At 63.4% G+C, this 57,671-nt stretch carries 43 protein-coding genes (2 of these 43 only partly in view); 22 read left to right on the forward strand and 21 right to left on the reverse strand.

The features are described from left to right. From polA to KF712_07025, 3 genes are all read left to right on the forward strand, one after another. Positions 1–104, forward strand: partial view of a DNA polymerase I gene (gene polA / locus KF712_07015; protein MBX3740722.1) — the 3' portion only. It extends 2,698 nt beyond the left edge of the window; only the last 104 of its 2,802 coding nucleotides appear in the window; its start codon lies off the left edge, out of view; the stop codon is at positions 102–104. 34 nt (positions 105–138) lie between these two features. Beyond that, on the forward strand, positions 139–708 hold the full coding sequence (locus KF712_07020) for a DUF4256 domain-containing protein (protein ID MBX3740723.1): 570 nt from the start codon (positions 139–141) through the stop codon (positions 706–708). A 78-nt stretch (positions 709–786) separates the two neighbouring features. Continuing rightward, entirely contained in the window at positions 787–2,544 is a 1,758-nt protein-coding gene (locus tag KF712_07025; GenBank protein MBX3740724.1) for a hypothetical protein, read from the forward strand. 20 nt (positions 2,545–2,564) lie between these two features. Here the strand turns inward: KF712_07025 and KF712_07030 are convergent, their stop codons facing one another. The 6 genes from KF712_07030 to KF712_07055 form a co-directional block, all read right to left on the reverse strand. Next, on the reverse strand, positions 2,565–5,411 hold the full coding sequence (locus KF712_07030) for a DUF4132 domain-containing protein (GenBank protein MBX3740725.1): 2,847 nt from the start codon (positions 5,409–5,411) through the stop codon (positions 2,565–2,567). 2 nt (positions 5,412–5,413) lie between these two features. Further along, the gene (locus KF712_07035; GenBank protein MBX3740726.1) at positions 5,414–5,794 is read right to left on the reverse strand and encodes a hypothetical protein; all 381 of its coding nucleotides are present in this window, start codon (positions 5,792–5,794) and stop codon (positions 5,414–5,416) included. Positions 5,795–5,851: 57 nt separating this feature from the next. Continuing rightward, positions 5,852–7,561: a GMC family oxidoreductase gene (locus tag KF712_07040; GenBank protein ID MBX3740727.1), complete on the reverse strand. Its 1,710-nt coding sequence runs from the start codon at positions 7,559–7,561 to the stop codon at positions 5,852–5,854. Between the two features lie 22 nt (positions 7,562–7,583). After that, on the reverse strand, positions 7,584–8,132 hold the full coding sequence (locus tag KF712_07045) for a gluconate 2-dehydrogenase subunit 3 family protein (GenBank protein MBX3740728.1): 549 nt from the start codon (positions 8,130–8,132) through the stop codon (positions 7,584–7,586). Between the two features lie 152 nt (positions 8,133–8,284). After that, positions 8,285–9,931 carry an FAD-dependent oxidoreductase gene (locus KF712_07050; protein ID MBX3740729.1) on the reverse strand — a complete coding sequence of 549 codons (1,647 nt, stop codon included), beginning with the start codon at positions 9,929–9,931 and terminating at the stop codon, positions 8,285–8,287. Positions 9,932–9,947: 16 nt separating this feature from the next. After that, complete coding sequence (locus KF712_07055) at positions 9,948–11,300, reverse strand: Gfo/Idh/MocA family oxidoreductase (protein ID MBX3740730.1); 1,353 nt, start codon at positions 11,298–11,300, stop codon at positions 9,948–9,950. Positions 11,301–11,438: 138 nt separating this feature from the next. On the opposite strand from KF712_07055, the gene KF712_07060 reads away from it, so the two are divergent. The 5 genes from KF712_07060 (at position 11,439) to KF712_07080 (ending at position 17,378) form a co-directional block, all read left to right on the forward strand. Then, positions 11,439–11,948, forward strand: a complete 510-nt coding sequence (locus tag KF712_07060; GenBank protein ID MBX3740731.1) for a glutathione peroxidase — start codon at positions 11,439–11,441, stop codon at positions 11,946–11,948. Positions 11,949–11,994: 46 nt separating this feature from the next. Next, a complete protein-coding gene (locus tag KF712_07065; protein ID MBX3740732.1) occupies positions 11,995–13,068 on the forward strand; it encodes a hypothetical protein in 1,074 nt (357 codons plus the stop codon). Positions 13,069–13,119: 51 nt separating this feature from the next. Then, positions 13,120–14,205: an acyltransferase gene (locus KF712_07070; protein ID MBX3740733.1), complete on the forward strand. Its 1,086-nt coding sequence runs from the start codon at positions 13,120–13,122 to the stop codon at positions 14,203–14,205. Positions 14,206–14,313: 108 nt separating this feature from the next. Further along, positions 14,314–15,975: an alpha-glucan family phosphorylase gene (glgP, locus tag KF712_07075; protein MBX3740734.1), complete on the forward strand. Its 1,662-nt coding sequence runs from the start codon at positions 14,314–14,316 to the stop codon at positions 15,973–15,975. Between the two features lie 20 nt (positions 15,976–15,995). Beyond that, positions 15,996–17,378, forward strand: coding sequence for an FAD-binding protein (locus KF712_07080; protein MBX3740735.1), 1,383 nt, complete (start codon positions 15,996–15,998; stop codon positions 17,376–17,378). Between the two features lie 185 nt (positions 17,379–17,563). Here KF712_07080 and KF712_07085 read toward each other — a convergent pair whose 3' ends face one another. The 5 genes from KF712_07085 to KF712_07105 all read right to left on the reverse strand — a co-directional run bounded on the left by KF712_07085 (position 17,564) and on the right by KF712_07105 (position 24,533). Continuing rightward, the gene (locus KF712_07085; protein MBX3740736.1) at positions 17,564–18,499 is read right to left on the reverse strand and encodes an ATP-binding cassette domain-containing protein; all 936 of its coding nucleotides are present in this window, start codon (positions 18,497–18,499) and stop codon (positions 17,564–17,566) included. 74 nt (positions 18,500–18,573) lie between these two features. After that, positions 18,574–19,560, reverse strand: coding sequence for an ABC transporter ATP-binding protein (locus KF712_07090; GenBank protein ID MBX3740737.1), 987 nt, complete (start codon positions 19,558–19,560; stop codon positions 18,574–18,576). Then, positions 19,557–21,659: a hypothetical protein gene (locus KF712_07095; GenBank protein ID MBX3740738.1), complete on the reverse strand. Its 2,103-nt coding sequence runs from the start codon at positions 21,657–21,659 to the stop codon at positions 19,557–19,559. The genes KF712_07090 and KF712_07095 overlap by 4 nt, the downstream gene beginning before the upstream one ends. Then, positions 21,659–23,218: an ABC transporter permease subunit gene (locus KF712_07100; GenBank protein ID MBX3740739.1), complete on the reverse strand. Its 1,560-nt coding sequence runs from the start codon at positions 23,216–23,218 to the stop codon at positions 21,659–21,661. The genes KF712_07095 and KF712_07100 overlap by 1 nt, the downstream gene beginning before the upstream one ends. 4 nt (positions 23,219–23,222) lie before the next feature. After that, positions 23,223–24,533: an ABC transporter permease subunit gene (locus KF712_07105; GenBank protein ID MBX3740740.1), complete on the reverse strand. Its 1,311-nt coding sequence runs from the start codon at positions 24,531–24,533 to the stop codon at positions 23,223–23,225. Between the two features lie 204 nt (positions 24,534–24,737). On the opposite strand from KF712_07105, the gene KF712_07110 reads away from it, so the two are divergent. Both KF712_07110 and KF712_07115 read left to right on the forward strand, forming a co-directional pair. Further along, positions 24,738–25,445: a sigma-70 family RNA polymerase sigma factor gene (locus KF712_07110; protein ID MBX3740741.1), complete on the forward strand. Its 708-nt coding sequence runs from the start codon at positions 24,738–24,740 to the stop codon at positions 25,443–25,445. 130 nt (positions 25,446–25,575) lie between these two features. Next, the gene (locus KF712_07115) at positions 25,576–27,384 is read left to right on the forward strand and encodes a serine/threonine protein kinase (protein MBX3740742.1); all 1,809 of its coding nucleotides are present in this window, start codon (positions 25,576–25,578) and stop codon (positions 27,382–27,384) included. A 219-nt stretch (positions 27,385–27,603) separates the two neighbouring features. Here the strand turns inward: KF712_07115 and KF712_07120 are convergent, their stop codons facing one another. Then, the gene (locus KF712_07120; protein MBX3740743.1) at positions 27,604–27,765 is read right to left on the reverse strand and encodes a hypothetical protein; all 162 of its coding nucleotides are present in this window, start codon (positions 27,763–27,765) and stop codon (positions 27,604–27,606) included. Positions 27,766–28,177: 412 nt separating this feature from the next. Between KF712_07120 and KF712_07125 the strand changes: the two genes are divergently transcribed. From KF712_07125 to KF712_07145, 5 genes are all read left to right on the forward strand, one after another. Then, positions 28,178–28,762, forward strand: coding sequence for a hypothetical protein (locus KF712_07125; GenBank protein MBX3740744.1), 585 nt, complete (start codon positions 28,178–28,180; stop codon positions 28,760–28,762). A 47-nt stretch (positions 28,763–28,809) separates the two neighbouring features. After that, positions 28,810–30,585: a PEP-CTERM sorting domain-containing protein gene (locus tag KF712_07130; GenBank protein ID MBX3740745.1), complete on the forward strand. Its 1,776-nt coding sequence runs from the start codon at positions 28,810–28,812 to the stop codon at positions 30,583–30,585. A 61-nt stretch (positions 30,586–30,646) separates the two neighbouring features. Then, the gene (locus KF712_07135) at positions 30,647–31,693 is read left to right on the forward strand and encodes a hypothetical protein (protein MBX3740746.1); all 1,047 of its coding nucleotides are present in this window, start codon (positions 30,647–30,649) and stop codon (positions 31,691–31,693) included. 19 nt (positions 31,694–31,712) lie between these two features. After that, a complete protein-coding gene (locus tag KF712_07140) occupies positions 31,713–32,702 on the forward strand; it encodes a hypothetical protein (protein MBX3740747.1) in 990 nt (329 codons plus the stop codon). A gap of 505 nt (positions 32,703–33,207) precedes the next feature. Then, positions 33,208–34,479, forward strand: a complete 1,272-nt coding sequence (locus KF712_07145; GenBank protein MBX3740748.1) for a tryptophan 7-halogenase — start codon at positions 33,208–33,210, stop codon at positions 34,477–34,479. Positions 34,480–34,488: 9 nt separating this feature from the next. Here the strand turns inward: KF712_07145 and KF712_07150 are convergent, their stop codons facing one another. Together KF712_07150 and KF712_07155 are read right to left on the reverse strand one after the other, a co-directional pair. After that, positions 34,489–35,661, reverse strand: a complete 1,173-nt coding sequence (locus tag KF712_07150; protein ID MBX3740749.1) for a hypothetical protein — start codon at positions 35,659–35,661, stop codon at positions 34,489–34,491. 636 nt (positions 35,662–36,297) lie between these two features. Beyond that, a complete protein-coding gene (locus KF712_07155; GenBank protein ID MBX3740750.1) occupies positions 36,298–38,277 on the reverse strand; it encodes an FAD-dependent oxidoreductase in 1,980 nt (659 codons plus the stop codon). 137 nt (positions 38,278–38,414) lie between these two features. On the opposite strand from KF712_07155, the gene KF712_07160 reads away from it, so the two are divergent. Both KF712_07160 and KF712_07165 read left to right on the forward strand, forming a co-directional pair. Continuing rightward, on the forward strand, positions 38,415–39,290 hold the full coding sequence (locus KF712_07160) for a hypothetical protein (GenBank protein ID MBX3740751.1): 876 nt from the start codon (positions 38,415–38,417) through the stop codon (positions 39,288–39,290). Between the two features lie 69 nt (positions 39,291–39,359). Further along, the gene (locus KF712_07165) at positions 39,360–41,726 is read left to right on the forward strand and encodes a DUF1592 domain-containing protein (GenBank protein MBX3740752.1); all 2,367 of its coding nucleotides are present in this window, start codon (positions 39,360–39,362) and stop codon (positions 41,724–41,726) included. Between the two features lie 18 nt (positions 41,727–41,744). On the opposite strand, the gene KF712_07170 is transcribed toward KF712_07165, so the two are convergent. Next, positions 41,745–42,926, reverse strand: a complete 1,182-nt coding sequence (locus KF712_07170; GenBank protein MBX3740753.1) for a tyrosine--tRNA ligase — start codon at positions 42,924–42,926, stop codon at positions 41,745–41,747. A 110-nt stretch (positions 42,927–43,036) separates the two neighbouring features. Between KF712_07170 and KF712_07175 the strand changes: the two genes are divergently transcribed. Both KF712_07175 and KF712_07180 read left to right on the forward strand, forming a co-directional pair. Continuing rightward, on the forward strand, positions 43,037–43,813 hold the full coding sequence (locus KF712_07175) for a hypothetical protein (GenBank protein MBX3740754.1): 777 nt from the start codon (positions 43,037–43,039) through the stop codon (positions 43,811–43,813). A gap of 70 nt (positions 43,814–43,883) precedes the next feature. Beyond that, entirely contained in the window at positions 43,884–44,606 is a 723-nt protein-coding gene (locus KF712_07180; protein ID MBX3740755.1) for a hypothetical protein, read from the forward strand. A 40-nt stretch (positions 44,607–44,646) separates the two neighbouring features. On the opposite strand, the gene KF712_07185 is transcribed toward KF712_07180, so the two are convergent. The 5 genes from KF712_07185 to KF712_07205 form a co-directional block, all read right to left on the reverse strand. Further along, a complete protein-coding gene (locus tag KF712_07185) occupies positions 44,647–45,291 on the reverse strand; it encodes a L,D-transpeptidase family protein (GenBank protein ID MBX3740756.1) in 645 nt (214 codons plus the stop codon). Between the two features lie 61 nt (positions 45,292–45,352). Beyond that, positions 45,353–46,015, reverse strand: a complete 663-nt coding sequence (locus tag KF712_07190) for an SGNH/GDSL hydrolase family protein (GenBank protein MBX3740757.1) — start codon at positions 46,013–46,015, stop codon at positions 45,353–45,355. Next, the gene (locus KF712_07195; GenBank protein ID MBX3740758.1) at positions 46,012–46,902 is read right to left on the reverse strand and encodes a tyrosine recombinase XerC; all 891 of its coding nucleotides are present in this window, start codon (positions 46,900–46,902) and stop codon (positions 46,012–46,014) included. Before KF712_07195 ends, KF712_07190 begins: the two co-directional genes overlap by 4 nt. A gap of 38 nt (positions 46,903–46,940) precedes the next feature. Further along, entirely contained in the window at positions 46,941–47,834 is an 894-nt protein-coding gene (locus KF712_07200) for a thiamine-monophosphate kinase (protein MBX3740759.1), read from the reverse strand. Continuing rightward, the gene (locus KF712_07205) at positions 47,831–48,808 is read right to left on the reverse strand and encodes a CPBP family intramembrane metalloprotease (GenBank protein MBX3740760.1); all 978 of its coding nucleotides are present in this window, start codon (positions 48,806–48,808) and stop codon (positions 47,831–47,833) included. The genes KF712_07200 and KF712_07205 overlap by 4 nt, the downstream gene beginning before the upstream one ends. Before the next feature lie 24 nt (positions 48,809–48,832). Between KF712_07205 and KF712_07210 the strand changes: the two genes are divergently transcribed. Beyond that, the gene (locus KF712_07210) at positions 48,833–50,284 is read left to right on the forward strand and encodes a CPBP family intramembrane metalloprotease (protein MBX3740761.1); all 1,452 of its coding nucleotides are present in this window, start codon (positions 48,833–48,835) and stop codon (positions 50,282–50,284) included. A gap of 192 nt (positions 50,285–50,476) precedes the next feature. Here KF712_07210 and KF712_07215 read toward each other — a convergent pair whose 3' ends face one another. Next, complete coding sequence (locus KF712_07215; protein ID MBX3740762.1) at positions 50,477–50,854, reverse strand: globin; 378 nt, start codon at positions 50,852–50,854, stop codon at positions 50,477–50,479. Between the two features lie 155 nt (positions 50,855–51,009). Here KF712_07215 and KF712_07220 point away from each other — a divergent pair, with 155 nt between their 5' ends. Both KF712_07220 and uvrA read left to right on the forward strand, forming a co-directional pair. Further along, complete coding sequence (locus tag KF712_07220; GenBank protein ID MBX3740763.1) at positions 51,010–52,695, forward strand: serine/threonine protein kinase; 1,686 nt, start codon at positions 51,010–51,012, stop codon at positions 52,693–52,695. 62 nt (positions 52,696–52,757) lie between these two features. Then, positions 52,758–57,671 carry the 5' portion of an excinuclease ABC subunit UvrA gene (uvrA, locus tag KF712_07225; GenBank protein MBX3740764.1) on the forward strand. Its footprint extends 630 nt past the window's final position, so the window shows 4,914 of its 5,544 coding nt (coding positions 1–4,914); the start codon lies at positions 52,758–52,760; its stop codon lies beyond the right edge, outside the window.

The raw sequence follows: 57,671 nt of genomic DNA on the forward strand, positions 1-57,671 counted from the left end.
TGCCGAAGATCCTGGACGCGATGCGCACCGCCCTGCCGCTGCCGCACGCCGTGCCCGTCGAAGTGGAATACGGCACTGGTGCGAACTGGCTGGCTGCGCATTGATCCGCGCGGCATTCCGGCCGATGTTCCGGGTGCCATGAGCGCGAAACCGAAAACAAACCTGACCGCGGCCGAACGCCGAGATCTCCTCGCCATCCTGGAAGCCCGCTTCACGAAAAATGAAGGACGGCACAAGGGCATCCGGTGGGAGGATGTGCTGGCAAAGTTGGAGAAAGCCGGTGCGAAGCTATGCTCGCTCCACCAGATGGAGGAGACGGGAGGAGAGCCGGATGTCATCGGCTTTGATCCGGAGACCGGCGCCTACCTCTTTGTGGATTGCTCACCACAAAGCCCCAAGGGACGGATGAGCCTCTGCTACGACCGCGAGGGACTGGAGTCCCGCAAGGAACACCGACCGGCGAACAGCGCGATGGACCTGGCCGCGGAAATGGGTGTTTCCCTCCTGACGGAGGACGAATACCGCCGCCTTCAGGATCTCGGGGATTTCGACACGAAAACCTCAAGCTGGCTGAAGACGCCGGATGATGTCCGCAAGCTGGGCGGCGCGCTGTTCGGTGACCGCCGTTTCGGACGGACGTTCATCTACCACAACGGAGCACAGTCCTACTACAGCGGCCGTGGCTTCAGGACGGTGCTGGGGATCTGATCCGGCCGCGGGCCGCGACTACCCATCCGGGTAGTTTGCATCCGTGCGGATCCGGCCGAATTTCACGGGGCTTTTCCCATGCCCGCAGTGCCTTCCATTTTCTCCCGTGTCTTCTTCGGCCTGCTGGCTGGTGTGGCGGTTCTTTCCCCCATGTCCTCTGGTGCGGCGGAACCGACGCGGATCGTCGCAACGGGCGGCCGGATCGCCTACACCTTCTATGCCCCGGCAACCGCCAACACATCCTTCTGGCAGAGGACGCCCCACAAGCTCGGCGGACCGGTGTCCGAAATGCAGGTCGGCTTCATGGACTGGATGTATCCGACCAGCGGGGCCGAGACACCGAACACCGGCAATGATGTCACCATCGGCCACGCCTGGCTGGAGCGGGCATCGACAGGGCAGATCGTCCCGCTCTTGTTCAACGGGCTGCGCACGCTGGTGCTGCCGATGAACTCCACCACACCCTACTGGCTGTCCGATCCCGTTCCATCGGCCTCATGGAACGGATTTCCACCGGCGAAGGACGAGGTGTTCTGGCTGCACGTGAAAGGCACCATCCCATCCGGCGGCAAGACGCCCGTGGGAACCCCGGCGAACTTCACCGGAGCAAGATGCATCTTCTATCCGCCTGCGAACGACACGGGCAATGTGGACGTGGCGGGCGTGGTGCCGACCATCACCGGCCAGGTCGCCCGCACCCAGGGCCTGCCGCTCATTTTCCTGGGCCGCTTCACCGGCCCCGGCCACCTCTCCGTCATCGGCGTGGGCGACAGCATCCTCGACGGGACCGGTGACCAGGCGAATCCCGCGCCGGTGATCTCCGGCTACGGATTCTTCAACCGCGCCGCGCTGGACTCCACCGGAGGAAACACGATCGCAATGTTCAACCTGACCCGCCATGGCCAGACCGCCTTCTCATGGATCACCCCATCGCGGCAGACCCGCCAGCGGCCGTTCCTGAAGTTCGCCAACGTGATGGTGGAGGAGTATGGCACGAACGACCTGGGCCAAGGCGGGACGGGCAACCCCACGGAAATGCTCTCAAGGGTGGAAGGCATCTGGTCCGCCGCACGGGCGGAGGGGGTCCAGAAGATCGTCAGGACCTTGCTGATGCCCAGGACGGACTCGACGAACAATTGGTCCGATCTCGCCGGCCAGACGCCGAAGCCCGGATGGGGAGCCGGAGGGAAACGGGATGACTTCAACAACCGTCTCATTGCCGCCGGACAGGCCGGCAAGTTCGATCTCCTGCTCGATACCCTGGATGTGCTGGCAGACCCCGCCGACAGGAACCGCTGGCGGACCAACGGCGCACCGAACTACACCGCCGCGGACGACGCCCATGTGAGCCGGAGCGGCAACCAATTGCTCGCGCCGCATCTCCGCAACGCCCTGCTCTCCCTCACGGTGGACCGCGGCGACTACGCCTCATGGGCCGGTGGCGCCGATTGGCAGGGACAGGATCCCACACCCGGCGGTGACGCGGATGGGGACGGGGTGAAGAACCTCATCTCCTACGCCCTGGACGTTCCACCGGTCGGGTCCGCTGCCCTGGGGGCACTGCCGACCGGCATGCTGGACACCACCACCGCCGGTGGTCCGTGGCATGTTTTCACCTTCCGGGAAAACCTCGAAGCAAGGGACATCACCGTGGCAGTGGAAAGCAGCCCGGACCTCGCGACATGGACGCCCGTCGTGCCGGATGGCACCACCGCCATCCTGGAAACCATCGCCGCGAATGTGGATGGCGACGGCACCGCCGCGCTCCGCCGGATCCGCCTGAAGCAGGATCCGGTGAATCCGCACCGCTTCATGCGGCTGAGGCTGGAACATTGATTCCCGCGTGGCGGGTGGCTTCATGCCAGTTGCCTGAGAATGGTGGGATCCGTGATCTTGTCATCGGCAGCCAGGAGAAAGGCCTTGCTGATGATGACACTGAGCGTGCGGTCACCCTCGAAGGGAAGGAACAGCTTGTCCCCCGCCTTATCGATCTGGGACTGGGCCGGAACAATGCACAGATACCTGCCGGGAGGATCGATGAGGATATTGCCGCTGCCGAGGTGGATCTTATAGCGATGCCTCGTGCCTTGTACGATGAGGAAGTGATCCTCGAACCGGCATGCCGCTGAAATTTTCAACCTTGGCACCAGCTTCTCGAGAATCGTCTTCCGGGTCTTCGCGGAGGCGTTCAGCTCCCCGAACGATTGCTCGTGCCAATAGTCGCGCCGGGCCTGGTTGGTTCCACCGTCGAGCCAGTTGGGATCATTCCCCACACTGGCGACCCCCGCGAAAAGATCGACATCACGCATGATCTCGGAGAACACCAGTGGATCGACTTCCGCCAAGGGAAGCGGGTCCGCCGGAAGCCGTCCGGCATATCCACCGCCGCCCGCATGAGCCGTGACCTGTCCGGCATCCTCCCGGTAGAATCTCACCTGGTCCGTGGTCAGGTAGCGGTAGGCTCCGCTTTCCAGAGTGTCCGCCCCATACTCAGTCCCGGCACCCTCGATCCAGTATTCCGCCCTCATGCCCCAGGCGGGCAGCCAGCGGGTGGCGGGAGGGTATTCATCATCCACCATCAGCCGCAGCCGGTTCTTCCAGCCACGGGCGGAACAAAGCGCGTTGAACTGGTGCTGCCTCAGTAGATGAGCGGCGAAGCGGTTCGAGTAAACCCCGGTGTTTTCCTCCGCCGGAGCCAACAGGTAGATCTCCCGGTGTGCTTGCTTGAACGGCTGAACGATCCCCATCCGCTCGAGCGCGTCGCGCCACTCCAGCACGACGCCGGCGTCCTCATCCAGTGGATGCCAGAGACCCACCGTCGTCGCGGATTCATCCAGAGAGATGGCAGCTCCATGCCGATCCACCAGCCCGCTCTGGTTCCAGACCGCGGCGGTGGAACCTCCCTGTGAGGTGAACTTCCAGATCAGACGGCGGGCCAACGCGCCGACCAGCGGGTGGTCGAGGTAACGCTCGCGCCACACCGCGAAAGGCCAGCTTTTCCGCTGGAGATAAAGGCCGTCCAGTCTCTCCGCCTGGGCGGGCAGCATCTTCTCGATGTCCTTCTTCGCCGCCATGAGCTCCTTCACCTCATCCGCGCATTCCTTCTTGATGGAAGAGGGAAGGGACTTCTGCGGCTTTCCATCCGCCCTGAGCCAGGAAAGCTCCGTTGCTTTGGTGCTCACGACGCTCAGAACGGCGGTGAATTCCCCCAGCGGCAGGACCAGCCTGCCGACCTCCTCCATGCCATAGGAAGGCACGCTCATCTCCCCGAGATCCTCGCGGGAGACCCCAAGGTTTTCCGCCAACCTGCCGAGCGCCTTGTCGATGGAGTTCTGGGCACCTCCGAATTTCACCTTCACCTTGAGGAACGCGAGCCTGCCGAGCGCCTCCGTGCTCCCCATCATGGAGAGGGCGGTGATGCACGCATTGCCCAGACGGATCGCCCGCGGCCCTTTGCCAGCCACCTTGCGGAAGGCGCTCACCGAAAGATTTCCCAGTGCTCGCGCGAGCGCAGGCTCATCCAGCGTTCCACATGCCCAGCAGAGTCCCGCCAGCAGATCAATGTGAGCCGGGATGATCAACTGGTCCTCCACCGCATCGTACTCCGCCGGTTCCACCGGCAGTTCCAGCGTTGGGAAACTGCCATCCGTCGCCTCCCTGACCTCCTCCCGGTTGCCGAAGTCGCGGACATAGTCCCAGGGGTCCTCGGCACGGCTGACCGCCGCTCTCAGTTCGCTGATCTTCTGCCAGCGGTTCTTTCCGACGGGGATCGCCTGGAACAAGACATCATGGAATCGATCAAACTGGGCGAGGGCACAACGCTCCCGCCACGCACGGGCCGAAATCGCCCGGTCCGTCCGCTTCTTGTCAACCAAGGCAAACCAACGTGGCAACCATTCCAGCAACTGTTCCGCAGGAATGCTCTCGAGATGCTTCTTTGTTTGGGCCAGCCACTTCGAGAACGGGGACGATCCGCTCGCGCCCTTGCAGTGGACCAACAGTGCGATGAAGGATGCCCTCTCCTCCGCACCAAGGGTCATCAGATCTCCGATCGCCGCATCGGACCAAGCTTCACCGGGCGACAGGGGAAGGTCCGGGGCGCTCCCCGAAAGCGCGGCGATGCGGGAGATCAGTTTCCTCGTGGAGGCATCCGGATGATTCGCTTCAAGAGCCTCCCTGAGCATCTCCAGGCGCCGGAAATGCTCCTCGGAAGGAGAGCTTTCCATGATGCCGACCAACGACTGCAACGGATAGAAATACGAGAGGCGGTAGCCGGGACCGGCCTCGAGAATCCAATCCAACATCCCGCCGATGGCCTCCTGTGACAGCGGCAGCTTGCGCCTGAGCAAGCGATGGATCATGGCACCCAGGAAGGCGCGGGGGCTCCAAAGCTCCCACCAACAGCCCCTGAGATGATGATTGTAGTTATGGGGATCCTCGTCACGGAAGGCCTGGACCTTCCGGTCCTGCCCCGCGGCCATGGGAACCAGGATGGCGATGAACTCCGCCTGCACCTCCCTGTCCGAAGCATCCACCGCGGCCCACGAGGCCAACGAATCCAGATTCCAGTCGTAGTGATTCGGCTTCCGGACAAGAACGTCCGCAGCCTCGTTCATCAGATCCTTGAGGTGTTGCAGGTCCGCTTCCTGCAGCCCGTGCCGGCCGCCTCCCACGGCCTCGGTGAGTTCCCGGAGAATGGACATGATCAACCTCCGACCAATGGGGTGAACCTTACGAAGCTGACCTCGGTCTCAGCCTCCACCAGGAACGTCTCGTCCAGGCTTTCCGCCTGCCTGTTTCCGATGAGGATGAAGTAGCCGTTGCCCTCAAACGCCCTCAGGGCGGTTTCGTACTGCTTTTCCCAATCGACAGGCCTGAAAACCTTCTCCCCGTTCAAGGTGGTTTCCTGTGGCAGGGAGCGCACCAATCCATCGAAAGCCTCCGCGCGTTTCGCCGAGTTATGATCCTGGACTTCCTGCCAGATGCGGGCGCGGATGATCTCCCGGACCGACATCCTCTCGTCCAGGGACTCGATGGTGAAGGTGCGCAAGCGGTCCCCTGTCAGGGATTCATCGACAATAACCATACCTTGAGCTTGCCGCCTGGCATTTCATGGCGGCAAGCCCGGAATTGTCACGGCATCTCACAGGTTCCCCTTCTTCATCTCGCTGACCGCATGGTCCACCGCGCGGGCGGTGAGGGCCATGTAGGTGAGTGACGGGTTCTGGCAGCTTGCGGAAGTCATCGCCGCGCCGTCCGTGCAGAAGACATTCGGCGCACCCCAGACCTGGTTGAACTTGTTGAGGACGGAGGTCTTCGGCGAACCACCCATGCGGGCGGTGCCCATCTCATGGATGCCCAGGCCGATGGACGGCGTGTTGTTATAGCTGTTGATGTGCTTCGCGCCCATCGCCTCCAGCATCTCCTCCGCGTCCTTCCGCATGTCGAGGCGCATGTTGATCTCGTTCTCCTTGAACTCGGCGTTGGCGACGACGAGGGGCAGCCCCCACTTGTCCTTCTTGTCCGGGTGCAGGGAGATGCGGTTGTCCTCATAGGGCAGGCATTCGCCGAAGCCGCCCATGTTGATGGACCATGGCCCCCATGAGAGGAGCTGCTTCTTGAAATCCTCCCCGAAGCCGTCGATGCCGCGCGTCCAGCCGGAGCGCATGCCGCCCCCCTGGTAGCCGAAGCCGCGGATGTAGTTCTGGTTCGCCTTTTCCGAATGGTTCCGGAAGCGCGGGATGTAGAAGCCGTTCGGGCGGCGGCCATACTGCACCTTGTCGAGATGGCCTTCCACCACGCCGCTGGCACCGACACCGAGATGGTGGTCCATCAGGTATCCGCCGAGCGAGCCGGAGTCATCCATCCCGTTCGGATAACGGGAGGACTTCGAGTTCATGAGGATGGCCGTGGAGGCCACCGCAGAGGCATTCAGGAAGATGATCTTCGCGAAATACTCCGTGGTCTCCATGGTCAGCTCATCGATCAGTCGGACACCAACGGCCTTGTTCGTTTTGTCATCGAAGATGACCGAGTGGACGATGGAGTGCGGGCGGAAGGTCATGTTCCCCGTCGCGGCGGCGGCGGGCAGGGTGGCGGCCTGACTGCTGAAATACGCGCCGAATGGACAACCACGGCTGCACAGGTTCCGGTACATGCACTGGGCGCGGCCGAGCGCGGTCTGCTCCGGCGTGGGTGCGGTGAGGTGGGCGACACGGCCCGGCACCACCTTGCGGCCCGGCCACTTTTTCTCGACCGCCGCCTTCAGATCCAGCTCGGCGGGGGTGAGGGCCATCGGCGGTTGGAACACGCCGTCCGGCAGGATGTCCAGGCCCTCCATCGAGCCGCTGATGCCGGCGAATCTCTCCACGTGGTCATACCACGGCGCGAGTTCCTCATAGGTGATGGGCCACGGGATGGCGATGCCATCGCGCTCGTTCGCCAGCAGATCGATGGGGGAAAGGCGGTAGCTCTGCTTGCCCCACATGATGGATCGGCCGCCGGTGTGGTAGCCGCGCATCCAGTCGAAGCGCTTCTCCTCGATGTAGGGATGGTCGACGTCATCGACGAACATCTTGTTCGTCGCGGGCTTGATGGTGTAGCCGGTGCGGTTCTGCTTTTCCTGGCGGGCCAGCATGTCGCGCGGCGTCTTGTTCTGGTAGGACAACTCCCACGGCGCGCTGTTCGTCGTGTCGTAGCCGACGATGTGCTTGAGATCATAGCCGCGTTCCAGCACCAGCGTTTTCAGGCCTTTCTGGCAGAGTTCCTTCGCCGCCCAGCCACCTGAGATTCCGGAGCCGACGACGATGGCGTCGTAGGTGTGCTCCGCCTTGCCTTTGGCATTCACATTCATGGGTTCGTTTCGGGGAAAGGGTTCAGACGTAGACCTTCTGGCCGGGTTTCAGTTCGGACGCGGGTTCCCATCTGCCGGGAACCAGGATCCACTCCAGCGCCTGGGTGCCGCCCACCTCGGAGTTCACGTAGGTGAACTTCACCAGGTCCTTGAACTGGCGGATGAAGGCCTTCGTGGTGCCGGCCTTTTTCGATTCCTGCTCCATCGCGGTCAGCAGGCCGACGCGCTCCGCCACCGTGAGCTGGGCGCAGGGTTTCGAGAACTGGTCGGCGGAACGTTTCTCCACCTCGGCCAGACCGTCGGTGATGATCTTCTGGTCCCCCGCTTCCAGGCAGTCCTGGACGATGAGTTCCAGCCACTGTGGCACGCCGGCATCGATCGCGCCGGGCGTGTCCGTCTTCGGGATGGTGGTTTCCGAAAGGACGGCCACCAGAGCGCGCTGCTCCGGGGTGAAGAGCTTCAGCTTCGATGCATCGAGCGGCTCGCCGAATTTCGCGAAGGCACTCTCCGGGAGAGTGACGGAGGCGCCGAAGGTCAGCGCCATCATTTTGAGGATTTCCCTGCGTTCCATGGGTTGATTGGGATCGTCCAAGCACTACCCCTCCGGCAAGCGGCACGCAAGGGCCGCGATTATAAAAGCGCACACGCCAAAGGACGGCACGAAAAAGGCCCGTGATCCTCGCGGACCACGGACCTGATCTGAAACGCGGCTTCCGGCGCGGATCACTTCTTGGCGGGCGGGGTCCAGTGCAGGACCTGGCCGTCGGCCTCGAGGCGCTCCTTCAGCTTCTCATAGGAGATCTTCTGGACGGAGACGCCTTCCTTCTGGGAATGCACCGCGGCGGTCGCCGCGCTCTGGCCCAGGATCATGAACACAGGCTCCATCCGGATGCTGCCGTAGGAGATGTGACTGGAGCTGACGCAGACCGGCACCAGCAGGTTCTGCACGCTCTTCTCCGGTGGCACGATGGAGCCGTAATCGATCTCGTAGGCACGGCCCACGCCGACCTGGATGTCGCCCTCGTTGCGGGCGTGGCCGTTCTCATCCACGAAGCGGCGGATGTTGTGGGAGTCCATCTGGTAGGAACCCATGCCGACGGACTTCGGCGTGGGCAGCTTGCCGGTGAGGTGGTTCTCCGTGATGACGAAGTCGGAAACCATGCGGCGGGCGACACGGATGTAGAGCTGGTGAGGCCAGTTGTTGTTATCCTTGAACTCATCCTTCGCCAGTCCCCAGGTGTTCATCTTGTCCTGGATGTCCTTAGGCACGCGCGGGTCATGGCAGAGGAACCAGTAGAAGCCCTTCTGGTATTCCTCATGCTCCTTGATGATCTCGCGGCGGCGCTCATAGGAGGCCTCCGGGTAGTCGTGGTTGTAGCCGATGTTGTCGGAGGAGAACGCACCGTGGTTGTTGGTGTCCGTCTTGTGGTTCTGGATGCCGTCGAACTTGCGGAACACTTCCGTCCAGCCTGCCTGCAGGTAGCGCGCGAGCAGCTCATACTGCATCGGGTCGTATTTCTCCGGCTTCGGGAATGGCACGCGGTTCGGTTCGTGGTTCGTCATGCACATGCGGAAGCAGTAGGCCTGGACGCCCTTGTCCGCCGCACCTTCCACACCGGCACCCGCATCCTCGATCCGGGGAACCAGACCGGACGACTTGTCGCCGGGCTTGATGTAGGGATCTACCGGGAAGTCGAACTGGTGCTTGGTCGTCTTCACCGGCTGGTTGCCGTTGAGCGTCTCGTTGTATTGGGCGGAGGACTCGCGGCCGACGATGTAGGGAACCTTGGCGGCGGCCATCAGGTCGCCTTCGTAGGTGGCGTCGATGAACGTCTTTCCGGTGTAGGTCTTGCCATCGAGGGTTTTGATCGACTTGATCTTCCCGTCCTCGACCGTCACGCCGTTCTCGCGGTCCAGCCAGGCGTCGCGCACCACCTTCAGGTCGTGCTCCTTCACCCAACCTTCGAAGACACCCTCAGCCGCATGCGGCTCGAAGATCCAGGCGGTTCGGTTGGCGCCGTCAATGGCCACGTGGCCCTGGCCCTTGTTGCCGTATTCCTCGCGCTTCTGCCATTTCCAGGCCTCTTCCTTTTCGTAGTGCTGGTAGATCTTCTGGTAGAACTCGCGGGAAACGCCGCCGATGGTTTCCTTCCGGCCGCTGTCCGTGAAGCCGAGGCCGCCGGAGGATAAACCGCCCAGATGCTTGTCCGGGGACACGACGATGACGGAGGCTCCCATCTTCTTCGCCTGGACGGCGGCGGCGATGGAGGCGGAGGTACCGCCGTAGATGATGATGTCCGCGGACTCCTGCGCGTGGAGCGCGCCGGTCGCCAGGAACAAGGGGACAAGGTATCGGTTCAATGGTGTCATAGAGGTTTTTGCTGGTTCAGATCTTCCAGTCGCCGCGGTAGTTCGTATGCAGCCAGGCAATGTCACCCGTGCCATCGGCGAAAGTGTTCTCCGCAGGGTTCCACTTGAAGTTCTTCCCGTGGTAGTAGCCGAAATTCAGGAGGTGGCAAGCGATGACCGAACTGGCGCCGATGCCTTCGTGGGCGATCGGCTGGGTGCGGGCGCGCATGGCTGCGGTGAAGTCCGCGTAGTGGTCCTTGCTGTTGGTGAGGCGCACCTTCGCGTCCTTCAGATACTCGTTCTCCAGCAGGTCCAGGGATGGCGCGAGGCCCGGCTTGTCTTCCTTGTCCCAATGTTTGGCGATGGTCTTGCCGTCCTTGATGACCTCGATCTTGCCGCGGCTCACGTGCACCTCGCCATCCGGCCCGAAGAACGATGCTCCTTTGCCGATCGGCGTATGGGTCAGCTCGCAGCCGTCCTCGTAGCGCAGCTTCGCGCCTGACTTCGCGGTCGCGAAATCCGGCGGCGCGATGCCCTCCACCGGACCACTCTCGTCCCGGCCGAGCGCCCACTGCGCGATGTCCACATGGTGCGCACCCCAGTCCGTGACGAAGCCGCCACCATATTCGCGGTAAAGACGCCACATCGGAAAATGGTCGTGCAGTCCGCGCGGCGCGAGGATCGAGTTGTAAGGGCGCATCGGCGCAGGTCCGAGCCACAGGTCCCAGTCGAGGCCCGGCTCCGCCGCTTCCTCCGGAAGATCGCAGGGAATACCTGGAACACCGAAGGAAGTCTCCACCCGGTTCACCTTGCCAATCACGCCGTTCCGCACCAATTCGCAAGCCACGCGGAACTCCCGCATCGACCGCTGCATGGAGCCGGTCTGGAAGACGCGCTTGTTGTCGCGCACGGCTTTCACCACCGCCACCGCCTCGCGCACGGTCTGCGTGAGCGGCTTCTCACACATCACATCCTTGCCCGCCTGCACCGCCGCCACCGCGATGATGGCGTGCCAGTGGTCCGGCGTGGCGATCACCACGGCGTCGATGTCCTTGCGGTCGAGCAGCTCGCGGAAATCCTTGTGGGCCGTACAGCCCTTCCAGGCGGTGTTCTGGTTCTTGCCGTAGAATTCCTCCACCTTCTTCTTCGCGGCTTCGCGCCGGTTGGTGTCCACATCGCATACCGCGACCACCACCACATCCGGGAGGCTCATGAATTTGCCCATCAGGCCCTTCGCCTGCTTGCCCGTGCCGATGATGCCCACGGCGATCTTGCCGTTCGGCGAGTTCTGCGCCCGCAGGCCGGACGGGAGGATGAACGGCGCGAGCGACGCGCCCATGGCGGTGCCGAGGAAACGGCGGCGGCTGGTGGAAAATAGGTCGGGTTTCATGGGAGCGGCGGTTACGCGGGAAACGTGTTCCCTTCTTTCGGATTCCACGGGATTTCCGTGGAATTTTCCTCCTAGGCGTCGGGACGATTCATGCTAGCGTGGCGCATGCTGCATCGAATCGTCATTCCCGCATTTGTCATGGCCGCCACCGCGTACGCCGCCGACATCTCCAAGATCCCGTTCAACGACGCGTCCGGCAAGGCCACTTCCCTCGACGCTTACAAGGGCAAGGTCGTGCTCATCGTCAATGTCGCCTCGAAGTGCGGCAACACCCCGCAGTACGAAGGCCTGGAGGCGACCTACCAGAAATACAAGGACCAGGGCTTCGAGGTCCTCGCCTTCCCTTGCAATGACTTCGGCGGCCAGGAGCCGGGCACCATCGAGGAGATCCAGAAATTCTGCTCCACGAAATATTCCGTGACCTTCCCGCTGATGGAGAAGGTCAGCGTCAAAGGTGAAAGCCAGCACAAGCTCTACGAAGAACTGACCGGTGAGAAGGGCGCCTTCCCCGGCGATGTGAAATGGAACTTCGGCAAATTCCTCATCGGCCGCAACGGCAAGCCCATCGCCCGCTTCGAACCGAAGACCCTTGTCACCAGCCCGGAAGCGACCGAGGCGATCGAGAAGGCGTTGAAGAAGAAGTCCTGATCGTTTCTTGCGGGCATCGCCCGGATTTCATAGATACCGGGAACCCATGAAGGTCTCCCGGTATCTTTTTTTATCAGCGCTGCTCTCCATCGCCGCCGGGAAACTTGCGGCGGAGATTTCCGCTGTTCCGCATCCCACCGCGCCCATCGATGCGAAGCGGACCGTCGTCTGGTCCCCTCTCTTCCAGGCGACATGGGATCAGATCAAGACAGAGACCGGCCCCCTGCTCTCCGTCTCTCCGGAGAATGAGATGATCTCGCGGCTGGAGGCGTTCAAATGGAATGCCGCCGCCACGATGCCCGGCGGGTCATGGAAGACATGGAGTGGCCCGGCCACCCCAGAATTCCTTGCGACGGTCAACCGGGAGGCCGCCGCCCTGGCAGGTGATCCAGAAGGGCCGTTCAGGATCGATGACAATCCTCCTCCCGGCAGGTTGATGGCGTTCGGCCTCCTCGATCACGAGGTGGAGTTCTTCCGTGAACTGGCCCGCGCCAAATCCATCCCGCTGAAATTCCAAGCGGAGGGACAGGAAACCGAGGTCTGCTTCTTCGGCGCCAGGGACGAACACCCCGCCATCCGCGTCCTGTCATGGCAACCAGCGGAACGGTCCCATGCGGTCCAGATCCGGTGCAAGGATGCTGACGATTCCGTCATCCTCTATCTGCCTTCCGCCGCCTCCGACTTTGGGACGGCGAGCCTGAAAATCAGGGCAATGTTGGAGCGCAAGGAAGCCGACATCCCGGAATCCGAATTGGTCCAGTATCTCTACAAGGGAGACCAGATCCGCATCCCTTATCTGACGCTGGAGTCGAAGGCCGAGTTCAGCGGTCAGCTCGGAGGACTCATCGACTTCGAGCGGATGAAAGGCATGACCATCATCCAGGCCAGCCAGCTCACCCGCTTCAAGCTCCATGAGAAAAGCGCGAGGGTCCGGTCCGAAACGACCAATGCGGCGGACCCATTCGGAGGCCCTCCGGAACCCAAGCCGCCAAGAGCCTTCCTCTACGACCGCCCGTTTTTCGTGTTCATGTGGAAAAAGGATGCCGCATGGCCCTACTTCGGCGCATGGATCGGAGACAGCGCCGGGATGGAACTCTGGACCGGACCGGCGAAGGATTGATTTCCGTTGAATACGCGTGCATCCCCCGTCCCTTCGTGGAAGCTCCGGCGCGTGAACGGACGCGCGGTGCAACTGGATGGCCTGAGGGCGGTGGCGATGATCGTCATTGCCTGGGACCACTGGACGCACGATCTCCTTCCGAGGGTATTTCCCGCGGAGATCTTCCTGTTCCTTTTCCTCGTCCTCACCGGTTTCCTCATCACCGGCTCCCTGCTGCGGGAGCGGGAGCGGGGGGAGGCCTCCGGCGGGAGCTGGAAGTGGCGGTCGATGAAAGTCTATCAGATCCGCCGCGGCCTGCGGATCCTCGCCCCCTACTATGCCGCGCTCTTTTTCGCGTGGATCGTCCGCGCGCCGGATGTCTGGCCCGGCCTGCCGTGGTACGTTTTCCATGTCTCGAACATCCGCATGGCGCTGGCCGGGATGTGGCCGTCGGGCAGCGCCCACTTCTGGTCGCTGGCGATGCAGCAGCAGTTCTACCTGCTGTGGCCGTTCGTGATCTGGTTCCTGCCGAAGCGGCTGATCCTTCCCGCCGTGATCCTCATCACCGCCATCGCCCCCATCACCCGGTGGTTCGAGCCGCAGCTCAGCGCCTACATCGCCTGGCCGGACAAGATGCTGTGGGCGGCCTTCGACTACTTCGGCCTCGGCGCGCTGCTGGCCATCGCCGTTTCCAGGGGGATGACGATGGAAAGCCGTCCGCTCAGGATCGCGGGAGTCTTGTCACTGTTCGCCTATCTCTACCTCTTCATCGGCCATGACATGGGCTGGCCCGGCTTCAATCTGCGTGCCGTCCAGCAGACCTTCCTCTCCGTCTTCCTCTGCTCCCTGGTCGCCACCGCCATCGTGGGATTCGGAGGCTGGCCGAAGAGGCTCCTGGAACAGCCCACCTTGCTGCGGATCGGCGCACTTTCCTACGGGATCTACCTCTACCACAACCTCGCCCCGCTCGCGGCGGGCAAGATCCTGCCATTCCTCTGGATCAGCGAATACTTTGACAACGGCTTCGGCATGGCCCTGAAGCTTATTTCCTACGCGGCCATCACCTGGTTGCTCACGCTCGCGTCATGGAAATGGATCGAAAAACCGCTGCAGGAAGTGCGCGCGAAAATCCGGCCGGATCAGGCAAAAGGCGTTTGAAATCATTGGTTTCCAGCGGAATCCGGAAGCCGTAAATGTTTGAGTTTTGGTATGAATCGAGCAACATCCCGCCCGGCAGACGCCTGACTCCAGCCACCCACCCACGCCATGCCCCAATCCTTTCTCCCCAAGCCCTTCGCGCACAACTACGAGATCGCCCCCGAGTATGCGAAGAGCGCCGTCTATTTTTCCTCCGAGTTCGCGATCGACCAGAGCTTCAAGATCTACTCCGGAGGCCTCGGCTTCCTCGCCGGTTCCCACATGCGGGCAGCGGCGGGCCTGAAGCAGAACCTCGTCGGCATCGGCATCCTCTGGACCTACGGTTACTACAATCAGGTCCGCGGTGAGGACAACGAGCTGGCCGTCCAGTTCCGCAAGAACTCCTACGCCTTCCTCCAGGACACCGGCATCCGCTTCACCGTTCCGGTCCACGGCCACGCGGTGTGGGTGAAGGCCCTCTACCTGCCCGGCGACATCTTCAACACCGTGCCGATGTTCTTCTTGAGCACGGACATCGAGGAAAACGACTACCTTTCCCGTGCGATCACGCACCGCCTCTACGACAACGACCCGCTGCGCCGGATCGCCCAGTACATCATCCTCGGCGCGGGCGGCGCACGCCTGCTGGACGAACTCGGCGTCGATCCGGAGGTCTGGCACCTCAACGAGGCGCACGGCCTCTCCGCCGCGTTCCACGTCTATGACCGGTTCCGCAACGTGGAGGAGGTGAAGAAACGCTTCATCTTCACCACCCACACCCCGGAGGAAGCGGGCAACGAGAAGCACGACTTCAACCTGCTGCGCGACTTCTCCTTCTTCGGCTCCATCACCGGTGACGAAGCGCGGAAGATCACCGGCATCGAGGGGGATGTCTTCAACCACTCGCTCGCCGCGCTGCGCCTCAGCCACAAGGCGAACGGTGTCTCCAAGCTGCACGGGGAGGTTTCCCGCCAGATGTGGAAGGACCATCCGGACATCTGCGAAATCGGCCACGTGACCAACGCCCAGAACAAGAAATACTGGGCGGACCACGGGATGGAAGCCGCCCGTGTGAACGGTGACACGGAATGCCTCAGCAACCGCAAGCGCGAGCTGAAGGAGCGCCTGTTCCGGACTGTGGCGGACCAGACGGGCAAGATCTTCAAGCCGGACGTGCTGACCATCGTCTGGGCGCGGCGCTTCGCCGGCTACAAGCGTCCTGACCTCATCACCCGGGACATCCGCCTTTTCCGCGAGATGCTGAACCATCCGCAGTATCCCGTGCAGGTGATCTGGGCGGGCAAGCCCTATCCCTTCGACTACAGTGCGATCAACACCTTCAACCACCTGATCAATCTGACGAAGGACTACCCGAACGCGACGGTCCTCACCGGCTACGAGCTGGATCTTTCCCGCCAGTTGAAGACCGGCTCCGACGTCTGGCTGAACAACCCCGTCGTCACCCGCGAGGCGTCCGGCACCTCCGGCATGACCGCCGCCATGAACGGCTCCGTCAACTTCTCCACCTATGACGGCTGGGTCTGCGAGTTCGCCAAGGACAGCGTGAACTCCTTCATCATCCCGCCCGCGGATCCGCACCTGTCCCCGGAGGACCGGGACCGGTATGACATGATGGGCTTTTACGAAGGCCTGACCCAGAAGATCCTGCCGCTCTACTACGGCAATCCGGAAGGGTGGAACCAGCTCGTGCTGAAGTCCATGAACGATGTGGTGCCGTTCTTCGACGCGGACCGCATGGCGGACGAGTATTACAAGAAGATGTACGCCTGACCTTTTCTCCGAAACCCACCATGTCCCAAGCCTCCCTCCTGGAGCGGCTCACCGGAATCCTCGGACCTGACAAGGTCACGACGGCGGCCGCCGTAATCGAATCCCACTCCACGGACAAATGGTACGCCAGCCATCCGCCGGATGTGGTGGTCTTCGCGGAATCGACCGCGGATGTGTCCGCCGTGATGAAGTTCGCCTCGGAGCACCGGATCCCGGTCACCACCCGTGGCGCGGGCTACGGCTACGTCGGGGGGTGCGTGCCCCTGCACGGCGGCATCGTCCTTTCCACCGCGCGGATGAACCGCATCCTGGGCATCCACCCGGAAGACGGCGTGGCCATCGTCCAACCCGGCGTCATCACGGGGGATCTCCAGAAAGCGGCGCACGACATGGGTTGGGAGTACCCTCCCGACCCCGCGTCGCTGAAGGACTGCTCCATCGGCGGGAACATCGCCACCAACGCGGGCGGCCCTCGCTGCCTGAAGTACGGCGTGACCCGTAGCTACGTGCTGGGCCTGGAAGTGGTGCTGGCCAGCGGCGAGATCCTCCGTACCGGCGGACGCCTGCACAAGAACAAGACCGGCTTCGACCTCATCGGCACGTTCACCGGCTCGGAGGGCCTGCTGGGCGTCGTGACGGAGGCAACGCTGCGCATCATCCCGAAACCGGCCAGCCGCGCGATGCTGGCCGCCATTTTCCCGGACTTCCCCATGGCCGCCGCCGCCGTGCAGGCCATCCTCAACGGCGGGCACCTGCCTTCCGCCCTGGAAATCACGGACACCTTCACTCTGGCCGCCGCACGCAGGAAGCTCGGCGCGGATGTGTTCCCGGAAGGCAACGCCCACCTCATCGTGGAGATCGACGGCAGGCCCGCCGCCGTGCTGTCGGAGCTGGAGGAACTGCACGCGCTCCTCCTTTCGCTCGGCGCGACCTTCATCGAACGCGCTCCGGACGAAGCTTCCTGCGAGCGCATCTGGAAGCTCCGCCGCGAATTCTCCTTCTCCCTCCGCGACACCGGCCTGACCAAGCTCAACGAGGACATCGTCGTCCCACGTTCCAAGCTGGTGGAGCTGGTCAACTTCGCCCGCGGGCTGGAAGCGGAAACCGGCATCGCCGTCGCCTGCTTCGGCCACGCCGGGGACGGCAACATCCACACCAACCTGATGGTCGCGGACTACCAGGACCCGGTCATCCGCGCGAAGGCGGACGCCGCGCTCGACCTGCTTTTCAAATGGGTCCTCGAACAAGGCGGCGCCATCACCGGCGAGCATGGCGTTGGCATCGCGAAGAAGCCATGGATCCGGCAGGCGCTCGGTGAAACATCGATGGCCACCCACCTCGCCCTGAAAAAAGCGCTCGATCCCCAGGGCATCCTCAATCCGGGCAAGTTCCTCGATTTCTGACCGTGGCTGCGGCGTCCCGCCGCAGGCCGTGATTGTGGCGTCCCGCCGCAATTCTTTTCCGAATTTGCCTACCATCGAATCTGGGATCTTCCGCATCCGCCAAATTGGCATCCGCCTCTCTCAGAACGATGGCGGGACGCCATCGCCACGGCCTGCGGCGGGACGCCGCAGCCACCGTTCCGATCCTACTTCAGGCCCTGCAACGCCTTCCAGTCCGCGTCCGTCAGGCAGCAAGGGTCATTCGCCACCAGGTGGCCCGGCGCGATTTCCTTCAGCGAAAGATCCATCCCGATGGTCTCCTCATAGCGCGGATGCTTGATGCGGTGGCCGAAGGCACTGCCCGCAGGCGGGTCGATCGGCGACGGCACATCCCCTTCCAGCAGGATCTTCTTCCGCTGGGCGGTCGGGTCCGGTGAGGGAATCGCGGAGAGCAGCGCCTTGGTGTAGGCGTGGCGCGGATCACGGTAGATCGCCTCGGCGGTCGCCAGTTCCACGATCTTGCCCAGATACATCACCGCCACGCGGTCGCTGATGTGCTTCACCACCGAGAGGTTGTGCGCGATGAAAAGGTAGGAAAGGCCGAAGTCCTTCTGCAGTTCCACCAGCAGGTTGAGGATCTGCGACTGGACGGAGACATCCAGCGCGGACACCGGCTCGTCGCAGATGATCAGCTTCGGCTTCAGCGCGAGCGCCCGCGCGATGCCGATGCGCTGCCGCTGGCCGCCGGAGAACTCGAACGGATACCGCTCCGCGGATGCGGCAGGCAGGCCCACCCGTTCCAGCAGCTCGTCCACCCACTTCTTCCGCTCCGCCCGGTTGCCCAGGCCATGGACCTGATACGGCTCCGTCAGCAACGCCCGCACGCTCATGCGCGGGTCGAGCGATTCCACCGGGTCCTGGAAGATCATCTGGAAATCCCGCCGCAACGGACGCAACCGTCCCTGCCGGAGATGGGAAATCTCGCGGCCCTCGAACCGGATGCCTCCCGCTGTCGGCTTCAGCAGGCGGACGATGGCCTTGCCCAGCGTGGACTTTCCGCAGCCGGACTCCCCCACCAGGCCCAGCGTCTCACCCGGCTTGATCACCAGCGACACGCCATCGACCGCTTTCACGGATCCCATCTGCCGATGCAGCACCCCTCCGCGTACGGGGAAGTGCACGCGCAGATCGTTGACGGAGAGTAACGGGGTATCGCTCACGGTTCGTAACAGAAGGGACAGGTTTCCACCCAGTGGCCGGGCGAGACTTCGGCAAACTTCGGACGCTCGCGCGTGCCACGGTCCGTGCGGCCCATGCGTTGGCAAAAGCGGCAGCCGTGCGCGTGGTCACCCAGTCCAGCCACCATGCCGGGGATGGTGGCCAGCACCGATTTCGGCGGCGTCTCCAGTGTCGGGATGGAGGCCAGCAGGCCCTTGGTGTAGGCGTGCAGTGGCCGCGCGAAAAGTTCCTTTGCCGGGGCCTTCTCACATACCCTCCCCGCGTACATCACCACCACCTCGTCGCACGTTTCCGCGATGACGCCCAGGTCGTGGGTGATGAGGATGGTGGACATGCCGCTCTCTTTTTGCAGTCGGTCGAGCAGGTCGAGGATCTGCGCTTGGACCGTGACATCCAGTGCGGTCGTCGGCTCATCCGCGATGAGCAGCGACGGCTTGCAGGCCAGTGCCATCGCGATCATCACACGCTGGCGCATGCCCCCGGAAAGCTGGTGCGGGTAGTCCATCATCCGCCTTTCCGGCGCGGGGATGCGCACCCGGTCCAGCATTTCGATGGAGGCTTCCCATGCCTCGCGCTTCGACATCTTCGTGTGCAGGCGCAGCACCTCGCTGACCTGCCGCCCGATGCGGTGGACCGGATTGAGCGCGGTCATCGGCTCCTGGAAAATGACGCCGATCTCGCCACCGCGGACCTTCCGCATCTCGCGCTCTGAGGCGTGGGTCAGGTCATGGCCGTTGAAATGGATGTCGCCGCCGAGAATCTTCCCCGCAGGCTGCGGCAGCAGGCCGACGATGGACATGGCCGTGACGCTCTTGCCACAACCCGACTCCCCGACGATGCCCACCGTCCTGCCCCTCGGTACGGTGAAGGAAACCTGGTCCACCGCACGCAGCAACCCTCGCTCCGTTTCAAAGGAAACGATGAGCTTGTCCACTTCCAGGATGTTGTCGCTCTCCTCGCTCATGGTTGTTCGGGTTCCGGTGGATGGACCACGCGGTTCACTTCAGGGAAAATCTTGCCGGAGCGCCGTGCTTCCTGGGTTTCCTTCTGCACGTCCTCATCGATCCAGTAGCAGTAGCCCTCATGCGGCTCATAGGACAATGCCGGCGCATAGTGGGTTTCCGCGGAGTCCGGCCACCTCACCCAGCGCCAGGAGCCCACGCGCTGGAACTCCGTGGTGAACGAGGGCAGGAAGATGGCCTCGTCATGGATGATGTGCTGCAGCTTCTTCGATGCCTCCGCCAGTTCCTCCTCCGTCAATGCGTCGCGCACGGTGAGGGACAGGGCATCCGTGTCCGGACGGCTCCAGACGAAGAGATTGTTCGTGTTCGGCTTCGGGTTGCCCTTGTCGTCGAAGGCGAAGGTGGAGTGAAGGAACTGGAAGTAGGTGGGCGTCGGCGGGGTCGTGTTCCAGCCGGAGAAGTTCATCTCATGCTGCTTCTGCATGACCTTCCGGTAGACCACCGTGCTTTCCAGGCCGTCCAGCCGCAGGTCGAACCCGCAGGCCTTCGCGTCCTCTTTCAGGATGGCCAGGATGCGGTCGTAAAGGGGAATGGTCGGATAGGTGATGGAAACGGATAGCCGCTCCCCGCCCGGCTTCTTCAGGATACCGTCCGGACCTTCCTCCGTGTAGCCAGCCGCGCGGAAGGCTTCCCGCGCCTGCTGCACGGAGTAAGCGCGCGCCCTGATGGAAGGATCGCTGAATTTCCCGAAGCCCTGGTTGAAGGACTGGAGGCGCGAGTAGTCCCCGCGGAAGACCACCTCGATGACCTTCTGCCAGTTCATCGCATGATGGATGCCGATCCGCACGTCGCGGTTGTCCAGCGGCGCCTTGGTGACGTTCATGTAGAATCCCCGTGGGATCCGCGGGTAGCGGTTGAAAACCGTCGCCCTCTCGATGTAGCCGTCATAGACCGGCGGCATCTCCGATTTTTCGTACCAGAACTGCGGCTGCGTCAGCAGGTAGGTGTCCAGCTCCCCCGCCCGGAACAGCTCGAACGCCTTGGAGTCCTCACGCACCAGCGTGGTCACCATCTTGTCGGGGTTGTAACGATATCTGTAGTACTTCCGGTCCTTCGCCCACCAGTCCTTCACCCGTGTCTGGGTGATGGAGACGCCTTTCACGATATCCTCCGGCCGCACCTCGTACGCGCCGGTGGTCGGAGGGAAGCGCCATTGGTAGCGGTCCGCATAGTCGGGTCCGTATTCCTTGTAGAACTTCGGCGACGAAGGGCTGATCGCGCCGGCCAGCACCTCCGCATAGATTTTCGGCTCGGCCAGCGTCACCGAAAGCAGGTCGTCCGAGTAGGTGATGACCTGTGCGTAGTTCTCGCGGAAGAATTCCTTCGTGTAGGGATTCACCACGTTGTCGGAGGCCTTCGTATAGATATCCAGCAGGACATCCTTCGCATACACCTTTTCCCCGTCGGAGTAGGTCGCCTCCGGGTCGATCCGGAAATAGACCGTGCGGCCGTCCGCGGATGTCGCCCACTCGCTCGCCACACCGGGGATCACCTTCAGTGTCGTCGGATGCAGCGTGACCATCGACATGTCGATGTTGTCGTAAAGGTCGCCACGGAACGAGTTGTTGGAATTCGGTCCGAAAGGACGGATCGTCGGTGGAAAGGAAAGGTCGAGGAAATGCCGCCGGATCACGCCACCCTTCTTCGCCCGCGGGTCACCGATCTCAGGCTCGTCCAGACCCTTCTCCCACACCAGATCCGTCGGCACATCCGCCGCGGTGCGGAACTGGAAGAAGTCACCCAGCGACTGCCGGAACTCCAGCTTCGCCATGTCCCGCCGGGCCGCCTGGAGCTGGGCTTCCAACGACGGCTTCTTGTCCTCCTCAGCGGAAGCCAGCGCGGCGATGGTCTTGTCCAGCTCCACCTGGGCCTCCGCCTTCTTCTTCTCCAGCCATCCCGCGATGTGCTTGTTATAGACCGGGACCCATGCGTCGAAACCGAGGCTGCGCTCCACCTCCGCCGTCTCCTGACGGCACCCGGTGAGCGCCAGCGGAGCGACCGCCGCGGCTGCCAGCGCGAGTATGAGCGGAAGGGACTTCATCAGCGGTAGTAGGTGTATTTCTTGGGATCGAACGCCTCACGGATCGCCTCCCCCACGAAGGTGATGAGGACCAGCGTGGAGACCAGCGCCACGAAGGTCGCGCTCACCAGCCAAGGTGCGGAAAGGTTCGCCAGGCCGTCATTGAGCAACTTGCCCCAGGTGGCATACTCCGGCGGCAGACCGAAGCCGAGGTAGTCGAGTGCGGTGAGCGAAAAGATCAATCCCGAGAAGGTGAACGGAACGATCGTAACGATGATCGCGATGGTGTTCGGAAAGAGATGCCGGAACAGGATCCGGGAGGTGCCCGCACCGATCACCCGTGCGGCGGAAATGTAGTCGCGCTCCCGTTCACGGTAGATGGTGGTGCGCATGAGAGTCGCGATGCCCATCCACCCGAAGACCATCAGGATGGCGAGGATGATACCAAGTCCCCTGAACTGATCAGGAACCACGCTGGAGAGGATGATGACGATGAACAGGGTCGGCATGTTCTCGAAAATCTCGATGATGCGATGCATCACGATATCCAGCCACTTTCCGAAATAGCCCATCAGCATGCCAACCGTGATGCCGAAGACATAAACCACCGGCAGGAACAGCAGGGCCGCCTTGAAGTTCACCTGGAGCCCCCCGTACAGGTAAGCCAGCATGTCGTAGCCTTGGGAAGTGGTCCCGAGGAAATTTCCGGTATCCGGGGTGGGCGGGGCCGGATGGTATTTCACCGCCCGCGGCTCGCTGCTCTCCACCGCCAGGAACGCCTCCTTGCCCCCATCGCCGTTGTACTTGTCGGAGACCGCCGCGCCGTCCTGATACTCCGCGCTGTACATCTGGGCGCCGTCCTTGTCCCAGCCATCCACGGGACCGTTGAACTTGCCACTCCGCATGGTGTAACGGAGGTGGATCTTCGAGTCCTCGATGTCGTAGTAGCGGGCCGCCAGACCGAAGTATGGCTTGTCGCCACGGCCTTCATAGTAGATGCCGTCGCGCAGTTCCAGCGGGCGGGAGCGCGGGGCGAGCGTGTCTCCCGTGGGATCATACGGCACCGGTGGCAGGATCACCTTCCCCTTCCCCGTGGCCGCGAAATGACGCTTCAGGTCCCGGTAGTTCGCGGGGGCCTCCGCGCTTTCGCCATCCAGACCGAAGTCCTTGTTCTTGAACTCCTTCGCGGTGAACGCGGGGAAGATCCAGCGCCCCTCATACTTCACCGCCAGTGCCCTCTTCCCGACCAGCGACTGGTCCAGCAAGGCGAGGAATGCCAGGAAACCAAGGATGATGAGGGAGTAGTAGCCGCGCTTGATTTCCCGGAAACGCTTCATCCGCCGACGGATGACCGGATCCCCCGGCCCGCCGGTGAAGGAGCGGCTGAACATCACCAACCCTACCAGGACCAGCAGGACGGATGCCGCCCAGCCGAACCACGGCATCGACTCCGCATGCAGCCACGGCACCTCACGGCTGACCGTGAAGAACCAGCGCGCCGTCGGAAAGGCGATCCCCTTCACTTCGCCGGCGATGGCGAGCGCTCCGAGGAGGGTGAAGAAGAGACCGATCGCGCGCATGGGTTTAGTCGAACTTGATCCGGGGATCGACCATCGCGACGATGAAGTCGGAGATGATGTTGCCCAGCAGCAGCAGGAATGCGGACACCGTCAGCGTGCCCATGATCACGGGCATGTCCCGCTCGATGATGGATTGGTACTGGAGCAACCCGAAGCCCTGGATGTCGAACACGCGCTCGATCAACATGGAGCCAGTCACGAAGATGGAGGTCAGTCCGCCGAGGCTGGTCGCGATGGGGATCATCGAGTTCCGGAAAGCGTGCTTGAACACCGCGCGGCGGAATCCCGCGCCCTTCGCCACCGCGGTCCGCACATAGTCGGCCGCCAGGTTGTCCATCAGCGTGTTCTTCGTCAGCATGGTCAGCATGGCGAAGCCGGACACCAGGTAGCAGACCAGCGGCAGCACCGTGTGGTGGGCCAGGTCCTTCACCTGGTCCCAGCGGTTCATTTCACCGAAGTCCGCGCTCGTCAGGCCGAACAACGGGAACAGGTTCGCCCGCGCGCCCAGGTGCACCAGCAGGATCGCCCCCAGCGCGAAGCCCGGGATGGAGTAGCCGATGAAGATCAGCACCGACGAGGCGGAATCAACGAAGGTCCGGTGCTTCAGCGCCTTCAGAATGCCAAGGGGGATGCAGACGACATAAATGATGACGGAAGAAAGCAGGCCGAAATAGAGGGCCACCGGCATCCGCTCCAACATCATGTCCACCACCCGGTCCTGATAGACCAACGACCGCCCCAGGTCCCCCTGGAGCAGTCCTGAAACCCTCGACTGATAGACGATGGCGCGCGGCGCATAGGCCGGCGTCTCCTTCACCCCGCTGTTCCGCCGGAGGTAGCGGTCCTTCCGGTCCTGCTCCGTCTCCAGCCGCACCTGCCAGTTCTCGGAGGAAAGCGGCTTCCCCGTTTCCGCGAAGGTCGCGGAGACAACCTTGTCCCCGTCCCGCTTCACGTTCACCACCCGGCCATCCCCGCTCAGCACCACCTGGGCCACGGTTTCCGCATCCGGCTGCCCGCCGATCATCTCGTCCGTCGCACCTCCGTACTCCTTCTTTGAAATCCGGATCTCCCTCGGCACGATGCCCAGCCACTGGCCGTAGGCGGCCAAAGTCGGCTTATCCAGGCCGAACTGTTCCTCCAGTTCCTCGAGCTGTTCGTCGCTCAGCCCGCTCTGCGCGTTGCTGCCCGTCGTCTTTCCCCCGCCCTTCTCCGCCGCCGCCTGCGCCTGCTGCAGCATGCGGTCCATCGGCCCGCCGGGCACGAACCGCGTGATCGTGAACACCAGCAGCGTGATCCCGATCATCGTCGGGATCATCAGCAGCAGTCGTCTGATAAAATAGGCTTTCACGCGGGCGTCACATCATTCTTTACCCCTCATCCGTTGCCGTGCAAGTCCGGACGACGATTCTATCAGCGCGCCGTGTGACGCGGCAGCCACCATGATTTGAAACGGGCCGCCTCCCTGCCTGGCCATCCTATCTTGACCACTCATGTTTCAAACCATAGGGATGTCTGCCATATGACCGAGGATGCCAACCGCTTCCGCACCACGCGCTGGACCGTCCTCCGTGATGTTTCCTCCGCCGAGGAAGCTTCCGCCGCAAAGGCCCTCTCGGTGTTCTGCGGGATCTACCGTGCCCCATTGCTCGCCTTCACCAAGGCCACCATCCCCGATCCCCAGGACGCGGAGGACTACGTGCAGGGCTTCTTCGAGAAGCTGATGGAAAGGAACTTCCTCCGCACCGCGGACCCCGACCGGGGTCGCCTGCGGACGTTCCTCCTCACCTGCCTGAAACGCCACATCGCGGACGAACGCCGGAAAAAAGATGCCGCGAAGCGCGGCGGCGGCATCCGCGAAGTCCCCCTTGATGAAGCCGGCTCCATCCCCGCGGACACCCCGGGTCCGGATGAACTCTACCACCGCCAGTGGATCCACCTGTTGCTCGGACGCTCCGTCACCCGGCTGCGGGATGCCTGGGCGGCGGCGGGAAAAGCGGACCTCTTCGCCGCGCTCACGCCCTGGCTGGGTTTCGCCCCGGAAAGCGAGGAAGACCGCGCGGCCCTCGCCACCCGGCTCGGAATGACAAAGGGCTCGCTGAAAACCTGCCTCTACCGCCTGCGGAAGGAATACCGGGAGATCCTCATGGAAGAGATCTCGGAGACCCTCGAAGAAAAAACCCCGGACAGGGTGATGGAGGAAATGAAGCAACTCCTGGCCCTCGTCTGAGCCATCCGGAAAAATCGTCTGTGACCTCCGCGCCCGTTTTACGAATGCAATGACAAGGAGGGTGGGTGGTTGGCCTTTCACCGTGCCATCAACTCCAGCCAGCCATCGGCCCTCCCCACTTCCTTTCCCCATGAAATTTCCCTGCCCCCACTGCAACGCCACCCTGGAAGCCCTGGCCGAACATGAGGGGGCGAATGCCGACTGCGCCCTCTGCGGAGGGAAATTCGTCGTCCCCGCTCCGGAACAGCCCGCCACGAAAATCGCCGGGATCGATGCGGCGGAACTGCTCGCCCGCGGCCTCCAGACCATCGCCCCGCCGGACGCGGGCGGCTGGGAACCCCCGGAGCCGGAGGAGCTTTCCCGCCTGCTCCCGCAATACCAGATCGAATCCATCCTCGGCCGTGGCGGCATGGGTGCCGTCTATAAAGGCCGACAGGAACGCCTCGGCCGGAACGTCGCCATCAAGCTGTTGCCCGCGGAACTCGCGGAGGATGAAAACTTCGTCGCCCGGTTCGAGCGGGAGGCGCGCACGCTGGCAAAACTGGACCACCCCGGCATCATCCACGTCTATGACTTCGGCCAGACTTCCGAGGGCCATCTCTATTTCGTCATGGAGTTCATCGACGGCACGGACCTCCACCAGATGATCCACGGTCCCGGCCTCACCCCGCCGCAATCGCTCGAAATCATCGGCCAGGTCTGCGACGCCCTCCAGTTCGCCCACACCCAGGGGGTGGTCCACCGCGACATCAAGCCCGCCAACATCCTCGTCACCAAGGGCGGCAGGGTGAAGCTCGCGGACTTCGGCCTCGCCCGCCCCATGCAGGCCGGAGCCTCCGGCCAGCTCACCCTCACCCGCGTCGTGATGGGTACCCCGGACTACATGGCCCCGGAGCAGAAACGCGGGGAGGGCGACCACCGTGTCGATCTCTACGCCCTCGGCGTCATGCTTTACGAAATGCTCTGCGGTCGCACGCCTCAGGGCGCATGGCAGCCGCCCAGCACCCGCGCCCGGACCGATGCCCGGCTGGATCAGGTCGTCATCAAGGCCATGCAGGAAGAGCCGGAGCAACGCTACCAGCAGGCCAGCGAGGTGAAGACGGATGTGGATGGCATCCGCACCACGCTGGTTTCCCCCTCCCACGCCGGGAAAGCTCCGCCAACCCCGAAACAAGGCAGGAAACCGGCGGCGCTCCAGGCTCCCGGATCATCCATCAACCGTTCCCCCCTTCCGAAACGGACCCGCAACAACCGCCTCGCCGCGGGTGCCTCCGCCGCCGTCCTGCTGCTGGGCTTGGGAGGCTGGCTGGCCCTGCGGTCGCCGCAGACGCCGCAGACAGTCCCGGATGTGGCTTCCGGGAAAAACCCCGCCGCTCCTGGAGCCGGAACTCCTGCGACGAAAATCCGGTGGCAGGAAGTCTTCGAAGCCTCGAACCGTCATAGTGCCCATACCCCCGGCCCAGACGGGTGGGTCACGATGAAGGCTCCCCCGGCGGGTCCGAACAACAGCACCACCCGGAAGATCGACACGCCGCGCTTCGTCGTCCGGTGGACGGTGAAGTGGCAGGAGACTTCAAACACTTCCGCCCTGACCATGCGAGTGGGAGACCAGTACCGGGATGTCCATGTCACCACGGATCAGGTCTTCATCCCCTCCAACCTCCGGATTCCCCACGACCGCCCCTTGCAGGCGGGAGATGAGATCCACCTCTGTCTCGCCGTGCTCGACCGCATCGCCCATCTGTGGGTGAATGGAAAAAACGGGGGCACCCAACGACTCCCCGCGGACCCGGAATCCCTCGCGTTCCGGCTGACGCGTCCGGAACGCGAAAGCGATGAGGTGGTCCAACTCCGCGACATCGTGTGGGCGGATCTTTCCGGGATGACCGCGGAAGCCGCGCTCCAGCGCGTCGCCACGGAAACGCTCCCCACCCGATGAACCCCGACCCCCGGCACCTCATGGAGCCTCATCGCCGCCCTCAGAGGCGATGATCCCCGGGAAGCGGACCAGGCGCTGGCGCAGATCTGCGAAACCTACCGCTACCCCCTCTACTGCTACCTCCGTCTCCGCGGTCTGGACCACCCCGACGCGGAGGATGTGCTGCACGATTCCCTCGCCGGGTTTCTCAGGAAAGCCCTCTACGACAGCGAAAGCCCGTCATGGACCGACACCCCGGACCAGATCTACCAGCGCAAATACGCCACCGCCCTGCGTCCCGTCCTCGAAAACGGCGGCACCCTCCGCGGGCATGACCCTGCCGCCCTCGCCGCCTCCCTTTTCCATCACGGAGGACTCCCTCCGCACCGCCCTCCACCGCATGCTCGGCCAGTTCGCCAAACACCTCCGCCGGGAAGTCCCGCCGGACCGTCGAATCCGACGATCAGGTCAGCGATGAGATCCGCCAGCTCCACCGTCTGTTCGTCCCCTGAACATTCAAGGAGCGTGGGCGTCCCGCCCACTTGGCCGGGGATATGGGCGGGATGCCCGCGCCTTTTTTTCCGTTCCGGAAATTTTTTTCAGAAATTCCGTAACCAACTCCGGCGGAATGACTATCCGTAGAAGTGAGCCACCTTTTTCCTGATACCCGACCTCCGGCAATGCGGGGGAGGGACCGCACCACCTGCCCGTGGAGCCGCATTGCCGGAAATCCGGAGCTTCTTCATTCCGAGCAGTCATCGGAGTGCCCGCCGCCTGCCTTCTTTCATCCTGCTCCGTTATGGAAATCGCCGGCATGAAAACCGTCATCGAGCAGGCAGGCGGGGACGTTCCCAGCCGTATCCGCTTTCAGGGTTACGAGTTCCGCACCGGCTGCGCCTACCGCGCCCAGTTGGGCAGCATCGGTGTCGTCCGCCGGGCGGGGAAGAACGTGTTCGAGCTGAACGAATCCAAGAATGACAAAATCCGCGACTACCTGAAGCGCACCAAAAACAGCCGCATCATCACCTCCATCATCCAGGTGAAAGGCCACACCCTGGCCCGGAAATCCACCACCATCATCGATCTCGTCCAATCCGGGGAGGATGGCGAGGCAGCCGCGCTCGCGGTCAAGGAAAGCTCCCCCTCCGGCAACGCCTCCCGCACGCCGGGGCTGAACATCCACGACGGCGGTATCTACGCCTACGAGTATTCCCGCGTCATCAGGGAAAAGGACACGGGTAAAATCGCCGACATCCTCGCGGATCGTCCCTCCACCTTCTTCGGCTGGTGGGATTCCACGGACCACAACCTCCTCAACGTCACCTCCAACCCGCACAAAACCGGAACCACCGCCCCCTGGGAAATCCATTCCTCCGCCTTCCGCCGCCGGAGGAAGTGAAGCCCGGCGATGTCTTTTTTCCGATCTCTCCCATCCAATCATTCTCCATGAAACCGAAACACCTCCTGTTCCTCGCCTCCATCGTTTTCTCCACTTCTGCTCTGCCCGCGGCGGAACTCACCGCTTCCGACAGTGCAGCGGGTGATTCCTTTTACTCCATGAGCCTTTCCGGTAGCGCCGTCATAGTAGGGGTTCCTCATGATGACGATGACGGATACGATTTCGGCTCGGCCTACGTGTTCCGGAATCTGGATGTGGCCACCGGCAGCATCACCGAAAACGTCAAACTCACCGCTTCCGATGGTGCGGAATTCGACTACTTTGGTATCTCCGCGAGCCTTTCAGGAACCAGTGCCATCGTCGGGGCGCGCTACGATGACGACAAGGGAAACGATTCCGGCTCGGCGTATGTGTTCCGAAATCTGGACACGGCTACCGGCAGTATCACCGAGAGCGTCAAGCTCACCGCTTCCGATGGCAAGGCGAATGGTCAATTCGGTGAGTCCGTAAGCCTCTTCGGCAGCACAGCTATTGTCGGTGCATACTATCCTTCCAATATAGGTTCGGCATATGTGTTTCGGAATCTGGACATGGCTACCGGCAGCATCACCGAGAATCTCAAGCTCACCGCTTCCGATGGCGCGGGGGGTGATTACTTCGGCAATTCCGTGAGCCTCTCCGACTCCATCGGCCTCGTCGGAGCTCGCTTGGATAGGGACAACGGGGTAAACTCCGGCTCAGCGTATGTGTTCCGGAATCTGGACACGGCTACCGGCAGCATCACCGAGAGCGTCAAGCTCACCGCTTCCGATGGTAAGGCGAATGATCAATTCGGTAGCTCTGTGAGTTTGTCTGGTTCCATCGGCCTCGTCGGAGCTTGGCGGGGAGGTAACTCCAATTCCGGTGCGGCGTATGTATTTCGGAATCTGGAAATCGCCACCGGCACCATCACTGAGAACGTCAAACTCACTGCCTCCGATGGCGTGATAGAGGATAACTTCGGCAATTCCGTGAGCCTTTCCGGCACTACCGCTATCGTCGGGGCTTATGGGGATGATGACGATGGAATGAACTCCGGTTCGGCGTATGTGTTCCGGAATCTGGACACTGCTGTCGGAAGTATTATAGAAAACGTGAAAATTACAGCCTCCGATGGTGCGGCGCACCGTAACTTTGGCCGCTCCGTGAGCCTTGATGGGGATCTTTTTGTAGTCGCTACGGGTTCCCCCTCCGCTAGCAAAGCCTACACCGGAAGCGTGAGCAGCATGACCACGCTGGATGCGGGCAACGCCAGCCGCACCATCGATGGCATCAGCTTCGTTTCGCAAGACGACTGGATCATCGGCCGGACGACGGACAACAACACCGTGACCCTCACCGCAGGTGACACCGCAGATGTCACCTCCGCCGGAAGAGCCGTTCATATCGGCAAGGAAGCCGGGAGTGATGACAACGCGCTGGTCATCGCGGGAACCTTCCACGCCACCGAGGTATACATCGGTGCCCATACCGGCAACACGGGGAATGTTCTCGAACTGCAGGCCACTTCGGTCATCGATGCGGATGTGATCCGTCTGGCGGCGGGGAATTTCCTGCGGCTCGAAGGCGACCATACCTTGGGTCTTCTCGGCTATCTGGACGACACCGACCTTCAGGTATGGGACAGCGGGGCGTGGCAGACGGTGGATGGGTCGAATCAGGATAGCCTCATTGCTGTCACTTACGATTCCGGCTTCACCACCGTCGGAGTGATCCCCGAGCCCTCCGCGCTCCTGCTCACCCTGCTGGGCGGTGTCTCCGCCCTCCGCCGCCGGAGGAAGTGACCCGCATCTCTCCTCTCCGGCCTTCCGCCATCCCGACAAACATCCCGAACCCACCATGCAAATGAACCACCCTGAAAAACTCCGCCACCCGGCATTCCCCCGTTCCATCATGAAAACCATCTTCTCCCTGCTCTGCGTGCTTTCGTTCCTCCCGCCGCTCCATGCCGCCACATGGACGGTGGACAACAACACCTCCCGCCCCGCCAATTTCAGGACCATCCAGGCGGCGATCAATGCCGCGGCGGTGGGGGATACCGTGCTGATCGCCGCATCTTCCACCACTTATTCCGGATTCACTCTCACGAAAAGGTTGAACTTGATCGGCCCCGGGGATACGATGGCGGGTGGTGGAAGGGCCACAGTGGAGAGAACAATAGCCATCACTTCGGTCACGGATGTATTGAGCCCCGACTATGGAAGAAATGCAGGCGGAACCCGGATCGAGGGCTTGGTGATAACGGAAGGGGATTCGGCATATAACAGCCTCACCATTTCGTCGGCGTGTAGCCATGTGGTGATCAAAAGATGCTCATTGGGATACTTCTCATCTAACGGAAGCCACACAATGATCTTGAGCTGCTGGTTTTCGAAATATCTTACGATCAATGGCGCGAATTCTTCGATCATTGGATCACATTTTCGAGGTACTAATACTTATAAAGAGGGCTTTTTGGTCGAAAATTGCATAATAAGAGACGGTTATATTAACAGCTCGTTTCCCCCGATTCTCCGTAACACCATCCTTATCAATCAGAATGAAACGGGTTCCTATTCAGGGGCGACATACGATCATTGCATGTCCCTCGGACCCAAGACGCTCCCCGCGGGCAACGGAAATATCAACCTGATCTACTCACAGGCAGCGAATGTATTCACCAACTTTGTCCCAAGCGATTACTCCAGTTGGAGCAACCTGCAGCTCAAGGAAGGAAGCCAGGCAAGGGGAGCCGGGAGGAATGGGGTGGATATGGGAATCTACGCCGGAAGCTCGCCGTATGTTCCGGGATACGTGCCGGCTCTGCCGCGGGTGAACGCACTCGTGCTTCCTTCGGTGGTCCCGGATTCTTCCGGCCTGACCTTCGAGATCTCGGCGGAAGCGCGTGATTGAAACCCCGGACTCCATGGACATGAAAAGACTGCTCCTTTCCCTCATCGCCTTGTTTCCCGGCACGCCGGCCTTCGCCCTCACCCTCCAGTCGGGCGAATGGTTCCTCAATGGCGATCCCGGCCGTGGAAGCGGGACCTCTTTCAGCCTCCCTTCCTCGGTGACCGCTTCCAGGAGCGTGGCCATCCCGGCTTCCGCCCTGAACGGGCTGGGGGAAGGCGTCCACCTCCTCGGTGTCCGCTTGCGGGACAGCGAGGGGAGGTGGGGTCATGCGGTGTGGAGAACCTTCTACAAGAAAGGCACGCCGGAAGCCCCGCCGCCTGTCGTTTCCCTCGCCTACCAAATCAGCCGCGGCGGAGCCACGGTGGCCGACGGCACGGTTGCCGCGACGACGCCCGGCGGGCAGGTGACTATCCCCGTCAGCCACGGCAACGACGGTCTGCAACTCGATGCCCAGCACCTTGTCCAGGTGTTCCCCGTCGATGCCCTGGGCCGCCGGGGTCACGCCGTGACCGTTCCATTCACCTTCAAGCGTTACGTGCAGGTCTGGCAGGAGGAACACTTCACCACCGCGGAGCGCAACAACCCGGCGGTCTCCGGCGATGATGCGGATCCGGACAAGGACGGCCTCACGAATGCGCAGGAGCGTTTCTTCGCCCTCGATCCACGGAACGCGGGGGACTCCGGCCTTGCCGCTGTCTGGATCGGGCAACAGGCGGACGCCAGCGGGACGAACCGCCCCGCCCGTGCCCCGGCTGGCGGCGCTCCATGGTCCCTGAGCTTCCGTGTGCCCGCCGGCGGGACGGTCGGGGAGGATGGCATCTACCGCACCAGCGATCTCCACTACACCCTGCGCCACAATACGGACCTGGGATCATGGGATGCCATCCCGTCCTCCTGGCTCGCCGGATGGAGTCTCCATGACCTGGGGGATGGGGCGGCGAGGCTCCGGATGGAGGTGATGCCGGATGCGTCCGGCAAACGCTTCTTCAGCCTGGAAGGGGCGAGGTGACATTCATGCAAGGGTGGACAAGGCCAGCAGTGGGGACATGGTTTCCTGAACTGTCGCCGAAGCTTTCACTCATGGTGGTTTCGGGAAGGCACGACCTCCACCGTTGGCTTGTCCGCCCTTGCATGGGATCGGGCGGCGGATCTGTCGTGGGATGCCTTTGCTGTGGGTTCCCGTTGCAGCCGGTGGACGGGGACGTCCGCCCTCCTTGCGGGAGTAGGGAGGAAGGACACTCTTGTCCTTCGGCGGCATTGGCGAATGAAGAGGGAGAAGTGTTCAATTTTCAGGAAAGAAAAGAAAGCTGACCGCGGATTTGAAGGGATTCGTTTCTTCTTCCTCCATCCTTGGCGATCTTCGCACCTTGGAGGTGGATCTTTCCTGATTCGCCAATGCCGTTGGTGGACAGGAATGGCAGCCAAGCGGACATAGCGGCTCTGCCGCAATGTCCACCCTCCTCACGGGATCTGGAATTGCACCCCGCGCGCCATTGGGGCAGATTCCCCCCCGCATGTCCGGCAACGAGAACAGGGAAACGGAATGGGATGTCATCATCATCGGTGGCGGCCCGGCGGGATCGACGGCAGCCACCACGCTCGCCCAGGCGGGGCGCCGGGTGCTGGTGCTGGAAAAGTCGAAGTTCCCGCGCTTCCACATCGGTGAGTCCCTCCTGCCCTACAACCGTCGCATTTTCAATGAACTGGGCGTTTGGGACAAGATCGAGGGCGCGGGTTTCACGACCAAGCGGGCGGCCCAGTTCATCCTGGGGGACGACACGCGCGGCAACCGCCTGGATTTCTCGAAAGGCTCCTTCACCGAGTATCCGCAGGCAGTGCAGGTGGAGCGGTCGAAGTTCGACAAGATCCTCCTCGACCACTCCCGGGAAGCCGGGGCGGATGTGACGGAGGAGTGCATGGTCACGGACTACCGCATCGAGAAAGACCGGGTGGTGGTGAAGTACCGCTCGCTCGACCTGTCCGACCACGAGATCACCGCCCGCTACCTCATCGACGCCAGCGGCCTCAACAATTTCACCGCCAACAAGGAGAAGCTCCGGCGCTACTACCCCACCCACAAGAAGCTGGCGATCTTCGGCCACTTTTCCAACGTGGACATGCCGAAGGGCGAGCATGAAGGGGACATCCTCATCATCCGCCGCGAACGCTCCTGGGTGTGGATGATCCCGCTGGAGGAGAACAAGACGAGCGTGGGTCTGGTCATCGACGCCGCGGACTTCAAGGCGCTCGGCAAGAAGCCGCCGGAAGTCTTCGCGGACGCCATGGCGGACACCCCCGCCGTGGCGAAGCGCTTCGCGGACGCGCAGTCCCTGGACCAGTTCCACGTCATCAACGATTTCTCTTACAAGAACGACGTGCTGGCCTCACCGCGCCTGCTCCGCGTCGGCGATGCCTCCGGCTTCATCGACCCCATGTTTTCCAGCGGGGTGATGCTGGCGATGACCTCCGGCCAACAGGGCGCACAGGCCATCGACGCCGCGCTGAAGAAGGACGACCCGCTGTCCGCGGAAATGAAGTTCTACGAAAAGGACAACCGCCGCCGCATCGCCATCTACTGGGAGTTCATCGAGAACTTCTACCGGCTGCACTTCGCGCAGATCTTCTTCCAGCCCTACAACCGCTGGGGCATGGTCTGCTCCATCAATGCGGTGCTGGCGGGGCGCACCACCTTGTCGTGGGCCGTCCGGTGGCGTCTGCGGGCCTTCTTCTTGCTCGCCTGGCTCAACAAATACATCCCGGTGTCGAAGCGCATCGACGTCCGGTGAGGCCGCCGCTCACTTCGGGGCGTTCCTCTTCCTGAGCAACGCCTCGCGGAACGCAGCCATGGAGGCATCCACCCGCTCCTTCGCATCGCCGGTGAAGTTCATCGCCTGCACGCGCTTTTCGAGGATGGACAGGTCCACCTCATTGAGGCGGACACCTTGGGACTTTTCCAGTTGCTCCGCGGATTGTCCGAAGGTTTTCACCAGGTAATCGGCCTGTTCCCCATCCGTCCTGAGGAGCTTCGCCCGGTTGACCGTGCCGTTGGGATCCCCCCACAGAAGGGAGTTGCCATTGCGGCTCAGATCCTCCGCCGTGATCTGGAACCCCGGTGGTAGCGATTCACGGAACTTTTCCAACAAATCAGGATTTCCGGCCAACTGGTTGATCAGATTTCCCGCCAGATGCTGGACATGCGCCTTTTCCTTCCCCTCTTCGATGCCCTCGAACGACTTTCTCAGCATCGCGCCGAACTCCTCCGTCTTCCCCGCCGTAGCCAGGTGGGCCATTGAGCTGGCTTCCAATCTGGTTCTCATCGGCCCCGGCTCCAGCTTCCGGAGATACACGTCCGCCGCTTCCGGATCCTTGCGCATCAGCTCGGCAAAGGCATTCGAATGGACCCAACTGGAATCGCCGCCGAAGTTGCGCTGCCCGAGTTGCTCGACGAAAACCGCCAGCTCCTCCTTCGGAAGCTCACGCAAGGCATTGGAAATCATCGAGGTTTGTTGCTGCGAGGGAAGCTGGTCGATGAAATCAAGGAAAGCCCTGCTTCCTTGCCGGGCCTTGGCCATCGCCACGGGGTACACGCCGTTGAACCCTATCTCCGGATCCCCGGTGGCCATCCGCTCCTTGAACAGATCTTCCGCAGCAGAAGGATCCGTCAAGGCCAGGACACCGATGACGGAGGAGGCCCAGCGCGACCTCTCACGGGACCCATCAACCCACGCCAGCGCCGCCTTCCAATCTTTCCTCGCCCACGCGGAGAGGACCGCAGCGGAGTTCCGGTTGCCGTCGGTTCCGTCCAGCATGGTGGCGGTCAGCTCCGCCAGTATGTCCGCTGGCAGCCTGCTGAGGAGGAGCTGCCGCTGGTAGGTGCGTCTCGCATCCGCCACAGGATCCCTGTCCCGCGGCTGGTTCCTGTCTTCCTCGAGAAAGCGGCGGACGTCCTCCAGTGCAAGCTGTTCCACCGTCCTGCCACGGAGTATACCCGCAAGGACATCGTCGCTTCCGACAGCCTCGCGGCGCTGCGGCAGCCCACGCTCCCTGGCCTTGAAACGAGGGGCATTTTCCCGTTCCTCAGCCGCAGCTTTCCCGCATCGGCGGAACCCGGAGCCATCGACCGCCCGATGCCAATGCCGAGCGCGATGCCCAGAACCGCGGTTCCAGCCAACATCCAGATGGGTTTCATGGATCGGCCTTTTCGCACAACGTGCGGCTGAATGCACGGAATATCCGCCGTCCGCCCCAGCCGATCTCATTCCAGGGGTGCAACCCCATCTCCGGAAAAAGTGGCAGGGACCGCATTCCATGCGGTCAGGCTGGAGAGATGCCTGACAGTCCGGGAACTTTTCCCTTGGGAAATCGCTCACCGGTTCTCCAGGAGGAAACACCACCGCATACTGATCATCGCAATGCATTTGCCGCCTTCCCCCGCCTGACCGCATGGAATGCGGTCCCTGCCGACGCCATACGCCAAGCCAACTGGCAGCGCCGTGGTGACATTCGGGGCGAAAAACAATGGAACCGGGTGGCGGGGAAACCCACCATCCGGTCCACATTCCGGCGTCAGCAGATCGGGCTGATCCGCCTTTACCTTTTCCTGATCACTTCGCCGCAGGCGCCCAGCGCACCGCATCCGCGATGACATGGCCGTTCGTGCCCTTGTTCGAAATGGTGAGGCCGGATGATTTGCCCGCCTTGAAGCTGCCGCTGTACACCTTCACCCAGCCGCCGTTGGAACGCTGGTCCACGGTGATGGCCTTCTTGCCGTCGGCACCGGAGATTTCCACCGGCACATTGGTGGCGCGGTTCGGGTTCTTCTTCCAGGTGAGATAGACGTCATAGTTCCCGTCCTTCGGCAGGTCCGGGGTGTAGGTGATGGTCTTGGTGCCCTTGCCGTCGTTGTTGTCGTGCAGGTAGCCGCCCGCCAGCGCTTCGGTCCACTCGCCGGTCTTGGCCGCCGCCTCGTCATCGACCTCGATGCCCGCAGGGGCGAGAGCCTTTTCCTCATCCGTGAGCGGAGGGGCATCCCATACGAGGATCTGCTTGTCGGCCAGCAGGCGCTCCCTGAGCTTCGCGTACTCCACCTTCTGCACGGAGATGCCACCGTCAATGGCCATCGAGGCAGCGGTGCCGATGGATTGGCCGAGGATCATGAACACCGGCTCCATCCGGATGGAACCGTAGGCCATGTGGGAGGAGGAAAGGCAGACGCCGACCAGCAGGTTCGCGCACTCGCTCTCCTTCGGCACGACGCTGCGGTAGCTGATGGAATACGGGCGCGGCACGCGCACCTGCACGTCGCCCTCGTTGCGCACCGCGCCGTCGATGACCACGCGCTGGCAGTTGTGGGAGTCCATGGTGTAGGCGGCCAGACCGACGGAGTCCTCCGGGATTTTCCGCGAGGTGCACTCATGCTCGGTCATCACGTATTCGGAAACCATCCGCCGTCCTTCCCGGACGTAGAGCTCGTGGGGCCAGCCGCCGGTTTCCGGGAACTCTCCCTTGAGAAGCCCGAAGGAGGAAACCTTCGTCCGGATCTCCTGCGGGATCTCCGGATCATTCGCGGCGAACCAGGCCAGGCCCTGCTGGTAGTTCACGTGGTCCTGGAACATCTTCTCCCGCTCCTCGTAGCCGCCCTCCGGCCAGCCGTAGTTCGCGCCGATGTGGTCGGTGGAGAAGCCGCCGGTGTTGTTGCAGTCGCCGTTGTGGAGCTGGAAGGGGACGGGAGGCTTCGGCGAGGCTTTCACGTAGCGCTCATATACGGCATAGCGGCCGCGGTCGTAGCCCTCCGGTTTCGGGAACGGGATGCGCTCTGGGGAGTTGGAGAGGTTGAAGCGGAAATTGTAGGCCTGCATCTTCTTGTCACCTTCGCCCGTCTTTCCGGGATCCTCTGCGGAGATGGTAGGCAGCAGGCCGCTGGACGGATCCCCCGGCTTCACATACGGATCCACCTTCACGTTGAAGTTGTGTGATTTGCGGAACTGGACGCCATTGATGGTTTCTCCGTAGGTGGCGTTGCTCTCACGACCTACATGGAATGAAACGCCGGCTTTCGCGAACAGGTCGCCCTCATAGGTCGCGTCCACGAACATCTTCGCCTTCACGCTGTTCCCGTTCTCGAAGGAAACGGAGGTGATGCGGTTGCCTTCCTTCTCCACGTCCTTCAGGCGGTGTTCATAATAAACGGTGACGCCCGCTTCCTTGAGGAAATGCAGGAAAGCGGTCTCCGCCAGCGACGGCCTGAAGCCGGAGGTTTTCCCGATGTGCGCATAGACCTCATTCGCGAAACCGCCGATAGCCTTGCGGTTGCCGATGTCCGTCGCCGTCAGCCCCCCGGAAGTCATCCCGCCAACATGACGGCGGAAGACGACGAGCACCGCTTTCTTTCCCATCCGCGCGGCCTGCACCGCAGCGGAGACGCCAGCGGGCGTGCCGCCATAGACGCAGACATCCGCCTCGATGACCTGCGCGGGGTTCGCGGCGGGGACCGGGTAGTAGTACTTCAGGCCGGGATTCGGCGTGGTGGGCTGGGCGGAAGCGACCAGCGACGACAGGAGGAAAAGCGGAATGACGGGTTTCATGAGGAAAGGCGGCTACGGGGGGAAGGGGAAGTTTCTTTCTTATTCGTGGCGGGGGATGGCGGGGTAATCGTTCGTGTACTTGAGGCGGTAGGGATTGATGGGATTCTGGTTTCATCGACCCAAAAACCCTCCGTGAAATGAAATCCCCGCTCGCACTGATCCTTCCGCCCGCTCTTGCCATGTCCTCACAGGCCGCCTTGGTCGCGGACAATTTCGACGCCCTCACCAACGCCGGTCTCAGCGGCAAGTTCCATACCGGGACGGGTTTCGTGAGCGGAGCGAAGTGGACCGGCTCCAGCCTCCCCGGTGTCGTGGACGGCACCCTCAGTTCGACACTCTACAACATCAGCCAGCCGGGAAACAAATTCATCCGGGGCACCAACTCCACGGACATGCGGCAGGCCTTCGGTATGCTCGCGGCTCCCATGAGCGGCGAGATCTGGTTCTCGTTCCTGGCCCAAACGAGCCAGACCACCATCGAATCCCAGATCCGGTGGTCTTCCACGGGACTTTCGCTGAATTCCCCGACGGCGACTCCGTTCAGTGATCGTGGGGATTTCTACGTCCAGATGTCCGGCGGCCGTTTGGAATACAAGTTCGGCACCAACCACACCGCAGGCTCCGTTCAGGTGTATGGCGGCACGGAGCTGGCGGGTGTCACCACGCTGGTCGTGGGACGCCTCCTGCTCGGCGGAACCGGCACCGGTGACTCGGTGGATCTGTGGGTGAATCCGGACCTGATCGCGAATCCGGATATCTCCAGCCTGTCCACCGCCTACTCCGCCACCGGTATCAACGGACTCGCAAGCATCAACCAGGTCGGCATCGTCGTCCACCGGACGAGCAGCAACCTGGCGCTGGAATCGGCGGCGTTCGACGCTCTGCGCATGAGCAACAACCCCGACGGCTTCTCCGAAGTCACGGGCGTGCCGGAGCCATCAGCGTGGATGCTTGCCGCCGGGATGATGCCTCTCTTCATGGCGGTCCGGTGTCGCAAGGAATGGAAATCGTGAGATGCCTGTCAGCCGGGTGGCACCCGGTTAGATTGACTTCGCCGCGGGAATCGCTTTTCTCACGCCGATATGCACGGATCCCGCCTGCTGCTGACGCTCTGCGCCGCATTTTTCGCGAACACCGCGTTCGCGGATGATGCGAAGACCATGGACGCGTTCCTGGAGCAGCACTGCGTGAAATGCCACGGTCCGGACAAACAGAAGGGAAAGCTGCGGCTGGACGACCTGAAAAAGCCACCCCACGAGCTGGAACAGTGGAAGGAAGTGCTGGAGGCCATCGAATACGGCGACATGCCGCCGAAAGACGAGAAACGTCCGGAGGCCGCGGAGGTCGCCGCCTTCAAAGGGATCATCTCCGGCGGGCTGACGTCCGCGGGGAAGGGCGGCTCGATCGCCGTGCGGCGGATGAACCGCTACGAGTACGAAAGCACGGTGCACGACCTGCTGGGGATCGACACGCCACTCGCGGAACTGCTCCCGGAGGACTCGCGGGTCCAGGGCTTCGACAACGTGGCGGAGGGTCTCAGCCTTTCCTCCGTGCTGATCGAGAAATACCTGGAGGCCGCCAACGCCGCCTTTGACGGGACCATCCGCCGCATCGCCCCGCTGCCGGTGGAAACGCGCAAGGCGATGGCCATGGAGGACAAGTCGAACATCGGCGCGGCCGCCAAGAAGAACGACGGCGTGTTCGAAAAGGACGGTGCCTTCATCGACTTCTCACCGGGCTGGCCGCCGACCCGTTTCGACGCCGCCCGGCCCATCGAGGGCGGCCTTTACCGCTGCAAGGTCACCGTCTGGCCGCATGAGCCGGGCGCGCGCACGCTCACCGTGGGCATCTTCACCGGCCAGTTGTTCGGCACCGGGAAGCTGAATTTCGAAGGGGTTTATGATGTGACGGGCGACCCGAAGAACCCGCGCGTCATCGAGTTCACCACCCGCCTCAACGAAGGCGACGCCATCCATGTGCTGCCATGGATCTTTCCCGGCCACATCACCTGGAAGGACAAAAACGTGCCGCGCCCGGGGATCGGCATGGTTTCCGCGGAGACCCACGGCCCGCTCGACCAGGACTTCCCGTCGCAGGCGCAGAAGAAACTTTTCGGCGAAAGCCCGACGCTCTCGATGGTGGCGGACACCCCCATCTACATGCGCCACCGCAAGGGGGCGAAGCTCTCCCACGTGCAGTCCTCCGCGCCGGAGGCGGATGTGGAGCGCATCATCCGCGCCTTCGTTCCACGTGCGTTCCGCCGTCCGGTGGAGAAGCCGCTGGCGGACCGCTTCGTGAACCTCGCGCTCGACCGGCTGAAGGAAGGCCGCAGCTTCGAGGAAGCCGTGCGGGCCGGTGTCTGCGCCGTGCTCTGCTCACCCCATTTCCTCATGGTGAACCGGGACTCCGTGGTGGACGACCACACGATCGCCTCGCGGCTTTCCTATTTCCTCTGGTCCTCCATGCCGGATGACGAGCTGCTGAAGCTGGCCGCCGCGGGCAAGCTGAAGGACCCCGCAGTCCGGCGCGCGCAGGCCTTGCGGATGCTGGCGGATCCACGGCGCGAGCGGTTCGTGGAGAACTTCACCGGCCAATGGCTGGACCTCCGCCAGATGGACGCCACCAGTCCCGACAAAAAGATGTACCCGGAATACGACGAGCTGCTGGGCCGCTCGATGGTGCGGGAGACCAAGGGCTTCTTCACCGAGATCCTCGACCGGAATCTGCCGGTGAAGAACTTCGCCGATTCCGGCTTCGTGGTGGTGAACGAACGGCTGGCCGGACACTACGGCATCCCCGGCGTGAAGGGGCATGAGAAGATGCAGGTGGTGGAACTGCCGGCGGACAGCCTCCGTGGTGGTGTGCTGACGCAGGGTGCGGTCATGAAAGTCACCGCCAACGGCACGCACAGCTCACCCGTCCTCCGCGGCGTATGGGTGCTGGACCGCCTGATGGGCCAGCCGGTGCCGCCACCGCCACCCGGCGTGCCAGCGGTGGAGCCGGACGTCCGCGGGGCGGTCTCCCTGCGCGACCTGCTCACGAAGCATGTGGAAGACCCCTCCTGCGCCCGCTGCCATGATCGCATCGACCCCGTGGGCTTCGCCCTGGAGGAGTTCGATCCCATCGGCAAGCACCGCGAAAAATACCGCGCTGTGCCGAAGCAGGGCGGGGGATATGTGCCCGGCCTGCCGGTCGATTCCTCCGGCGAAACACCGGACAAGCATGCTTTCCAGAACTTCCAGGGTTTCCGCGACTGGCTGGCTGGAGATGAAACGGTCATCGCCCGTGCCCTCGCCCGGAAGCTCATGATCTACGGCTGCGGCCGCAAGGTGGAGGTTACGGACCAACCCGCCGTGGAAGCCGTCGTCACCGCCAGCGCGAAAGGCGGCTACGGACTGCGCACGATGATCCAGGAAGTGGCCGCCAGCGACTTCTTTGTGAGACCTTGAGCGCAGTTTCCCACCGGATCACACGAAGCGCACGGCGTGCTTCTTGGAAAGCTTCAGCACATCCCCGGCGGCCGGGGCCACGGCGGCGGAAGGCTCGGTGAGCTTCTCCCCGTTGAGCTGGACGGAGCCGGAGGTGATGAACTGCTTCCGCAGCTCGCCGTTGGACTTCTCCAGGCCGAAGGCGGTCCTGAACGCATGGGCGGTGAGCGTGAGCACGTTCAGCTCACCCGGCAGATCCGCGAGGGAAAGCTCCGGGAGTTCCGCGGCGGCGAGATCTTTTTTCGAGAAGCGGGTGTCCCAATCCGCGCGCGCGGTTTGCCCGACCTCCTCGCCATGGTAGCGGGCGGTGAGTTTCTCCGCGAGAGCCTTCTTCGCCTCCATCGGGTGGATGGCAGCATCCAGTGCCACGCCCAGCAGGAGCTGGTAGTAGCGGACCATGAGCTCGTCGGACACGCTCATCAGCTTGCCGAACATTTCGGCGGGCGGCTCGTCCACACCGACGTAGTTGCCGTAGGACTTCGACATCTTCTTCACGCCATCCAGTCCCTCGAGCAGCGGCATGGTGATGACGGTCTGCTGCGGCATCCCTTCCTCCTTCTGCAGGTCGCGGCCGACGAGGAGGTTGAAAAGCTGGTCGGTGCCACCGAGTTCGACATCGGCGCGGACTTCGACGGAATCCCAGCCCTGGACGATGGGGTACTGGATCTCGTGCAGGCGGACTTCCTGCCCCTTGTCGATGCGGTTCTTGAAGTCCTCGCGTTGGAGCATCTGCTGCATCGTCACGCGGCCGTTCAGACGGAGAACGTCTTCGAACGTCATCTTGCGGAACCAGTCACCGTTGTAGACGACCTCGGTCTTTTCCTGGTCGAGCAGCTTGAAGATCTGGTCGGTGTAGGTGCGGGCATTGACGAGCACCGCCTCACGGGTGAGGGGAGGGCGGGTCGCGGAGCGCCCGGACGGGTCCCCGATGGTGGCGGTGAAGTCCCCGATGATGATGACGATCTGGTGGCCGAGTTCCTGGAACTGGCGCATTTTCTCGAAAACGACGGTATGCCCGAGGTGGATGTCCGGTGTGGTCGGGTCCAGTCCCAGCTTCACGCGCAGCGGGCGGCCGAGCCTGAGCTTTTCCAGCAGTTCCTTTTCCGAAAGGACCTTGGCGGTGCCGGCGGTGAGAATGGCGAGTTGTTCTTCTGGCGTCACGGGGCGGGGATTTAGAGCGTGGATCGCGCCGCGGGCAAGGCGGAAGGGAAGGGGAACTTGACCGGCCGCCATGGATGGGTTAATGGGGTAGCGGACCCAAAACCCTGTTTATGAAATTCGGCAACCGCATTCTGGGGGCCTGTCTGGCCGCTACCTTCACCCTGATCGGCACGGAGTCATCCGTAGCCGCCACGCTCTTTCTCGACGCGACGGAGAAATACGACGCGACGATGGCCACGCCCGTGAACCTCACAGCCAACGGAACCCAGGACTGGGCCTACTGGGCTTCCAGTTCCGGAACGGTGGTGTCCGCACCGCTCGCACCGACCAACCGGAAGAGCGGCGCGACCCTCATCAGCGGACTTACCAATGTCAACGGCACCGGTCTGCGGGGATCGACCACGGCGGACGCCCATGGCCGCTACAGTTGGACCGGCGGGACATCGCCTGCAACCGGAACAAACGTGAACCTCACGGGAGGTCTGGTGTTCAACGACCTGCTGAACTCGAACGGTTCGGGCTTTTCCTTCACCGTGAAGGGTGACCCGACGCAGGACTACTACGTGGTCCTCTATGCCGGTGGATTCGCGGCTACAGGGGCACTTTCGCTCTCCCTGAATGGCTTGGATGACGTGACCAGCAGCACGCTGACCTTTTCGAACGTCGGACCGAAACAGGTGGCGGCCTACCAGATCGTCTTCCGCCCGGACAGCGCGGACGACCTGCTGACCGTCCGGTTCACCGCATCCGGCGTCAACAACTCGGCCAGCCATGTGGGGATCGAGGCGGTGACCGTGGGTCTGCTTCCGGTCATCCCGGAGCCATCATCCGCATTGCTTGGCGGTGTGGCCTCGCTGTTGCTGTTCCGCCGCCGGAGGGTGTCCTGACGGCAACGAATGATTGGTGAAACACAACCGTGCGTTCGCGGAGCGACGGTCGCCCCGCCATAGTAGGGGGATGAAAAAGCAACGTCTTACCCGGTCTTTCTGGCTTTCCTGGATCATTGGCGGCGGAGCGGCCCTGCTCTCCCTGCAGGCCGCCTCCGCCCACCAGTTCTGGCTGGAGAAGTCCGAGGACGGGAAATTCATCGCCCGCTTCGGTGAGGCGGGATCCAATGGCGAGAAGCCCGGCTACGAGAAATCCCCGGGCGTGCTGGACAAGATGCAGGGCATCTCCGTGTGGTCCATGTATCCGGCGAAGTCGGGGATCGAGCCGGAACTCTACAAGGCGAAGCCGCAGGAGGATGGCTTCCTGATCGAGGAGGCATCCGCGAAGCTGCCGCTCCTGGCGCAGACCGCATTTCCCGTCCGGAAGCGCGCGGCGACGGCGGACCGTCCGGCGTCCGCCAGCTTCACCACCGCCTTCGCCCGCTGGCAGCCTGCGGGCGCGGTGGGGGAACCCACCACCACGCTCGACCTGATCCCGGCGGCGGAAGGCGGGAAAGCCACGGTCTATTACAAGGGCAAGCCGGTGGCCGGAGCGAGCGTCACGCTTTTCTCACCCACAGCGGAGCCGGTGTCGATGGAGTCCGGCGCGGATGGTACCGTCACCTACAAAACCGGAGGCAAAGGCGACTTCATCCTGTGGGCACACCACAGCGAGCCCGCGACGGGAACCTACCTGGGCACGGAATACACCGCCCTCAGCTACATGATCTGCCTCTGCTGGCGCGCGGAGTGACGGGACTGGACCGGCCGGGGCACTCCCCCGGCCATCCGGATCACTCGACGACGACCGTGCTGCCGAGCTTCATCTTGGAATAGACGAGCGGCATGATCTTGCTCGGCCCGCGGATGCAGGCGTGGGAGGCGGGATAGCGCTTCACCGGACCGATGTGGTGGCCCACGCCGTCCCAGGTCAGGCGCATCCAGTAGCGCATCGGCGCACCGACGAACTTGCCCCCTTCGGGGATCGGGTCGTTGATGGCATCGGCATCGCCGTTCACGGTGTTGCCTTCCGCATCCAGGATGCGGCCGTAGCGGTTGGAGCTCTTGTCCACGACCTTCTCGAGGATCTTGTAGGTGCCGGGAGGCGTCGGGCGGCTCTTGATGCCGGAGCAGATGGGGTAGTCCATGACGACCTCAGCCCCATTCTTCAGCATGCCGCGCTGGGTCTTCAGATCGATGAAGATGTTCGAGTTGGAATCGTTCGTCTTCGAGAGCAGTTCCTCGTTTCTCCAGACATCATAGGTCTTCGGATAGTCCTTCCGCGCCTTGAAGTGGTCGTAGGTCCCCTCCGGATACGGGTTCTGGTATTCGTCGCTCTTTTTGTCGAGGGTCACGGGATCGACCTTCGTCGCACAGCTTGCCAGGAACAGGGCACCGAGTGCCGCGGAAAATTGGAGGATCAGACGTGCTTTGCTCATGGGGACGTGGAAGACGCGGGGGTTCCTACCCCGGCAGCCGTGAAAATGCAACGATTCGATTCTAACGGAAGAACGCGTCGTAAAAGGCGGTCGCAGTCAGGCGGCTTCCCACGCGGGTGGGATGGCTGCCGTCCGGCTGGAAAAGCCCCTCGCCCCTGCCTGCGGAAATCTCACGTTCCCAGTAGTCTCCGGCGGGCACAACCAGCAGGCCGCCCGCATTCCGCGAAGCGGCCAGGTAGCCGTCGCGGACCTTCGGATTCATCGTGGCGAAGGAATCCCGCCGCCCCCAGGTCTGGTAAAGCACGGGAATGGCCCCGGCGGCACGCGCCTCCGCCGCCAACGCCCGCACGGCGGGGAACATCTCCCGGTCCCGTAACAGGCTGAATTTCGCGGGATTGAGGCTGAATTCCTGCAACACCACGATGTCCCATTTCCCGCTGCGGATCTTCCGCAGGGTCGGTCCGTGCCGGGCGTGGCGGGCCAGCGTCCAGCCGCTGTGGGTGGAGTGGCCGGTGCGGATGGTCCTGCCATTCTCCGCGGCCACCTCGCGCAGGGCGGCGGGCACCCCGAACGAGTAGCTGTTGCCGATGAAAAGGATGGAAGGTTCAGCTTTTCCGCGCAGGCGGTCACGCACCTCGCGGCGGGCGTCCGTCATGGGGCGCGGCTGGTGGACCAAGGGGGCGCAGGCACCGAGAAGAAGGAAAAGGGAGAGCAGGAATTTCATGCGCGGGGGTGGGCGGTATCGTAGGCTTCCTTCAGCCGCTCCTTTGTGACGTGGGTGTAGATCTGGGTGGTGGAGAGCGAGGAATGCCCCAGCAGGGACTGGACGCTGCGCAGGTCCGCACCCGCGTCGAGCAGGTGCGTGGCAAAGGAATGCCGCAGCTTGTGGGGGGAGATCCGGAACGGAATGGAGCTGAGTTTCAGATACTTCTTCAGCAGGAGATCGATCGCCTGCTGGGTGATGCGCTTGCGGTGGCTGCTCAGGAACAGGGGTCCGGAGACAACCGCCGCCTCCGTCCGGTAGCGCTGAATGGCCGCGAGCGCAGGTCCGCCGATGGGCACAATCCGCTCCTTCGATCCTTTGCCCGTGACACGGACCGTCTCCCCGAGAAAGTCGATGTCGCTGACATCCAGCGAGATCAGCTCGGAAATCCGCAGGCCACTGGAGTAGAACAGCTCCAGGATCGCCGCATCCCGCATCGGCATCCAGGAGTAAGCCGCCTTTCCGGGCGGAACCCGCAGCGGCAGGGTGAGCAGTTCATCGATCTGGGAAACGCTTAGCACCACCGGCAGAGACTTCTCCGGCTTCGGCAGTTGTACCTCCGCCACCGGACTGCGTCCCAGCCCGCGCCGGAGCACCAGGTATTTGTAGAACGAGCGCAGCGCGGCGAACCGCAGGCGGATGGTGGACCGCTTGAAGTCCTGCTTCATCAGATGGAACAGGTAGTCCCGGAAATCATCCGCGGAGGCATCCCGCCAACCGCCGAACTTCCCGCCCCGCCACGTGCGGTAGGCGGCCAGCGCCTCACGGTAGTTCGCAAGCGTGCGGGGCGAGGCACTTTTCTCCGTCCCTTGGAAGGACAGGAAATCCGTTTCGTCCGCTTCGCTCATCAAGGCCTGAGATTAGTGAGGAATACTTAATTTCCAAGTCATTTGAAATGATCCCACCCACCCTTGAGAGGCATCCCTCCCCCTTCGGCGGTCATTTCCCCGATGACGGTGAGCGGAAGATCCGGAAACTCCACGGACCATCGGGCAAGGAGATCCGCAACCTGCCCGGCAGGAAGGGTGAACAACAGCTCGAAGTCCTCGCCGTCGCCGATGGCCTGGTCCGGAGTGCAGTCAGGCGAAACGGGCAGCGAGGATTCGTCGATCCGGAAACCGCAGCCGGACGCGGAGGCCAGCCGGGGCAGGTCCTGGCCCAGCCCGTCGGAAAGATCCATCATGGCGGATGGCTTGAAATGGCGGACCAGCCACGCCGCTTCACCGATGCGCGGGGTGAAATCCAGATGCTTCCCGGTGATCGAGCCGCCGAGGCGGCCGGTGACGATCACCGCATCCCCGGCGCATGCGGTTGACCGGAGGACGAGGTGCGATCTCGACACCTTTCCCGTCGCGGCGATGGAGATGACGGCGGCGGATCCGTCCGGGACCGACGATGTTTCACCGCCAGCCAGCAAGCCGCCGAATTTCCCGAGACAGTCGCCCATCCCGCGATAGACCTCCTCGATCCACTCCACGGCGGTGGATTTCGGCAATGCCAGCGTGACCAGGAAATGCTCCGGCACCCCGCCCATCGCGGCGAAGTCGGAAATGACCCGCGCCACCGCCTTCCAGCCCACCGCACGGGGCGGGGCGTCCGGCAGGAAATGCACGCGCTCCACCAGCGCGTCCGTCTTGAGGAGCTGGAGGGTGTCCGACTCCGGACCGGGATCGATGACCGAGCAGTCGTCCCCAGGGCCTGAGGCATCCGGCGCGTGCGGCACCAGCGCCACCAGCCGTGCGATGAGCGCATCCTCTCCGATGTCCCGGAGCTGCTTCACTTGGCCGCCTGGTCCAGAAGTTGCGGAAACTGGCGGACGAGGAACTGCATGCCCACCGTCGCGCCGTTGAAGCAGAAATGGACGGCCACCGGCGCCCAGATGGAGCCGGTTTTCTCGTAAAGCACGGCCAGCACCACGCCGAAGATGAACAGGGGCAGCAGGGCGGCGAGGCTGCCGTGGGCCGCAGCGAACACCAGCCCCGTGCAGATGGCCGCCATCCACGGACCGGCGAACTTCTTCGCCGCCGGGTAGAGGTAGCCACGGAACACGATCTCCTCGCTGATGGGGGCCACCAGCACGGCGGCCACCGCCATCAGGATCAGAACCAGCGGGTCGGTCGCCGTCTGCAGGAGCTTCACGCTGTCCTGCACGGCTTCCACGCCCAGCGACTCCATCCATTTCATGTAGCCCAGCGCGTGGAGACCACCGAACACCAGCCACATGGTCACCACGGTGGCGGGCGCGATGAGGAACACCCACGGCCAGTGCTTCCACCGCAAGCCCAGCCAGGAGACCGGACCGATGCGGAAAAGGATGACCGCCAGCGTGATCATCGTGAGGGTGGCGTGGAAAACGATCGAGCCGAGCAGCACTCCGGGAGTGAAGGAAACCTTGTCCGCATCCACCGCCGTGTTGGACACGCTCATGGCCGCGAAGATCACGAAAATGCCGGCCATCCACAGGAAATCCAGCTTCCGGTAGGGCCAGGTCGGAACGCCCCGGGTATCAGGAACGGGAACAGGGGCCGCCCGGGGAGCCACATACGGCCCGCCATACATGGGAGGGACCGGCGGCGGCAGTGAGGAGGGTGGAGCCTGCGGCAAGCCGCCATGTCCACCTTCCTGCGGAGCCTCCGTTTCCGAAAGGACAGGCTCCTTTTCCCTCCTCGCCCAGCGGACAAGCGCCGCCACCACGAACAAACCGAGCGCGACGGAAAAGGTGGCGATGAGAACGGGAGCGGTCGGATCGGACATGCGGTGGGAACTTTGTGGAATCTGATGCCATGCCGGTGGTTTCACCAGCGGGAAAATGCGGCGGCGGTTGCAGGGACGGCGACCGGTGGCTACAGGCTTGTCATCACCGAAACTCCCGCGGATGCTTTTCCCATCGTAACGGTCAGGACAAGCAGCGGCCAGCCGGAGAATGCCTACCGCAAGGTGCTCCGCAGGAATATCCCGGATCCCATGGTCGCCCTGCTGGCCTTCATCCTCGGGATCTGGATGTGGAACCACTATTTCAGCCCGCTGGATGGCTACCCACCCGGGACAGAGGAAGTCGCGCTCCTGAAGATCGACCGGGAACTCCGGTTGGCGGATGCCATGGAGAACGACCCTGCGTGGATGCGGCGGCTGGCCGGCCTGAAGGACACCGGCACGGAACTGCGCAACGCCTTGGCCGCGCTGGACAAGCTCAGGGACCACAACGCACTGGGCGGTGCCGGCCTGCTGGCCTACCCCGTCATCCGGGCGGAACTGGAAGGCGTGCCGGTCCATTCCATGATGGACCGCATGGGCGTCGCCGCATCGGATGATCCGGAGGCTCCCGTATGGGAGAGGGGAAGCTGGTGGCGGGCGAAAATGATCGCCGCGGACATCGGGCCGCAGCCCGCACCCCGCTGGAAGGAAAAGTATGACGCCAGCCTGCGCACGCTGCGTTTCCGCTCCCTTGCAGCGTCCTCGGTGGCGGCCGCGGTGGTGCTGGCCGGACTGTGCTCCGCGCCGTTTGTGCTGGGAAAACGCCCCGTCAACTCCGGCGGGAAACGGCGTGGCTACGCCGGGGCGTGGACGCCCGGCCTGGGACTGACGGTTTTCATGGTCGGGACGCTCGCGTGGATCGGCTACATCAGCGCGCTGGGCATCGGCATCGAGGTGGTGAAGTCGCTGCCTCCGCTGATGGGCCTGGCACTGGACACCGCCGCCCGTCTGCTGCCCACCTTGATCGCCATCGGCTTCCTGTTCAAACAGCCGAAGCACGCGGTGAGGGTGCTGGGCCTGACCGGCCCGCCGCATTTCCGCATGGTGCTGGCCGTGTATGCCCTGCTCGTTGCCACCGGGGCCGGGCTGAACCTTCTGCTGGGAGGGGATGACACCGATCCCGGCGCGGGCCTCTCCCTTGCGGACGCGGGGTGGCAGGGGCTGGTGTTCGCCATCGTCTCCGCCTGTCTGGTGGCACCGGTGGCGGAGGAAATCCTCTACCGCGGGGTGCTGTTCCGCTCCCTCGCCAACCGGACCGGCATCCTGGCCGCCGCCGCCCTCTCAGCGGTCATTTTTTCCTCCGTCCATTTCTATGACCTGCACGGCTTCCTGAGTGTGGCCATTTTCGGCTTCGCGGCGGCCCTCCTCTACAACGCGACCGGCTCGCTGATGGCCGCCATCCTCCTGCACGTGCTCCACAACGTCCTCATCAAGATCCCGGTGTGGATCTTCTACCACGCGCGGATCGAATGGTGATCTGGCAGTCTGTGGCTGCGGCGTCCCGCCGCAGGCCGTGGCGATGGCGTCCCGCCATCGTTCTGAGCGCTGTGAGAAGTGAACGCCTCCCTGATCGATTGGATACAGAAGATTTTGATGTTCGGTGCCATGGTGCGCAGATTGTCCGACTCTCCGGGAAGAATTGCGGCGGGACGCCGCAGGCACGGGCTGCTACCCGTGGTTGCGCATGAAATCCGCCACCTGGAAAAAGAACGCTTCCAGGGCCTCCCGCTCTTCACCGGTGATGGAGCAGGCATCCATCGCGCCGCCCATCAGCAGCAGCCAGCGGTCGCGCGCCGCTTCGTCGATTTTGAACGGCACGTGCCGCATCCGCAGCCGGGGGTGGCCCCGGGTTTCCGTATAGATGGGATTTCCCGCGATGCGGAAGCAGATGAAGTCCGCCAGCCGCCTCTCCGAGCCTTCCCAGTCATCCGGCGGATACATCGGCCCGATCAGATCGTCCTCGCGGATCCTGCGGTAAAATTCCCTTACCAGATTGCGCAACCCCACCTCTCCCAACCTGGCGGTGATCTGTTTTTCCCAAGACATGTGCGGGTTGTGGCAAGACCCGCCAACTTGGGCAATCTCCACTTTTCATACAATATTTCCCACTCTGCGGGCGTTACTTTGATGAATGGCCGGTTTGCTCCACATTGACTTGCCGCAAGGGTTGAAATTCGTTAAGCCCCCACTGTTATTATTTCATGAGTCTTGAATCCGAACCATTTTCCGCTCCTTCGCCGGAGGAGCTGGCCTCGCTGTTCCCGGGATATGCGATCGATTCGCTGATTGCCTGCGGTGGCATGGGCGCCGTGTACCATGCACGCCAGGTCGCCCTGGACCGGGAGGTGGCGATCAAGATCCTGCCCCGTGAGTTCAGTGCGGACGAGGCGTTCCGCGACGGATTCGCCGCGGAGGCGAGGGCCATGGCCAAGCTCAACCACCCGAACCTGATCGGGGTCTATGACTTCGGCGAGGTGGACGGCATGCTTTTCATCATCATGGAATTCGTTCCGGGGCAGTCGCTCTACCATGCGGCCTACCAGACACGGATCGAGCCGAAGGAAGCGGCACGACTGATGGCGGAAATCTGTTCCGGCATCGCGGAGGCCCACCGCGCCGGTCTGCTCCACCGGGACATCAAGCCCGCCAATGTCCTGCTGGACGCCCACAAGCGGCCGAAAGTGGGGGATTTCGGCCTTGCCCGCCCCATCGGCACCGCCGCCCAGGAGGGCGAGGTCATTTTCGGCACGCCCGGCTACACCGCTCCGGAGGTGGTGGACCACCCCTCCCGCGTGGACGCCCGGGCGGATGTTTTTTCGCTCGGCGTGATGCTGCATGAACTGCTCACCGGAAAGCTTCCCTCCGCGGACCCTCGTCCGCCATCCGCCATCTGTGGCTGCAGCCCGAAGTTCGATGAGATCGTCAAGCGTGCCACCCAGCCCGTGGCCGCCCTCCGCTATCCGGATGCCGGGGCGATGGAAGCCGGTCTGAAGGATCTGGCTACCGTCCCCGCCTACGCGGCCGCAGCCCGCGCCGGTGCGAATCGCCCGCCCGCCGTCCGCCGCCCGCGTGCCTCCACCACCGTGGTGAAGTCGTCCGGAGGTGGTGGCATCGGCTGGATCATCGTCCTGCTCGCGCTCGGCGGTGGTGGCTGGTACTACTACACCCATTTCCACCAGAAGCCGGAGCCTCCCGCTCCTGTCGCTGAGGAGAAAACGGAGATCGTCATTCCCAGGGAGGACCGGCCCCGCCCGCAAAGACCCGTGGAACCCGAGCGCAAGATGGACCTGCCCGGCGTGGCACAGGAGGAATCCTCATCCGGCGGCGGCTCCCGCATTTTCGACACCCCGACGTCCCCGCTCGGCTCACCGATGCCGGAGCGGCCGAAAGCCGAAGGACCCAAGCCGTTGATCGACCCGCAGCCGTTCCTTGACCGGGCGCGGGACATCATGACCAAGAGGTCCTATGACGCGCTCAACACCCGCCAGCGGGCGCTGAGGACGAACATCGACAACTTCGACCGCGAGGTCAGCCGCGCCGCCCGCCAGCAAGGCACCGCCGCCGTCTCCAGCACGGCCAAGGCCATCAAGGCGATCCGCGAGAACAACGACCGCATCCCGGACAGCTTCAAGATCGAGGACATGCAGGACATGACCTACTCCACGCCCCTGTCCGATGCCGTGAAAGCCCAGGAAGCTGCGGATGAGAAATTCCACCAGGAGATGAAGCCGAACGCGGACATCTACATCCGCGGCATCAACATGGAGATCACCCGCCGCCAGCAGGCGAACGACGCCGGCGCCGTCATTCTCCTCAAGGAGGAGATCGAAAGGGTCCAGGCGGACTCCGAATACTTCGGCAAATTGATCGGCACGCCGAAGAGGTGACCGGGAGGCAGGGAATACCACACTTCCATTGCAGCCGGGAAATTACGGCATAGAGTCCGGGCGTGTCTTCGAAGAAGAAACCCGCTTCTCCACCGTTCCGCTCCGCCATCGTCCTCCGCGGCTGCCGCCAGCATAACCTGAAGGGGCTGGATCTGGACATTCCGCTGGGGAAACTCACGGTCGTCACCGGACCGTCCGGCTCGGGGAAATCCTCGCTAGCCTTCCACACGCTCTACGCCGAGGGACAGCGGCGCTACGTGGAGACCTTCTCCCCCTACATCCGCCAATTTTTCGACCGGATGGACAAGCCGGCGGTGGACCACATCGACGGTATTCCGCCCGCCATCGCCATCGAGCAGAAGAACAACGTCCGCACCACCCGCTCGACCGTCGGCACGCTCACCGAGATCAACGACTACCTGAAGCTGCTCTACGCCCGTGCCGCCACCGGCCACGACCCGCACACGGACGAGCCGATCCGGCCGGACTCCCCGGAGTCCGCCACCACCTGGGCGTTCGACCACCTGGCTGACCAACCGGCGATGGTCACCTTTCCCGTGCCGGTGCCGCCGGGCACGGGAGCGGAGGAGTTTTTCCCTTTCCTCAACCAGCAGGGCTACCTGCGCGTGCTCATCGGCAAAGAGGTGTTCCGGACGGACGAACCACCGGCCGAGGCGATCGGGAAGCTCCGCTCCCCGGTGCGGATCCTCCAGGACCGGGTGACGGTTAACAGCGCGAACATCGCCCGCCTGCTGGAGGCCTTCGAGGCGGCGTTCGTGCTCGGGAAAGGTCATGCCTCCATCCACGGCGGCGACACCGCCCGGGAGTTTTCCACCGGATGGACGAACCCCGCCACCGGCTTCACCCTGCGGCCGCCCACGCCCTCGCTTTTCTCCTTCAACAACCCGCTCGGCGCGTGCCCGAAGTGCCGCGGCTTCGGCCGGGTCATCGACATCGACCTGGAAAAGGCGGTGCCGGACACCTCCCTGACCATCGGACAAGGCGCGGTGAAACCGTTCCAGGGGGAGCGTGGCGAGGAATGCCAGCGCGACCTCATGCGCTGCTGCCGCGAGCGCGGTGTGGACACGGACGTCCCGTGGGAGGACATCGACGCGACAACCCGCGAGTGGCTGTACTACGGTGACCGTAGGAAGCCGGAGCTGACGCCCGAGGAACTGGAGGAACTCTGGCGTTCCGGCGACTGGTATGGTGTGAAGGGCTTCTTCGACTGGCTGGAGACGAAGTCCTACAAGATGCACGTCCGGGTTTTCCTCTCCCGCTACCGTTCCTACACCGCCTGCCCGGTCTGCCGGGGCAAGCGGCTCCAGCCTGAGGCGCTGTGCTTCAAGATCGCGGGGAAAACGCTGCCGGACCTGTGGAGCCTGCCCGTTTCCGAGTTCCTGCCATGGATGTCCGGCATCCGCAAAACCGTGGTCAGCCCGCAGACGAAGGATGCCACGCTCGACCTGGTGCTGGCGGAGATCACCTCCCGTCTCGGCTATCTGGATGAAGTCGGCCTCGGCTACCTCACGCTGGACCGCCCGACCCGCACGCTCTCCGGCGGCGAGATCGAACGTGTGAACCTGACCACCTGCCTGGGCGCATCCCTGACCGGCACCCTGTTCGTGCTGGATGAGCCGACGGTCGGCCTGCACGCGCGGGACATCGACCGTCTGGTAGGCGTGATGCACGGCCTCCGTGACAAGGGCAACACCCTGGTGGTGGTGGAGCATGAACATGCGGTCATGCACGCCGCCGACCATCTCATCGACATCGGTCCGGGTGCGGGCCAGCACGGCGGCAGCCTCGTCTATGAAGGACCGGTGACCGCCAAGGGCAAGCCGGACGGCACGCTGGGCTGGCTCACCGGGCGGAAGTCCATCCAGGTTCCGGCGAAGCGCAGGAAGCCCGGAAAGAAGAAGATCGAGATCCGCGGGGCGAGCCGCCACAACCTGAAGCGGCTGGACGCGGACCTGCCGCTCGGCCTTTTCGTCTGCCTCACCGGCGTCTCCGGCTCCGGCAAGTCCACCTTCGCCCATGATGTGCTCTACGCGAACCTCGCCACCCGGCTGGGCAAGGACATCGGCGAGACAGACCCGGCACCGCTGAAGGATCTACGGGGTTCCCAGTACGTCAGCGGCGTGCAGCTCGTGGACCAGTCACCGCTGGCCCGCACGCCGCGCTCCACCCCGGCCGTTCTGCTCGGCGCGTTCGACCCGATCCGCCAGCTTTTCGCGCTCACGGATGAGGCGAAGGCGCGGGAACTGACCACCGGCTTCTTTTCCTTCAACTCCGGCGAGGGCCGCTGCGACCGCTGCGCGGGTGTCGGCAGCGAGAAGGTGGAGATGCAGTTCCTTTCCGACATCCACGTCACCTGCCCGGACTGCAACGGCCGCCGCTACAAGGCATCCACGCTGGATTTCCACTACCGCGGCAAGTCCATCGCGGACATCCTCGACCTCACCGTGGACGAGGCGCTCACCTTCTACACGGTCCCCACCGGCACGCCGTCCTTTGACAAAAGGCAGGACAGCATCCGCGCCATCCTGCATCCGCTGGCGGAAGTCGGCCTCGGCTACATCAAGCTCGGCCAGCCGCTCAACACGCTCTCCGGTGGAGAGTCCCAGCGCCTGAAACTCTGCCAGCTCCTCTCCGGCGGCGCGGATGGCGTCACGGATGGCAGTCTCCTGATCCTCGACGAGCCGACCACCGGCCTCCATTTCTCCGACATCGAGAAGCTGCTCGGTGTGTTCCAGAAGCTGGTCGATGGCGGCCACTCGCTCCTCGTCATCGAGCACAACATGGACGTCATCAAGTCCGCGGACTGGATCCTCGACCTGGGTCCTGAGGCAGGTGCCCATGGCGGCAGCCTCGTCGGTGACGGATCTCCGGAGCACATCGCCACACTGGACACCGTGACCGGTGGCTTTGTCCGCAAAGCGCTCTCCGGAAAAGGCGAGCTGCTGGAGCGCGCCGCATTGCCCGCCCCATCACCCGCCGCGAACGAGATCACGCTGCGCGGTGCCCGCCACCACAACCTCAAGAACATCTCCATCGACATCCCGCGCGATCAGTTCGTGGTCGTCTCCGGCCTTTCCGGATCGGGCAAATCCACACTCGCCTTCGACATCCTGTTCGCGGAGGGCCAGCGGCGTTTCCTCGACTCCATGTCCGCCTACGCGCGGCAGTTCGCGGAGCAGCTCGAGAAGCCGGAGATCGACCAGCTCGCCGGCCTGCCACCCACCGTCGCCATCGAGCAACGGGTGTCACAGGGCGGCGGAAAATCGACCGTCGCCACCGTCACGGAGCTGTGGAACTTCATCCGCCTGCTCTACTCGAAACTCGGCACGCTCTACTGCCCGGACTGCCAGGTCCCGGTGGAGAAGCAGTCGCTCGCCGCGATCGAGAACGCCGTCCGCAAGCACCTGAAAAGCGGCGCGGTTTCCATCCTCGCCCCGCTCATCAAGGGCCGGAAAGGCTTCCACACCGAAGTCGCGGAGTGGGCCGGAAAGCACGGGTTCAGCAAGCTGCTGGTGGATGGAAAATACAAGGAAGTGGAGGGCTTCCAGCGGTTGGAGCGCTTCAAGGAACACGACATCGACGTGGTGGTCGCGGAGCTTGGCAAGGCGGCGAAGGATACCTCCTCCATCGGGCACGCGCTGGACATCGGCAAGGGCATCATCCGCGTGCAGTCCGCCGACCGGAAGTTCCACCTGCTGTCCACCAAGGCGAACTGCCCGAGCTGCAGCAAGTCGTTCGAGGATCTCGACCCGCGCCTGTTTTCGTTCAACTCACCGCACGGCTGGTGCCCGGAGTGCCGCGGCCATGGCCGCGTGCCGAAGCGCCGCAAGCGGTTCGACACCTCCCGCTTCGAGTCCGTGCTGGAGGCGGAGATGGACGCCGACCGCTCGATCGACCGGATGGACGCGCACGAACTCGTCCAGTGCCCGGCCTGCCACGGCAGCCGCCTCAATCCGACGGCGGCCTCCGTCCACCTCGGACCGACGCCCATCTCGTCGCTCTCGAACCTCTCCATCGACAATGCGGGCAAGCATTTCGCGAAGCTGAAATTCAGCGGCGACCGTGAGGCGCTCATCGCCCGCGACATCCTGCCGGAGATCCGCCAGCGGCTTTCCTTCCTCCAAGAAGTCGGCCTCGGCTACCTCCAGCTCGACCGCTCCGGCACCACACTCTCCGGCGGCGAAAGCCAGCGCATCCGCCTGGCCGCGCAGCTCGGCTCGAACCTCCGCGGCGTCCTCTACGTGCTGGATGAACCGACCATCGGCCTCCATCCACGGGACAACGCCGCGCTGCTGAAAACTCTCGGTTCTCTGCGGGACCAGGGGAACTCGCTCATCGTCGTCGAGCATGACGAGGACACCATCGCGCAGGCGGACCATCTCGTTGACCTCGGCCCCGGCGCGGGCCGTCTCGGAGGGCAGGTGGTCTATCAGGGCAAGCCGCCGAAGATGGATGAAAAGTCGCGCAAGACCGCCGCGGCCCATCCGGAGTCACCCACCTACCGCGCGCTCTCGCAGCCGATCAACCACCCCATCCGCGGCGAACGCCGTCCGGTGCCGAAGAACCACCCGATGCTCCACCTGACGGAGTGCCGCGCGAACAACCTGAAGGGCATCGACGTTTCCATCCCCACTGGCCGCCTCACCGTCCTCACCGGCATCTCCGGTTCCGGCAAGTCCACGCTCATGCACTCCTGCATCGCGGAGGCCGCCGCACTGGCGGGCAAGAAAGGGAAGAACACGCATTTCAAGAAGGCCACCGGCTTCGACAAACTCCAGAACGTCTATGAGGTGGACCAGTCGCCTATCGGCAAGACATCCCGCTCCTGTCCGGCAACCTATGTGAAGGTGTTCGACGACATCCGCGCCCTCTTCGCCCAGCTTCCGGAGGCCCGCATGCGCGGCTTCGACGCCTCGCGCTTTTCCTTCAACACCGACGGCGGACGCTGCCCGGAC

It is taken from the genome of Akkermansiaceae bacterium, from assembly GCA_019634595.1.
Lineage (GTDB): Bacteria > Verrucomicrobiota > Verrucomicrobiia > Verrucomicrobiales > Akkermansiaceae > Luteolibacter.

Bases quoted from the DNA above. Each gene is read 5' to 3' on its own strand.
- KF712_07020 (MBX3740723.1), top strand. From the start codon at position 139: ATGAGCGCGAAACCGAAAACAAACCTGACCGCGGCCGAACGCCGAGAT.
- KF712_07025 (MBX3740724.1), top strand. From the start codon at position 787: ATGCCCGCAGTGCCTTCCATTTTCTCCCGTGTCTTCTTCGGCCTGCTG.
- KF712_07030 (MBX3740725.1), bottom strand. From the start codon at position 5,411: ATGTCCATTCTCCGGGAACTCACCGAGGCCGTGGGAGGCGGCCGGCAC.
- KF712_07035 (MBX3740726.1), bottom strand. From the start codon at position 5,794: ATGGTTATTGTCGATGAATCCCTGACAGGGGACCGCTTGCGCACCTTC.
- KF712_07040 (MBX3740727.1), bottom strand. From the start codon at position 7,561: ATGAATGTGAATGCCAAAGGCAAGGCGGAGCACACCTACGACGCCATC.
- KF712_07045 (MBX3740728.1), bottom strand. From the start codon at position 8,132: ATGGAACGCAGGGAAATCCTCAAAATGATGGCGCTGACCTTCGGCGCC.
- KF712_07050 (MBX3740729.1), bottom strand. From the start codon at position 9,931: ATGACACCATTGAACCGATACCTTGTCCCCTTGTTCCTGGCGACCGGC.
- KF712_07055 (MBX3740730.1), bottom strand. From the start codon at position 11,300: ATGAAACCCGACCTATTTTCCACCAGCCGCCGCCGTTTCCTCGGCACC.
- KF712_07060 (MBX3740731.1), top strand. From the start codon at position 11,439: ATGGCCGCCACCGCGTACGCCGCCGACATCTCCAAGATCCCGTTCAAC.
- KF712_07065 (MBX3740732.1), top strand. From the start codon at position 11,995: ATGAAGGTCTCCCGGTATCTTTTTTTATCAGCGCTGCTCTCCATCGCC.
- glgP (MBX3740734.1), top strand. From the start codon at position 14,314: ATGCCCCAATCCTTTCTCCCCAAGCCCTTCGCGCACAACTACGAGATC.
- KF712_07080 (MBX3740735.1), top strand. From the start codon at position 15,996: ATGTCCCAAGCCTCCCTCCTGGAGCGGCTCACCGGAATCCTCGGACCT.
- KF712_07085 (MBX3740736.1), bottom strand. From the start codon at position 18,499: ATGGGATCCGTGAAAGCGGTCGATGGCGTGTCGCTGGTGATCAAGCCG.
- KF712_07090 (MBX3740737.1), bottom strand. From the start codon at position 19,560: ATGAGCGAGGAGAGCGACAACATCCTGGAAGTGGACAAGCTCATCGTT.
- KF712_07095 (MBX3740738.1), bottom strand. From the start codon at position 21,659: ATGAAGTCCCTTCCGCTCATACTCGCGCTGGCAGCCGCGGCGGTCGCT.
- KF712_07100 (MBX3740739.1), bottom strand. From the start codon at position 23,218: ATGCGCGCGATCGGTCTCTTCTTCACCCTCCTCGGAGCGCTCGCCATC.
- KF712_07105 (MBX3740740.1), bottom strand. From the start codon at position 24,533: ATGATCCCGACGATGATCGGGATCACGCTGCTGGTGTTCACGATCACG.
- KF712_07110 (MBX3740741.1), top strand. From the start codon at position 24,738: ATGACCGAGGATGCCAACCGCTTCCGCACCACGCGCTGGACCGTCCTC.
- KF712_07115 (MBX3740742.1), top strand. From the start codon at position 25,576: ATGAAATTTCCCTGCCCCCACTGCAACGCCACCCTGGAAGCCCTGGCC.
- KF712_07120 (MBX3740743.1), bottom strand. From the start codon at position 27,765: ATGCGGTGGAGGGCGGTGCGGAGGGAGTCCTCCGTGATGGAAAAGGGA.
- KF712_07125 (MBX3740744.1), top strand. From the start codon at position 28,178: ATGAAAACCGTCATCGAGCAGGCAGGCGGGGACGTTCCCAGCCGTATC.
- KF712_07130 (MBX3740745.1), top strand. From the start codon at position 28,810: ATGAAACCGAAACACCTCCTGTTCCTCGCCTCCATCGTTTTCTCCACT.
- KF712_07135 (MBX3740746.1), top strand. From the start codon at position 30,647: ATGAACCACCCTGAAAAACTCCGCCACCCGGCATTCCCCCGTTCCATC.
- KF712_07140 (MBX3740747.1), top strand. From the start codon at position 31,713: ATGAAAAGACTGCTCCTTTCCCTCATCGCCTTGTTTCCCGGCACGCCG.
- KF712_07145 (MBX3740748.1), top strand. From the start codon at position 33,208: ATGTCCGGCAACGAGAACAGGGAAACGGAATGGGATGTCATCATCATC.
- KF712_07155 (MBX3740750.1), bottom strand. From the start codon at position 38,277: ATGAAACCCGTCATTCCGCTTTTCCTCCTGTCGTCGCTGGTCGCTTCC.
- KF712_07160 (MBX3740751.1), top strand. From the start codon at position 38,415: ATGAAATCCCCGCTCGCACTGATCCTTCCGCCCGCTCTTGCCATGTCC.
- KF712_07165 (MBX3740752.1), top strand. From the start codon at position 39,360: ATGCACGGATCCCGCCTGCTGCTGACGCTCTGCGCCGCATTTTTCGCG.
- KF712_07175 (MBX3740754.1), top strand. From the start codon at position 43,037: ATGAAATTCGGCAACCGCATTCTGGGGGCCTGTCTGGCCGCTACCTTC.
- KF712_07180 (MBX3740755.1), top strand. From the start codon at position 43,884: ATGAAAAAGCAACGTCTTACCCGGTCTTTCTGGCTTTCCTGGATCATT.
- KF712_07185 (MBX3740756.1), bottom strand. From the start codon at position 45,291: ATGAGCAAAGCACGTCTGATCCTCCAATTTTCCGCGGCACTCGGTGCC.
- KF712_07190 (MBX3740757.1), bottom strand. From the start codon at position 46,015: ATGAAATTCCTGCTCTCCCTTTTCCTTCTTCTCGGTGCCTGCGCCCCC.
- KF712_07195 (MBX3740758.1), bottom strand. From the start codon at position 46,902: ATGAGCGAAGCGGACGAAACGGATTTCCTGTCCTTCCAAGGGACGGAG.
- KF712_07205 (MBX3740760.1), bottom strand. From the start codon at position 48,808: ATGTCCGATCCGACCGCTCCCGTTCTCATCGCCACCTTTTCCGTCGCG.
- KF712_07210 (MBX3740761.1), top strand. From the start codon at position 48,833: ATGCCATGCCGGTGGTTTCACCAGCGGGAAAATGCGGCGGCGGTTGCA.
- KF712_07215 (MBX3740762.1), bottom strand. From the start codon at position 50,854: ATGTCTTGGGAAAAACAGATCACCGCCAGGTTGGGAGAGGTGGGGTTG.
- KF712_07220 (MBX3740763.1), top strand. From the start codon at position 51,010: ATGAGTCTTGAATCCGAACCATTTTCCGCTCCTTCGCCGGAGGAGCTG.